This is a genomic window from Oryzomicrobium sp. (genome assembly GCF_021287045.1).
Lineage (GTDB): Bacteria > Pseudomonadota > Gammaproteobacteria > Burkholderiales > Rhodocyclaceae > Oryzomicrobium.
In genome coordinates this window covers 1-56,686 of the sequence record NZ_JAJTBG010000011.1, presented here as the reverse complement: position 1 = coordinate 56,686, position 56,686 = coordinate 1, and the positions used below count along the sequence as shown (strand labels likewise).

At 68.6% G+C, this 56,686-nt stretch carries 51 protein-coding genes and 1 riboswitch (1 of these 52 cut by a window edge); of the genes, 22 read left to right on the top strand and 29 right to left on the bottom strand.

Annotated features, from left to right (window positions below):
* From LWW89_RS13255 to LWW89_RS13235, 5 genes are all read right to left on the bottom strand, one after another.
* Window positions 1-212, bottom strand: partial view of a hypothetical protein gene (locus tag LWW89_RS13255; protein WP_293264917.1) — the 5' portion only. The gene continues 154 nt to the left of window position 1, outside the view; 212 of the gene's 366 nt are visible here — the first part of the coding sequence; it begins with the start codon at window positions 210-212; the stop codon falls past the left edge of the window.
* A 78-nt stretch (window positions 213-290) separates the two neighbouring features.
* On the bottom strand, window positions 291-986 hold the full coding sequence (locus LWW89_RS13250; RefSeq protein WP_293264915.1) for a hypothetical protein: 696 nt from the start codon (window positions 984-986) through the stop codon (window positions 291-293).
* A gap of 699 nt (window positions 987-1,685) precedes the next feature.
* Entirely contained in the window at window positions 1,686-2,348 is a 663-nt protein-coding gene (locus LWW89_RS13245) for a dihydrofolate reductase family protein (RefSeq protein WP_293264913.1), read from the bottom strand.
* Between the two features lie 383 nt (window positions 2,349-2,731).
* A complete protein-coding gene (gene zapE, locus LWW89_RS13240; protein WP_293264911.1) occupies window positions 2,732-3,955 on the bottom strand; it encodes a cell division protein ZapE in 1,224 nt (407 codons plus the stop codon).
* The gene (locus LWW89_RS13235) at window positions 3,952-4,740 is read right to left on the bottom strand and encodes a TSUP family transporter (RefSeq protein WP_293264909.1); all 789 of its coding nucleotides are present in this window, start codon (window positions 4,738-4,740) and stop codon (window positions 3,952-3,954) included. Before LWW89_RS13235 ends, zapE begins: the two co-directional genes overlap by 4 nt.
* A 160-nt stretch (window positions 4,741-4,900) precedes the next feature.
* Here LWW89_RS13235 and LWW89_RS13230 point away from each other — a divergent pair, with 160 nt between their 5' ends.
* The 12 genes from LWW89_RS13230 (at window position 4,901) to sfsA (ending at window position 18,799) form a co-directional block, all read left to right on the top strand.
* Window positions 4,901-5,830, top strand: coding sequence for a LysR substrate-binding domain-containing protein (locus LWW89_RS13230; protein WP_293264907.1), 930 nt, complete (start codon window positions 4,901-4,903; stop codon window positions 5,828-5,830).
* A 182-nt stretch (window positions 5,831-6,012) separates the two neighbouring features.
* Window positions 6,013-6,324 (top strand): metalloregulator ArsR/SmtB family transcription factor, encoded by a 312-nt coding sequence (locus LWW89_RS13225; protein ID WP_054621041.1) that lies wholly within the window; start codon window positions 6,013-6,015, stop codon window positions 6,322-6,324.
* A gap of 103 nt (window positions 6,325-6,427) precedes the next feature.
* On the top strand, window positions 6,428-8,572 hold the full coding sequence (aas, locus tag LWW89_RS13220) for a bifunctional acyl-ACP--phospholipid O-acyltransferase/long-chain-fatty-acid--ACP ligase (RefSeq protein ID WP_293264904.1): 2,145 nt from the start codon (window positions 6,428-6,430) through the stop codon (window positions 8,570-8,572).
* A gap of 1 nt (window position 8,573) precedes the next feature.
* Entirely contained in the window at window positions 8,574-9,842 is a 1,269-nt protein-coding gene (locus tag LWW89_RS13215; protein WP_293264902.1) for an amidohydrolase, read from the top strand.
* The gene (locus LWW89_RS13210; RefSeq protein ID WP_293264900.1) at window positions 9,839-11,725 is read left to right on the top strand and encodes an MFS transporter; all 1,887 of its coding nucleotides are present in this window, start codon (window positions 9,839-9,841) and stop codon (window positions 11,723-11,725) included. Before LWW89_RS13215 ends, LWW89_RS13210 begins: the two co-directional genes overlap by 4 nt.
* Before the next feature lie 91 nt (window positions 11,726-11,816).
* Window positions 11,817-12,725, top strand: coding sequence for a 4-hydroxybenzoate octaprenyltransferase (gene ubiA, locus LWW89_RS13205; RefSeq protein WP_293264898.1), 909 nt, complete (start codon window positions 11,817-11,819; stop codon window positions 12,723-12,725).
* 13 nt (window positions 12,726-12,738) lie between these two features.
* The gene (ubiD, locus tag LWW89_RS13200) at window positions 12,739-14,223 is read left to right on the top strand and encodes a 4-hydroxy-3-polyprenylbenzoate decarboxylase (protein WP_293264896.1); all 1,485 of its coding nucleotides are present in this window, start codon (window positions 12,739-12,741) and stop codon (window positions 14,221-14,223) included.
* The gene (locus LWW89_RS13195; protein WP_293264894.1) at window positions 14,220-14,780 is read left to right on the top strand and encodes a GNAT family N-acetyltransferase; all 561 of its coding nucleotides are present in this window, start codon (window positions 14,220-14,222) and stop codon (window positions 14,778-14,780) included. The genes ubiD and LWW89_RS13195 overlap by 4 nt, the downstream gene beginning before the upstream one ends.
* A gap of 110 nt (window positions 14,781-14,890) precedes the next feature.
* Window positions 14,891-15,298, top strand: coding sequence for a hypothetical protein (locus tag LWW89_RS13190; RefSeq protein ID WP_293264892.1), 408 nt, complete (start codon window positions 14,891-14,893; stop codon window positions 15,296-15,298).
* Window positions 15,299-15,423: 125 nt separating this feature from the next.
* The gene (locus LWW89_RS13185) at window positions 15,424-16,113 is read left to right on the top strand and encodes a HAMP domain-containing sensor histidine kinase (protein WP_293264890.1); all 690 of its coding nucleotides are present in this window, start codon (window positions 15,424-15,426) and stop codon (window positions 16,111-16,113) included.
* Window positions 16,114-16,162: 49 nt separating this feature from the next.
* Window positions 16,163-17,791: a tetratricopeptide repeat-containing response regulator gene (locus LWW89_RS13180; protein WP_293264888.1), complete on the top strand. Its 1,629-nt coding sequence runs from the start codon at window positions 16,163-16,165 to the stop codon at window positions 17,789-17,791.
* Between the two features lie 258 nt (window positions 17,792-18,049).
* The gene (sfsA, locus tag LWW89_RS13175) at window positions 18,050-18,799 is read left to right on the top strand and encodes a DNA/RNA nuclease SfsA (protein WP_293264886.1); all 750 of its coding nucleotides are present in this window, start codon (window positions 18,050-18,052) and stop codon (window positions 18,797-18,799) included.
* A 141-nt stretch (window positions 18,800-18,940) separates the two neighbouring features.
* On the opposite strand, the gene LWW89_RS13170 is transcribed toward sfsA, so the two are convergent.
* Window positions 18,941-19,648: a hypothetical protein gene (locus tag LWW89_RS13170; protein ID WP_293264884.1), complete on the bottom strand. Its 708-nt coding sequence runs from the start codon at window positions 19,646-19,648 to the stop codon at window positions 18,941-18,943.
* A 121-nt stretch (window positions 19,649-19,769) separates the two neighbouring features.
* Here LWW89_RS13170 and LWW89_RS13165 point away from each other — a divergent pair, with 121 nt between their 5' ends.
* Entirely contained in the window at window positions 19,770-20,306 is a 537-nt protein-coding gene (locus LWW89_RS13165; RefSeq protein WP_293264882.1) for a DUF2058 domain-containing protein, read from the top strand.
* 183 nt (window positions 20,307-20,489) lie between these two features.
* Here the strand turns inward: LWW89_RS13165 and argH are convergent, their stop codons facing one another.
* Window positions 20,490-21,893, bottom strand: a complete 1,404-nt coding sequence (gene argH / locus LWW89_RS13160) for an argininosuccinate lyase (protein WP_293264880.1) — start codon at window positions 21,891-21,893, stop codon at window positions 20,490-20,492.
* A gap of 183 nt (window positions 21,894-22,076) precedes the next feature.
* On the opposite strand from argH, the gene LWW89_RS13155 reads away from it, so the two are divergent.
* Genes LWW89_RS13155 through LWW89_RS13145 form a run of 3 tightly spaced genes read left to right on the top strand, consistent with a single transcriptional unit; the run spans window position 22,077 to window position 25,529 of the window.
* Window positions 22,077-23,036, top strand: coding sequence for a histidine kinase (locus LWW89_RS13155; protein WP_293264878.1), 960 nt, complete (start codon window positions 22,077-22,079; stop codon window positions 23,034-23,036).
* Window positions 23,037-23,091: 55 nt separating this feature from the next.
* A complete protein-coding gene (locus LWW89_RS13150) occupies window positions 23,092-23,946 on the top strand; it encodes a response regulator transcription factor (protein WP_293264876.1) in 855 nt (284 codons plus the stop codon).
* Window positions 23,943-25,529, top strand: a complete 1,587-nt coding sequence (locus tag LWW89_RS13145) for a mechanosensitive ion channel family protein (RefSeq protein ID WP_293264874.1) — start codon at window positions 23,943-23,945, stop codon at window positions 25,527-25,529. The genes LWW89_RS13150 and LWW89_RS13145 overlap by 4 nt, the downstream gene beginning before the upstream one ends.
* Here LWW89_RS13145 and LWW89_RS13140 read toward each other — a convergent pair.
* From LWW89_RS13140 to LWW89_RS13125, 4 genes are all read right to left on the bottom strand, one after another.
* Complete coding sequence (locus tag LWW89_RS13140; RefSeq protein WP_293264872.1) at window positions 25,481-25,945, bottom strand: GNAT family N-acetyltransferase; 465 nt, start codon at window positions 25,943-25,945, stop codon at window positions 25,481-25,483. The two genes, LWW89_RS13145 and LWW89_RS13140, sit on opposite strands and share 49 nt — an antisense overlap.
* Complete coding sequence (locus LWW89_RS13135) at window positions 25,927-26,556, bottom strand: methyltransferase domain-containing protein (RefSeq protein ID WP_293264870.1); 630 nt, start codon at window positions 26,554-26,556, stop codon at window positions 25,927-25,929. Before LWW89_RS13135 ends, LWW89_RS13140 begins: the two co-directional genes overlap by 19 nt.
* 151 nt (window positions 26,557-26,707) lie before the next feature.
* A complete protein-coding gene (gene ppc, locus LWW89_RS13130) occupies window positions 26,708-29,527 on the bottom strand; it encodes a phosphoenolpyruvate carboxylase (RefSeq protein ID WP_293264868.1) in 2,820 nt (939 codons plus the stop codon).
* 277 nt (window positions 29,528-29,804) lie between these two features.
* Window positions 29,805-30,404: a hypothetical protein gene (locus LWW89_RS13125; protein WP_293264866.1), complete on the bottom strand. Its 600-nt coding sequence runs from the start codon at window positions 30,402-30,404 to the stop codon at window positions 29,805-29,807.
* Between the two features lie 108 nt (window positions 30,405-30,512).
* Between LWW89_RS13125 and hemC the strand changes: the two genes are divergently transcribed.
* The 5 genes from hemC (at window position 30,513) to LWW89_RS13100 (ending at window position 35,053) form a co-directional block, all read left to right on the top strand.
* On the top strand, window positions 30,513-31,457 hold the full coding sequence (hemC, locus tag LWW89_RS13120) for a hydroxymethylbilane synthase (protein ID WP_293265040.1): 945 nt from the start codon (window positions 30,513-30,515) through the stop codon (window positions 31,455-31,457).
* Window positions 31,458-31,471: 14 nt separating this feature from the next.
* The gene (locus tag LWW89_RS13115) at window positions 31,472-32,314 is read left to right on the top strand and encodes a uroporphyrinogen-III synthase (RefSeq protein WP_293264864.1); all 843 of its coding nucleotides are present in this window, start codon (window positions 31,472-31,474) and stop codon (window positions 32,312-32,314) included.
* Window positions 32,315-32,421: 107 nt separating this feature from the next.
* Window positions 32,422-33,555 (top strand): uroporphyrinogen-III C-methyltransferase, encoded by a 1,134-nt coding sequence (locus LWW89_RS13110; protein WP_293264862.1) that lies wholly within the window; start codon window positions 32,422-32,424, stop codon window positions 33,553-33,555.
* Between the two features lie 9 nt (window positions 33,556-33,564).
* Entirely contained in the window at window positions 33,565-34,737 is a 1,173-nt protein-coding gene (locus LWW89_RS13105; RefSeq protein WP_293264860.1) for a heme biosynthesis HemY N-terminal domain-containing protein, read from the top strand.
* 76 nt (window positions 34,738-34,813) lie between these two features.
* The gene (locus LWW89_RS13100; RefSeq protein WP_293265038.1) at window positions 34,814-35,053 is read left to right on the top strand and encodes a hypothetical protein; all 240 of its coding nucleotides are present in this window, start codon (window positions 34,814-34,816) and stop codon (window positions 35,051-35,053) included.
* 98 nt (window positions 35,054-35,151) lie between these two features.
* Here LWW89_RS13100 and LWW89_RS13095 read toward each other — a convergent pair whose 3' ends face one another.
* The 14 genes from LWW89_RS13095 to LWW89_RS13030 all read right to left on the bottom strand — a co-directional run bounded on the left by LWW89_RS13095 (window position 35,152) and on the right by LWW89_RS13030 (window position 51,024).
* A complete protein-coding gene (locus LWW89_RS13095) occupies window positions 35,152-36,423 on the bottom strand; it encodes a hypothetical protein (protein WP_293264858.1) in 1,272 nt (423 codons plus the stop codon).
* A gap of 105 nt (window positions 36,424-36,528) precedes the next feature.
* Entirely contained in the window at window positions 36,529-38,895 is a 2,367-nt protein-coding gene (locus LWW89_RS13090; RefSeq protein ID WP_293264856.1) for a TonB-dependent receptor, read from the bottom strand.
* Window positions 38,896-39,065: 170 nt separating this feature from the next.
* A riboswitch (cobalamin riboswitch) is annotated at window positions 39,066-39,311 on the bottom strand.
* Window positions 39,312-39,529: 218 nt separating this feature from the next.
* Window positions 39,530-40,435 carry an oxygen-dependent coproporphyrinogen oxidase gene (gene hemF / locus LWW89_RS13085; protein ID WP_293264855.1) on the bottom strand — a complete coding sequence of 302 codons (906 nt, stop codon included), beginning with the start codon at window positions 40,433-40,435 and terminating at the stop codon, window positions 39,530-39,532.
* A 73-nt stretch (window positions 40,436-40,508) separates the two neighbouring features.
* Window positions 40,509-41,786 (bottom strand): phosphoribosylamine--glycine ligase, encoded by a 1,278-nt coding sequence (gene purD, locus LWW89_RS13080; protein WP_293264854.1) that lies wholly within the window; start codon window positions 41,784-41,786, stop codon window positions 40,509-40,511.
* Window positions 41,787-41,828: 42 nt separating this feature from the next.
* Window positions 41,829-42,440, bottom strand: a complete 612-nt coding sequence (gene pagP, locus LWW89_RS13075; protein ID WP_293264853.1) for a lipid IV(A) palmitoyltransferase PagP — start codon at window positions 42,438-42,440, stop codon at window positions 41,829-41,831.
* 9 nt (window positions 42,441-42,449) lie between these two features.
* On the bottom strand, window positions 42,450-44,036 hold the full coding sequence (purH, locus tag LWW89_RS13070; protein ID WP_293264852.1) for a bifunctional phosphoribosylaminoimidazolecarboxamide formyltransferase/IMP cyclohydrolase: 1,587 nt from the start codon (window positions 44,034-44,036) through the stop codon (window positions 42,450-42,452).
* 99 nt (window positions 44,037-44,135) lie between these two features.
* The gene (locus tag LWW89_RS13065; RefSeq protein ID WP_293264850.1) at window positions 44,136-44,372 is read right to left on the bottom strand and encodes a helix-turn-helix domain-containing protein; all 237 of its coding nucleotides are present in this window, start codon (window positions 44,370-44,372) and stop codon (window positions 44,136-44,138) included.
* Window positions 44,369-45,430, bottom strand: coding sequence for a tRNA dihydrouridine synthase DusB (gene dusB / locus LWW89_RS13060; protein ID WP_293264848.1), 1,062 nt, complete (start codon window positions 45,428-45,430; stop codon window positions 44,369-44,371). Before dusB ends, LWW89_RS13065 begins: the two co-directional genes overlap by 4 nt.
* A 224-nt stretch (window positions 45,431-45,654) precedes the next feature.
* Entirely contained in the window at window positions 45,655-46,743 is a 1,089-nt protein-coding gene (locus tag LWW89_RS13055; RefSeq protein ID WP_293264846.1) for a sulfate ABC transporter ATP-binding protein, read from the bottom strand.
* Window positions 46,740-47,606, bottom strand: coding sequence for a sulfate ABC transporter permease subunit CysW (gene cysW / locus LWW89_RS13050; RefSeq protein ID WP_293264844.1), 867 nt, complete (start codon window positions 47,604-47,606; stop codon window positions 46,740-46,742). The genes LWW89_RS13055 and cysW overlap by 4 nt, the downstream gene beginning before the upstream one ends.
* Entirely contained in the window at window positions 47,603-48,472 is an 870-nt protein-coding gene (cysT, locus tag LWW89_RS13045) for a sulfate ABC transporter permease subunit CysT (RefSeq protein WP_293264842.1), read from the bottom strand. Before cysT ends, cysW begins: the two co-directional genes overlap by 4 nt.
* A gap of 70 nt (window positions 48,473-48,542) precedes the next feature.
* Window positions 48,543-49,547: a sulfate ABC transporter substrate-binding protein gene (locus LWW89_RS13040; protein WP_293264840.1), complete on the bottom strand. Its 1,005-nt coding sequence runs from the start codon at window positions 49,545-49,547 to the stop codon at window positions 48,543-48,545.
* Window positions 49,548-49,735: 188 nt separating this feature from the next.
* The gene (locus LWW89_RS13035; RefSeq protein WP_293264838.1) at window positions 49,736-50,332 is read right to left on the bottom strand and encodes a peroxiredoxin; all 597 of its coding nucleotides are present in this window, start codon (window positions 50,330-50,332) and stop codon (window positions 49,736-49,738) included.
* Window positions 50,333-50,460: 128 nt separating this feature from the next.
* Complete coding sequence (locus tag LWW89_RS13030; protein WP_293264836.1) at window positions 50,461-51,024, bottom strand: hypothetical protein; 564 nt, start codon at window positions 51,022-51,024, stop codon at window positions 50,461-50,463.
* A 236-nt stretch (window positions 51,025-51,260) separates the two neighbouring features.
* Here LWW89_RS13030 and LWW89_RS13025 point away from each other — a divergent pair, with 236 nt between their 5' ends.
* Window positions 51,261-52,595, top strand: coding sequence for a ferric reductase-like transmembrane domain-containing protein (locus tag LWW89_RS13025; RefSeq protein ID WP_293264834.1), 1,335 nt, complete (start codon window positions 51,261-51,263; stop codon window positions 52,593-52,595).
* Between the two features lie 34 nt (window positions 52,596-52,629).
* Here the strand turns inward: LWW89_RS13025 and LWW89_RS13020 are convergent, their stop codons facing one another.
* The 4 genes from LWW89_RS13020 to metG all read right to left on the bottom strand — a co-directional run.
* The gene (locus tag LWW89_RS13020) at window positions 52,630-52,944 is read right to left on the bottom strand and encodes an acylphosphatase (protein ID WP_293264832.1); all 315 of its coding nucleotides are present in this window, start codon (window positions 52,942-52,944) and stop codon (window positions 52,630-52,632) included.
* The gene (locus LWW89_RS13015; RefSeq protein ID WP_293264830.1) at window positions 52,941-54,620 is read right to left on the bottom strand and encodes a SulP family inorganic anion transporter; all 1,680 of its coding nucleotides are present in this window, start codon (window positions 54,618-54,620) and stop codon (window positions 52,941-52,943) included. The genes LWW89_RS13020 and LWW89_RS13015 overlap by 4 nt, the downstream gene beginning before the upstream one ends.
* Window positions 54,617-54,916, bottom strand: a complete 300-nt coding sequence (locus tag LWW89_RS13010; protein WP_293264828.1) for a hypothetical protein — start codon at window positions 54,914-54,916, stop codon at window positions 54,617-54,619. The genes LWW89_RS13015 and LWW89_RS13010 overlap by 4 nt, the downstream gene beginning before the upstream one ends.
* A 75-nt stretch (window positions 54,917-54,991) precedes the next feature.
* Window positions 54,992-56,686 (bottom strand): methionine--tRNA ligase (gene metG / locus LWW89_RS13005; protein ID WP_293264826.1); only part of this gene is annotated, 1,695 nt, incomplete at its 5' end.

The following is a 56,686-nucleotide window of genomic DNA, read 5'->3' as shown; positions in this document are numbered from 1 at the left end:
GAAGACGAACCCGACAGAACCCAAAAGACGTCGTCGACGAACGGGCCTTCGTCAGTAGTAACAATGCTGATTTCAACAAGATCGTCCCAGCGGACAACCTCTTGCCTTCCATCCGGCATTGTGCTGACGATCTTTTCTTCATCGAACGTGACAACGTGCTTCGCGGGGGAGGAACTCGGCTTGTGACCAAATAGGCGAGAAAGGAAGCTCATGTGGGCTCTAACGATTAGGTAAGCGGACTACCACGCCTTTTGCGGTAGGTCCGGGTTAACCGCAGGGTTGGGCGTCATTTACAGACACCCCTCAACGTATTGGACCTCGGGGAAGCGCCCTGCGTAGAACGTGACAACCCGGTCACCATCTGTTTCGAAGCGAATGGCCCGCTTACCGTTTACGGATTTCACAGTGAGGTACTTACCTTCCGGTTCTGGGATGTACTGGTGCGGGGTGACTTCTATCCGGCCACGGTATGCCTCCATGACCTTCGAGATGTTGTCACCAAGGCGGATGCCTGCAGCAGTTTTCGTTGCGCCCTCACGGACATCAACGCGCGCTACGCGGCCACGAGAAAACATGAACGTGACCCCTTTCCAGTGCTCGGCTGGGCGGAGATACTCGCACTCGAAATCTCCGGCCCCAGCTGTGCGAATAATTGGCTCCCCGAGGGCTCGGGATACTTCTGCCTTTGTCATTCCTACGCGCACAGGACCAAAACCATCATTGCGGACGGTGTAACTTTCGTCAGCCCACGCGCCAGACAGAATTACAAACGAAGCAGCGATAGCAAAGACAGTTCTCATGACGCCCGACGGTGAAGGTAAGCGGACTGCCGCGCGAGGCGCAACAGGAAAGCCAAGGCGGGTGTTCGGCACCGGGTTGTTGGGCGTCACTGCGCTTGATGTGGGGAAACTACAGGCCTGAAACAGCCGATAGCTAAGGAACAGGCTGGCATCGATTGCCTTATGCTGTCGGGCGCTGCAATTCATTTGGTTCCGGGAAACGTACCCTCAATAGCTGGCGCGTTAACACATTGGCATGTTCTAGATGGTTCTGACCAAGTGCGGCCACCATCAATGAACTTGCCTGCGATACCCGTAGGAGCTGACACATAACTCTTTCCTTCGGCGCGACATTTCTCCATACACGTGTTTGCTTCAGCTTCGGAGGACTGCCGCACTATCGCGAATAGCCCAATACCAGCAAGAAGAAATAGAACGGCAGCGAGTATTGCAACCGAACGAGTCACAGCGCGTACCCTTCATGATGCTCAACGTGAAGTGGACAGCAATATTGCAGGGCTTCTCGGATTCATGACGCATAACCTATGCGACGGCCATTGGTTCAAGCAATTGTTTTTCAACCACATTGACTGATATTTTCATCCTACTCACAGAACTAAACTCCCGGCCAAACCCTGCAAAACCCAAAAGTGCCAATGGCATTTTACGGCAGCTTTCGAACAATTCGATCATCGGCTGCTTCAGACCGACTGCTACCTGACCTCAGCCAGCCACGACGACAAGTTTTGCCGACACTGGCCGAACAGGGTGAAAGATGGGCAGCCAAAACCCCAGGCAGGACGCGGTTCTTCACGTAATCACCGCCAACCGCAAGCACTGGCGCGGTTCTCCAAGGCATACCCGCCAAGAACAAGCACTGGCGCGCCTTTCCGGCCACCTCAACCGTTAGGCGTCCGTCCGCCCGTGGCGGCGCAGGACGACATGGGTGGCCTTTTCCGACGCCACGAATTCCACGCAGTCGTAGCCCAGGGCCCGCAAATCAATCCCCGCGAACAGCGGCTCGCCCCGGCCGAGCAGGACCGGGGAGATGGCGATGTGCAGTTCGTCGATGAGGCCTTCACGAAGGTACTGGCGGATGGTGTTCGGCCCGCCGCCGATGCGCACGTCCTTGCCGGCAGCGGCCTCCCGGGCTCGGTCGAGGGCCTCGCCAATGCCGCCGGTGATGAAGTGGAAGGTCGTGCCGCCGGCCATGGCGAGGGGGGAACGGGCGTGATGGGTCAAGACGAAGACGGGCGCGTGATAGGGCGGGTTGTCGCCCCACCAGCCTTGCCAGTTGTCGTCCGGCCATGCCCCGCGAATGGGGCCGAACATGTTCCGCCCGAGAATCCAGGCGCCCACGTTCTCAAAGCCGCGGGCGGCGAAATCGTCGTCGATCCCGGTGGTGCCGCCGTCCTTGCCGAAAAGGGCCCGCTGGAAGGTGCGGGTTGGGACGAGCCACTGGTGCAGCTCCGTCCCGCCGACGCCGAGCGGATTGTCGAGGTCCTGATTGGGACCGGAGCCGTAGCCGTCGAGGGAGAGGGTGAAGCCGTTAACGCGAACGCGTGTCATCGTTTGCCTCCGGTTAGGTGCTTAACCGGATTTATAGACCGCAAATTTCAGGGGTTGGCGTGGCGATGACCGCCCATGGCCGACGGCGGTCTGCGCGCCGCTAGTCACCACGACGCTATTTCGCCGGCGCGGACCGAACCGGGTGAACGCGGGCAAACGATGGGCAGGGTGAAAATGAGGCCGCCCAACCCCCAGGCAGGACGCGGTTCTTCACGGCATCACTGCCAATCTCAAGCACTGGCGCGGCTCTCCACGGCATACCCGCCAAGAACAAGTATTGGCGCGCCTTTCCGGCTACCGACAAAAACCCTCTCCTTCTCGCGATATGACTATGGCCCATGCGGTGCTGGGCCGGGCCTGAGCGGGTTCGGAGGTTCGGAGACTCAGGCGCCCAGTGGCAAGCGCCGCGTCATCTCCGCCAGCCGGCTCTCGCAGCGGCGCAGGTCGCGGCCGAGCAGGCGGGCCAGGTCGGGGGCGTCGGCCAGCAGCCGGTCCCACGGCGCCGCCGCCGTGGCGGCCAGGGCCACGCCGGCCTCGTAGGCGGCGTCGATCAGCCAGATGAAGCGGCGCAGGGCGTCGCCATCCCGGGGGCCGAAGCGGGGGACTCCGCTGATAGCCAGGCGGGACGCCTGGAGCGCCAGGGCCAGGTAGTCGGCGGGGGAACGGGGCGAGCCGCACAGGGCGGCAAAATCGAACCACAGGGCCCCGTCGCCCCGGTAGCGCACCGGCACCGGCCGGCCCGCCAGCATCAGGGGCACGCCGTCGCCGGATGGATGTTCCGCCCCCTCCGGCAAGCCCAGCCAGGCCGCCAGGGCGGAGGGGTGGCCGGCAGAGTCGGTGGAGTCGGCGGATGCAACAGGCGCGACGGCTGCGACAGGCATTGCAGCGTTTGTCCCCCCATCTGCCGCCGCCCCCGACTCCACCCACCAGCGCGCCGGGGCCGGCGCGGCAGCGATGCGGTAGTCGCGGCCGCCGTCGACTTCGAGCAGGTCGCAGTGGGCGGCGATGAAGGCCGCCACGGGCTGGTAGCGCTCGGCCTGGGATTGGTGGAACGGGGTGTCCGGCCACAGTTCGGCGGGGGGATGGTTGGCGGTGAACAGCAGGGCCGCGCCCCGCTGCCGCACCAGGGTGAGGGCCCGGCCCAGGATCAGGGCGTCGGCGATGTCGTGGGCGTGGAATTCGTCCAGGGCCAGCAGGCGGGCCGGCCCGAGCAGGGCGGCGACGGCGGCGGGAAAGGCGTCCTCCGCTCCTTCTTCCTGGGCCCGGGCCACGGCCCGGTGCAGGTCGGCGAGAAAGGCGTGCTGGTGGCGGCGCAGCACCGTTCCCGGTGGCAGGCTGGCCACCAGCAGGTCGAGCAGCAGGGTCTTGCCCCGGCCCACGCCGCCCCACATGAAGATGCCCCGGGGTGCGGCGGCCGAAGCACTCGCCGGCGCTGCATTCGCCACGACTTGGGCGCCCAGCAGGGCCAGCCGGGCGGCGGCGCCGACCTGGGCGGCATCGGGAACGAAGCCGCGCCGCTCCAGGGCCGCCAGGAGGGTGTCGCGGAGCGAGCCGGCGCTCATGGATGACACCGGCGGCGTGGCAATGGAGGAAAGAACGGCATTCATGCCGCCCATCCTACCTTGGCGAGCAGGGCCGCGCCCGCAGCCAGCAGCGCCAGATTGAGGGCCCGGGTAAAGCGTTCCCGGGACAGGCGCAGGTCCAGGTGCCCACCCAGGGCCACCCCCAGCACCATGGCCGGTGCGGCGCACAGCGCAAGCAACAGCAGGGGGCCGTCGATCAGCCCGGCCAGGGCGCACAGCACCACCCGCAGGCCGGTGCTCAGGGCCATTAGCACCGCCTGGGTGGCGCGGAAGGCGTCCCGGTCCGGCAGGCGGCGGCCCAGGTAGGCGGCATAGAGGAATCCGCCGCTGCCGAACAGAGCGCCGAGCAGCCCCCCCGCCAGACCGCAGGGTACGGCCCAGGTGGCGGCCAGGGGCTTTGCGGGAGCCGTCCCGCCGCCGCCGCGCAATCCCCACAGCCCGTAGAGCGCGACGAACAACCCCAGGGCCACGGCCAGGGCATTGGCCGGCAGGCCGGCGAGCAGGGTCACCCCGACCACCTGGCCCGCCGCCATGCCCGGCAGCAGCCGGGCCAACTCGCCCCGGTCGATGCGCCGCCGCGCGCGCCAGCCCCGGACCGAGGCGCCGACGCAGTCGAGCAGGGCCAGCAGCGGCACGATGCGGGCCACCGGCAACACCGCCGCCAGGGGCGTGGCGGCGATCATGGCCGAGCCGAAGCCGACCAGGGTGAAGATGGCGTAGGCCGCCACCAGGGCCAGGGTTGCCACCGCCAGGGCGGACGGGGACGGCAGGACGCCGCCCAGGGCGGCGGGATCGAAGGGCAGGAGCATGGAAGGGGACGCGAAGATGAATTGAATGACGCCGGCTGCCCCGCGCCGACGGGGAGCGGAAGCGCATCGGACTGCGACAGGTGTGCCGGTGCTGGTAGCATCGCCCCGAACGTGCCATAACACCAATACCATTTAACCCAACTCCCCATAACAAACCGGCATGCCTAGCCTGCGCCAGATTCGCTACTTCCTCGCCGTTGCCGACCTGGGGGGATTCACCCCGGCGGCGGCGTCCCTGTTCGTCGCCCAACCGGCCCTGAGCCGCCAGATCGGCCTGCTTGAGGACGAGCTGGGCTTTGCCCTGTTCCTGCGCGAACCCCGGGGCGTGCGCCTGACCCCGGCCGGCGAACTGTTCCGCCAGCGCGTCGCCGGCATGGCCGAGGGCCTCCAGGCGGCGGCCGACGACGCCCGGCGCCTGGCCCGGGGCGAAGGGGGCGTACTGCGCCTGCTCCACTCCAGCTCGACCCCGGTGGCCGGCGCCCTGCTGGCGGCCCTGCGCGACTTCACCGCCGCCCGCCCCGGGGTGCGGGTGGATCTGGACCGGCTCTCCTCCGAACAACAGATCGGCGCTCTGGCCGCCGGCCGGGCCGACCTGGGGCTGGTGCGCCTGCCCCTGCTGCGCCGCGACCCGGCGGTACACCTGCGCCCCCTGCCCGAAGAACGGCTGTGGGCGGCCCTGCCCGCCGAGCATCTCCTGGCGGCGCGCCAGGAACTGGCCCTGGCCGACCTGGCCGGAGAAGCTTTCGTTTCGGCAGTGCACCGGGAGCGGGGCGGCCTCGCCCGGCGGGTCACCGACCTGTGCCTGGAAGCGGGCTTCACCCCGGCGACGGCAGCGGCCACCTCGCGCAAGACCAGCCAGTTGCAACTGGTGGCGGCCGGCTTCGGCCTGGCCCTGATCCCAGACGCCATGGCCCCCCTGCTGCCGGCCGGCGCCGTGCTGCGCCCCCTGGTCGGGCCGCAAGGAACGCCCACCGCCCAGGCGGCCCTGGCGCTGCCGCCAGCCCCCTCGCCCCTGGCCGAGGCGTTTGCCGAGGCGCTGGCGGCGGCGTGGGGTGGGCCGGACAAAACACCTGGTGCCACACCAGCCTGATTCCCCCGGCTCACGATGGCCGCCTGCTGGTCGAGGGCGACGAGGCGACAAAGGCCGCTCCGCCGCCCCATTCTTGGGTCCAAGCCTGATCCAAGCGAAGAAGAGGGTCATCCCGACAATTGCGCACGAGCGGCATTGCCCCAGCGTTGACCAAACGCATCGATACAACTAAGATCGTCGACATGAAATCCGACTACACCCAAGCCCTCCCTCCCGAATGGCGTGGCATGTCCAAGGTGTTCACCGCCCTGGGCGACGAGCACCGCCAGCGCATGCTGCTGCTCTTTGAGAAGGGCGAGCGGCTCAATGTCGGGCAGATCGCCGAGGCCTCCACCCTGACCCGCTCCACCGTCTCGCACCATCTGAAGATCCTGCGCGAGGCCGAGGTGCTGGGGTCGGAGAAGATCGGCAAGGAGGTGTTCTTCTGGATCAACCGGCCGTTCCTGGAGGAAACCCTGGGCAACGTGCTGGACTACGTGCGTAACGAGGCCTAGGCCCGGACATTCCTGGCCTTTTTTTTGCCCTTACATAACGAAAAATTTAGTTATTTGGTTATTTATTCGGGATGGCATAATCCCGCCCTTCCTGGGAGCCGCGATGTTTAAAACACTGTTCAAATCCTTGCTGCGGACGCTGGCCCGCCTGCTCTTCCGCATCCGCTGCGCGGGCGACCCCGCCGCCCTCACGGCCGAGCGCCTGCTCATCGTCGCCAACCACGAGTCCTTCCTCGACGGGCTGCTGCTTGGCCTGTTCCTGCCGGTGAACCCGGTGTTCGTGGTGCACACCGGGGTGGCCCGCTCCTGGTACTTCCGCCTGGTGCTGTCGCTGACCGACTACCTGGCGGTGGACCCGACCAGCCCGATGGCCATGAAAAAGGTCATCAAGCTGCTGGAAACCGGCCGCCCGGTGGTGATCTTCCCCGAGGGGCGCATCACCCAGACCGGCAGCCTGATGAAGGTCTACGACGGCCCGGCCTTCGTCGCCGCCAAGACCGGCGCCACGGTGGTACCGGTGCGCCTCGACGGCGCATCACGCAGCTACTTCTCGCGGGTCTCGGGCAAGTACCCGAAGCAGCTCTTCCCGCGCATCCGCCTCTCGATCCTGCCCGCCACCGCCATTCCCATGCCCGAAGCGCCCACTGCCAAGCTGCGCCGGCGCAAGGCCGGCGAGGCGATGCGCCGGGTGATGCAGGAGATGCTGTTCGCCTCGCACCCGCGCCAGACCCTGTTCGCCGCCCTGTGCGATGCGGTCGAGATCTTCGGCCGCCGCCGGCGGGTGCTGGAGGACATGAAGCAGATCGAGTACTCCTACCAAGACCTGCTCAAGATGAGCCTGATGCTCGGCCGCCTGGCCGCCCGGGAGAGCGCCGAGGGCGAGCGGGTCGGGGTGCTGCTGCCCAACCTCACCGCCACCGTCGGCCTGCTGCTCGGCCTGACCGCCCAGAAGCGGGTGCCGGCCATGCTCAACTACAGCGCCGGCACCGAGGGCATGCAGGCCGCCTGCGACGCCGCCCAGGTGCGCACCGTCATCACCTCGCGCCAGTTCCTCGAAACCGCCAAGCTCGGCGACAAGGTGGCGGCGCTAACCAACGTGCGCCTGGTCTACCTGGAGGACCTGGGCAAGGGCGTCACCCTGTGGGACAAGCTGTGGCTGATCGGCTACGCCCTGTGGCTGCCGCGCTGCACCGCCCGGCCGGCCTCGCCGGAGGATGCGGCGGTGGTGCTGTTCACCTCCGGCTCCGAGGGCAAGCCCAAGGGCGTGGTGCTGTCGCACCGGGCCATCCTGGCCAACATCGCCCAGGTACGCGCCGTGATCGACTTCTCGGTGGACGACAAGGTGCTCAACGCCCTGCCGGTGTTCCACTCCTTCGGCCTCACCGCCGGCACCCTGTTGCCGGTGCTTACCGGCGCCAGCCTGTTCCTCTACCCCTCGCCCCTACACTACCGGGTCATCCCCGAACTGGCCTACGACCGGGGTTGCACCGTGCTGTTCGGCACCAGCACCTTCCTCGGCAACTACGCCAAGTTCGCCCACCCCTACGACTTCTACCGGCTGCGCTACGTGGTGGCCGGCGCCGAGAAGCTGGCCGAGCCGGTGCGCGCCCTGTGGTTCGAGAAGTTCGGCATCCGCATCTTCGAGGGCTACGGCGCCACCGAAACCGCCCCGGTGCTGGCGGTGAACACCCCCATGGCCTACCGCACCGGCACCGTCGGCCAGCTGCTGCCGGGCATCCACGCCAAGTTGGTGCCGGTGCCCGGCATCGAATCCGGCGGCCTGCTCCACGTCAGTGGCCCCAACCTGATGTCCGGCTACTACCGGGCCAGCGCCCCGGGCGCGATCGAGCCGCCCCATTCCGAGGCCGGCCCGGGCTGGTACGACACCGGCGACGTGGTGGAGATCGACGACGACGGCTTCCTGCGCATCGTCGGCCGGGTCAAGCGCTTCGCCAAGGTCGCCGGCGAGATGGTCAGCCTGGAGGTGGTGGAAAAGCTCGCCGCAACGGCATCGCCTGCCGCCGGCCACGCCGCCTCCAGCCAGCCCGATGCGGCAAAGGGCGAAGCCCTGGTGCTGTTCACCACCGATCCGGCGCTGACCCGGGAGCAACTGCTCGCCGCCGCCAAGGACAAGGGCACTCCGGAGCTGGCAGTGCCGCGCAAGATCGTGGCCATCGACGCCCTGCCCCTGCTCGGCACCGGCAAGACCGACTACGTGACCCTGAAGAAACTGGCGGAGGCTGCCTGAGATGGCCGCCCTCATTAGCGCCCGGCGCCGCCTGCTCCTCGCCGGTCTGGGCCTGGCCGGCGCCGGCCTGGCCGCCTCGGCCCTGGCGGCCAAGCACGGCACGGCCCTGTTCAACCCCTGCCGCGCCGCCCTGCCCGCGGATCTGGCCGGCCACCCGCTGATCCAGGCTGCCTGGGCCGGCCTGGACCCGGCCCAGGTGTGGGACGTCCATGCCCACCTGGTCGGCAACGGCGACTCGGGCAGCGGCATTACCGTCAATCCCGACATGCTCAGCCTGCGCCACCCGTTGCAGTACGCCCAGCGCCTCTTCTACCTCAACGCCGGCTGCGTCCATGAGGCGCCCGCCGGCCAGGTGGACCGGGCCTACGTGGAGCGCCTGCACAACCTGATGGCCGGCCTGGCCCCCGGCGCCAAGCTGCTGCTGTTCGCCTTCGAGCGCTTCCACGACCGGGATGGCCGGCCGGTGCCGGCGCGCACCAGCTTCCACGTGCCCGACGCCTACGCGGCGCGCATCGCCCGGGAGTTCCCCCAGGGCTTCGAGTGGGCCGCCTCGATCCACCCCTATCGGGACGATTGCGTGGCGGCGCTGGATGCCGCGGTGGCGAGCGGCGCCCGGGCGGTGAAGTGGCTGCCGGCGGCCATGGGCATCGACCCGGCCGATCCGCGCTGCGATGCCTTCTACGCCGCCCTGGCGCGCCACGACCTGCCGCTGATCACCCACGCCGGCGAAGAGAAGGCGGTGCACGGCGGCGACACCCAGGCCTACGGCAACCCGCTGCGCCTGCGCCGCCCCCTGGAGCAGGGCGTGCGGGTGGTGGTGGCTCACTGTGCCTCCCTGGGCGAGGACGTGGATACCGACCGGGCCAAGGGGGCTGGCAAGGCCGACCGGGTGCCGAGCTTCACCCTGTTCTCCCGCTTGATGGACGAGCCGGCCTATGCCGACCGGCTGTACGCCGACATCTCCGCCCTGACCCAGCGCAACCGCTCCGAGGCAGTGCTGCGCTCGCTGCTGGAGCGGGAGGAATGGCATCATCGCCTGCTCAACGGCAGCGACTATCCCCTGCCCGGGGTGATGCCCCTGATCTCGCCCCGGGAATTCGCCGCCCGGGGCATGCTAGCGGAAAGCACCGTGCCGGTCCTCGACCGGGTGCGCCAGCACAATCCCCTGCTGTTCGATTTCGTCCTGAAACGCCACCTCCACTCCCGGAGCCGCCGCTTCGCCCCGGGGGTGTTCGAAACCCGCGACTTTTTCACGAGAACCGCCGCATGAGTTCCCAGTTCAAGCTGCTGCGCCAGCGCCGCTTCCTGCCCTTCTTCGGCACCCAGTTTCTCGGCGCCTTCAACGACAACCTGTTCAAGAACGCCCTGATCGTACTGCTCACCTTCCAGGCGGCCAGCTGGACCAGCCTGGACCCGGCCATCCTGGCCAACCTGGCGGCGGGCATCTTCATCCTGCCCTTCTTCATCTTCTCGGCCACCGCCGGCCAGCTCGCCGACAAGTACGACAAGGCCCGCCTGGCCCGGCTGGTAAAGGTGCTGGAAATGGCCATCATGGCCGTGGCCGGCGCCGGCTTCGTGCTGCACAGCCTGCCGGTGCTGCTCTTCGCCCTGTTCCTGCTCGGCTGCCACTCCACCCTGTTCGGCCCGGTCAAGTACGCCATCCTGCCCCAGCACCTGCATTCGGACGAGTTGGTGGGGGGCAACGCCCTGGTGGAGGCGGGCACCTTCGTCGCCATCCTGGTGGGCACCCTGGCCGGGGGCCTCCTGGCCGGCGCCGGGCATCCGCTGTGGGTGGCGGGGGCCGGCCTGGCCGTGGCCCTGCTCGGCTACCTGACCAGCCGCGGCATCCCCGCCGCCCCGGCGCCGGAACCGGGTCTGGCGATCAACCTCAACCCGTTCTCCGAGACCTGGCGCAACGTCGGCTTCGCCCGGGAAAACCGCACGGTGTTCCTCTCCATCCTCGGCATCTCCTGGTTCTGGCTGTACGGCGCCCTGTTCCTCGCCCAGTTCCCGGCCTACGCCAAGAACGTGCTGGGGGGCAGCGAAACCACGGTGACCCTGCTGCTCGCCACCTTCACCGTCGGCATCGGTCTGGGCTCGCTGCTGTGCGAGCGACTCTCGGCCAAGCAGGTGGAGATCGGCCTGGTGCCCTTCGGCTCCATCGGCCTGACCCTGTTCGGCCTGGACCTGGCCTGGGCCTCGCCCGACGCCTTGAGCCATGCCGCCCACGCCGCTCCCCTGGGCGTGGCCCAACTGCTGGCGGTGCCCGGCACCTGGCATGTGCTGATCGACCTGATGCTGCTCGGGGTGTTCGGCGGCTTCTTCATCGTGCCCCTCTACGCCCTGGTGCAGCTGCGCAGCGCCCCGGGCCACCGGGCGCGCATCATCGCCGCCAACAACATCCTCAACGCCCTGTTCATGGTGGCCGGCGCCCTGGGCGCGGCGGCCCTGCTCGGCGCCGGCCTCTCCATCCCCGAGCTGTTCGCCCTGGCCGCCCTGGCCAACGCCGCCGTGGCCCTGTACATCTACCGGCTGGTGCCGGAATTCCTGCTGCGCTTCATCGTCTGGATGCTGGTGCGCACGGTCTACCGGCTGGAAAAGCGCGGCCTGGAGCACATCCCCGCCGAAGGCCCGGCCCTGCTGGTGTGCAACCACGTCAGCTTCGTGGACGCCCTGGTGATCATGGCCGCCTGCCCCCGGCCGATCCGCTTCGTCATGGACCACCGCATCTTCAAGGTGCCCCTGCTCAACTTCGTCTTCCGCACCAGCGGGGCGATCCCCATCGCGCCGGAAAAGGAGGACGCCGCCCTCAAGGAGCGGGCCTTCGCCCGGGTGGCCGAGGCCCTGGCCGCCGGCGAACTGGTGGGCATCTTTCCCGAAGGCAGCATCACTGCCAGCGGCGAGATCGGCCCCTTCCGTCCCGGCACCGCCCGCATCCTGCGCGACACCCCGGTGCCGGTGGTGCCCCTGGCGCTGCAAGGCCTGTGGGGCAGCACCTTCTCGCGCAAGGACGGCCCGGCCATGAGCCGGCCCCTGCGCCGGGGATTGTTCTCGCGCATCACCCTGGTGGGCGGCGCGCCCCTGCCCGCCGCAGACGCGACACCGGAAGCCCTGCGCGAGCGGGTCGTGGCACTGCGCGGCGCGCGGGCCTGAGCCGGGACATCATCCGGCCGGCGCTCCCCGCACCCGGCCGGGGGCGGGCGGGAGGGTAGAATCCCGCCTTTGCCCTTCTCCCTTCCTGCCCATGTCCTCGATCACCTGGCGCGAACGGCTCGACCACTACGAAAAACTGATGCGGCTGGATAAGCCGATCGGCACCCTGCTGCTGCTCTGGCCCACCCTGTGGGCCCTGTGGTTCTCCGCCCTGGGCACCCCGTCCTGGGTGCTGGTGTGGATATTCGCCCTGGGCACCTTGCTGATGCGCTCCGCCGGCTGCGTCATCAACGACTTCGCCGACCGGGATTTCGACCCCCACGTGGAACGCACCAAGGCCCGTCCCCTGGCGGCGCGCAAGGTGTCCAGCAAGGAGGCCCTGGCCCTTTTCGCCGTGCTTTGCCTGGCCTCCCTGGCCCTGATCCTGCCCCTGCGCAACATGCTGGTGCTGGGGCTGTCGGTGGTGGCCGCCTTCCTCGCCGCCACCTACCCGTTCACCAAGCGCTTCTTCGCCATCCCCCAGGCCTACCTGGGCATCGCCTTCGGTTTCGGCATCCCCATGGCCTACGCCGCCCAGCTGCACACCGTGCCGGCGGAAGCCTGGTGGCTGCTGGTGGCCAACATCTTCTGGGCGGTGGCCTACGACACCGAGTACGCCATGGTGGACCGGGACGACGACCTCAAGATCGGCATCAAGACCTCGGCCATCACCTTCGGCCGCTTCGACGTGGCGGCAGTGATGCTGTGCTATGCCGTGGCCCTGGGGCTGATCGCCTGGATCGGCCACGGCCTGGCCATGGGCCTGTGCTTCTACGCCGGGCTGGCGGTAGCGGCGGGCATGGCGGTCTATCACTACACCCTGATCCGGGGCCGGGAGCGGATGCCCTGCTTCAAGGCCTTCATGCACAACAACTGGCTGGGAGCGGTCATCTTCGTCGGCATCGCCGCCGACTTCGCCCTTGGCTCTCCCAATCCCCTGACCACTCTTTTTGCACGATAAGGCGAGACAAGCCATGCGCTACCGCGATCTGCGCGAATTCATCGACCAGCTCGAATCCCGGGGCAAACTCAAGCGCATCGCCGCGCCGGTGTCCACCCACCTGGAAATGACCGAGATCGGTGACCGGGTGCTGCGCGCCGAAGGCCCGGCCCTGCTCTTTGAAAACCCGGTGGACAAGGACGGCCGTCCCCAGTCCATGCCGGTGCTGACCAACCTGTTCGGCACCGTGGAACGGGTCGCCCTGGGCATGGGCGAAGAAGGCGACGCCGTCACCGCCCTGCGCGAAGTCGGCAAGCTGCTCGCCTACCTGAAGGAGCCGGAGCCGCCCAAGGGCCTCAAGGACGCCTGGGACAAGCTGCCGGTATTGAAGCAGGTGCTCAACATGGCGCCGAAGATGATTTCCTCCGCCCCCTGCCACGAGGTGGTGATCGAGGGCGATGCGGTGGACCTCTCCCGCCTGCCGATCCAGCATTGCTGGCCCGGCGACGCGGCACCCCTGGTGACCTGGGGCCTCACCGTCACCCGGGGGCCGAGCAAGAATCGGCAGAACCTGGGCATCTACCGCCAGCAGGTGATCGGCAAGAACAAGCTGATCATGCGCTGGCTGGCCCACCGGGGCGGCGCCCTGGATTTCCGCGACCACCAGCAGGCCAAGCCGGGCGAGCCCTTCCCGGTGGCGGTGGTGCTCGGCTGCGACCCGGCCACCATCCTGGGGGCCGTCACCCCGGTGCCCGATTCGTTGTCCGAGTACCAGTTCGCCGGCCTGCTGCGCGGTTCCAAGACCGAGCTGACCAAGTGCATCGGCTCCGACCTGCAAGTGCCGGCCTACGCCGAGATCGTGCTCGAAGGCGTGATCCACCCCGGCGAGACGGCCCTGGAAGGCCCCTACGGCGACCACACCGGCTACTACAACGAGCAGGCCGACTTCCCCGTGTTTACGGTGGAACGCATCACCACGCGCAAGAACCCGATCTACCACTCCACCTACACCGGCAAGCCTCCCGACGAGCCGGCGGTGCTGGGCGTGGCGTTGAACGAGGTGTTCGTGCCGCTGCTGCAAAAGCAGTTCCCCGAGATCGTGGACTTCTACCTGCCGCCCGAGGGCTGCTCCTACCGCCTGGCGGTGGTGAGCATCAAGAAACAGTACCCGGGCCACGCCAAGCGGGTGATGTTCGGCATCTGGAGCTTCCTGCGCCAGTTCATGTACACCAAGTTCATCATCGTGGTGGACGACGACGTGAACATCCGGGACTGGAAGGAAGTGATCTGGGCCCTGACCACCCGCATGGACGCCACCCGGGACACCACCCTGGTGGACAACACCCCCATCGACTATCTCGACTTCGCCAGCCCGGTGGCCGGCCTGGGCTCCAAGATGGGGCTGGACGCCACCAACAAGTGGCAGGGCGAGACCCAGCGCGAATGGGGCCGCCCCATCGTCATGGACGAGGCGGTGAAGGCCCGGGTGGACGCCCTGTGGGGCGAGCTGGGGCTGTGAGCGCGCTGCCTCCGGTGAACGGCACGGACGCCAAGACGACGGCCATCCAGGTCCGCCCAGTGGACCTGGATGATCCACGCCAGGCCGCCGCCTTTCTCGCCCTGCTCGACCACTACGCCGCCGACCCCATGGGCGGCGGCACCGGCCTCGCTCCGGCGGCACGCGCCCGCTTGGTGGATGAACTGCGCCGCCTGCCCCACTTCCACGGCGCCCTGGCCTGGCAGCGGGTTGGCCACGGCGATAGCTGCGACGATGGCGCGGCAGAGGACGCCGTCGGGCTGATCAACTGCTTTGCCGGCTTTTCCACCTTCGCCGCCCGGCCCCTGCTCAACATCCACGACGTGGTGGTGCGCGACGGCCTGCGCGACCGGGGCATCGGCCGCCTGCTGCTGGCCTGGGCCGAGGCCCGCGCCCGGGAGCTGGGTTGCTGCAAGCTGACCCTGGAAGTGCTGGCCAACAACGCGCGCGCCCGGGCCGCCTACGCCCGCGCCGGTTTCGCCCCCTACGTGCTCGACTCGGCCGCCGGCGACGCCCTGTTCCTGCACAAACCGCTGTAACGCCGCAAAGGTAAATACACGGCGGTAAAACAGTGTTACCCGAAGCGCCCCCCGGGGTCGGTTAGACTCGGCCCACGGCGTCCCGCCGCCCTGGAGACACGGAGAACACGATGGAAAACTCGCCCGCGCCCCGCGATCTGGAAGGCCCCAAGGCCTGGGCCCACGTCATGTACGCCCTGCACGCCGTCTCGGCGTTGAGCGGGGTGCTGTCCTCGGCCACCGTGGTCGGCGCCTTCGTCTTCGGCTGGCCGTCGATCATCGCCGTCATCTTCAACTACATGAAGCGCGACGAGGTGGCCGGCACCTGGCTGGAAACCCACTACCGCTGGCAGCTGCGCACCTTCTGGTTCGCCCTCCTGTGGCTGGTCATCGCCGGGGTGCTGACCATCACCCTGATCGGCATTCCCGCTGCCATCCTGGTGATCGCCCTCACCGGCATCTGGGTGCTCTACCGGGTGGTGCGCGGCTGGACGGCCCTGGCCGGCCGGGTCTCGATGCCCGTTCCGCCCCAGAACTGAGCGCCGGCGCGGGCCGGCGCCGGGGCGACTGTGCCAATTTGACCGCAGCCTGACCTGCATCAAGCGCCGCCCCGGGGCCTGTGGTAAAACGCCCCCCGTCGACAGTCCCACGCCCAAGGATGACCATGAGCGCCCCCGCCCCCACGCCCGACATCTCGGCCTTCCTGGCCTCGTCGGTGCACGACATGAAGAACTCCATCACCATCCTGATCGGCGGGATGGAAAAGATCCTGGCCGCCGCCGACCGGGAAGGCCCCGAGTACCGGGAGCTGAGCCACATGATGTACGAGACCAAGCGCATCAACGGCAACCTGATCCAGCTCCTTACCCTGTACAAGCTCGGCAACCACCTCTACCCCTTCTCCCCCGAGGACTGGCTGCTCGACGACTTCATCCAGGAAACCGTCTCCCAGCATCAGCCCCTGCTCGCCTCCCGGGGCATCGCCTTCGAGGTGGAATGCGAGCCGGACCTGATCTGGCCCTTCGACACCGACCTGGTGGGCGGCGTGGTCGGCCACGCCCTCAACAACGCCATCCACTACACCGGCAGCCGCATCCGCCTGGTGGCCCGGCGCGGCGCCGAGGGCCTGGAGCTGCGCGTCGAGGACGACGGCCGGGGCTATCCGCAGAAGATGCTCGACGACGGCGTGGCCGCCATGCAGGGCGTGGATTTCCAGGGCGGCAGCACCGGCCTGGGCCTCTACTTCTCGGCCATGGTCGCCCGCATGCACCGCAACAAGGGCCAGACCGGCAGCATCCGCCTGGAAAACGGCGGTGCCTGGGGCGGCGGCTGCTTCGTCCTGAACCTGCCCTAAGCATCACCGCATCACCGCGCAGCCCCCGACAACAACAAGACCGAACGCCATGAGCACACCCCAACAGCTTCCGGTGGATTTCGCCAGCAAGAGCTTTTTGATCATCGACGACTTCCACGGCATGCGCAGCATCCTGCGCGACATCCTGCGCTCCTGCGGGGTGAACACGCGCAACATCGCCACCGCCGCCAACGGCGGCGAGGCCATCGCCCTGCTGGAAAAAAACCGCTTCGACGGCGTGCTGTGCGACTTCAACCTGGGGGCCGGCAAGAACGGCCAGCAGGTGCTCGAAGAAGCCAAGTACCGCAACCTGGTGGGGCCGGGCTGCGCCTGGATCATGATCACCGCCGAAAAGACCGCCGACGTGGTGATGGGCGCCGCCGAGTACCAGCCCGACGCCTACCTGATCAAGCCGATCACCGAGGCGACGCTGCGCCTGCGCCTGGACAAGATCTGGGCCAAGAAGGAGGCCTTCGCCGAGATCGACCAGGCGGTGCTCGACCAGGATTTCCTGCGCGCCGCCAAGCTGTGCGACCAGCGCCTGGCCACCGACCGCAGCAACGCCGGCGAACTGCTGCGCCTCAAGTGCCAGATGCTGCTCGCCGCCGGCGACCACGGTCCGGCCCGCACCCTGTGCAACGACATCCTGGCCCAGCGCGACGTGCCCTGGGCCAAGCTCGGCCTGGCCCGGGCCCACTTCGCCGCCGGCGAACTGGCCGAGGCCCGCGCCCTGCTCGAAGCCCTGGTGGAAGAGCAGCGCACCTTCCTGGAGGCCTACGACTGGCTGGTGACGGTGCTCAAGGCCCAGAACGACCTGACCAAGGCCGAGGAAGTGCTGGAGCGGGCTGCCCGCCTCTCCCCCAACTCGGTCACCCGGCAAAAGACCCTGGGCGAGGTGGCCCTGCACCTGGGCAAGCTCGACAACGCCGAAAAGGCCTTCCGCAAGAGCGTCGCCCTGGGCGAGCACTCGGTGCTCAAGACCGCCGACGCCTACCTGGGCCTGGCCAAGACCTGCAGCGCCCTGAACAACCCGAACGAAGCCCTGCAAGTGCTGGGCACCCTGACCAAGCAGTTCGATGGCGACGAGGTGAAGGTCCAGGCCCTGGCCGCCGAGGGCCTGGTGCACCACCGGGCCGGCGACCCGATCGCCGCGCGCAAGGCCGCCCAGCGGCTGGGCGAAACCCTCACCAGCACCGGCGTGCGCCCGGACAGCGCCTCGACCCTGGAAATGGCCGAACTGATGCTGGTCACCGGCGAAAAGCAGCAGGCCGTGGCCCTGCTCCAGGACGCGGTGCGCAGCAGCCCCGAGGACACCGCCCTGCTCGGCCGCGTCCAGCAGGTGTTCGACGGCGCCAGCATGGGCGCCGAAGGCTCCGCCCTGGTTGAAGCCTCGCGCAAGGAGTCCGTGGAGCTGATGAACCAGGGCGTGCTGCTGATGCGCGACGGCAAGTTCGACGAAGCCCTGGCCGCCCTGCGCACCGCCTGCGAGCGCCTGCCCGGCAACATCCGGGTGCTGCTCAACTTCGCCCACCTGGCCCTGAGCATCATGCAAAAGACCGCCGTCGACCCGGCCCTGGCGGACGAGGTGCGCGCACGCCTCGCCACGGTGCACCGCCTGTCCCCGGGTGAAAAGCGCTACGTCCAGCTGATGCGCCAGGTGGATACCCTGACCCGCTGATCCGGGGAGGCGGGATACAGAGCCACCGGGGCACGCGGGCACGCCGCCATGCAGACACGCTTGCCGCCTAGGGGGAGATTTTCGCCTGGGCGGCGGGCCGCATCGCATGCCCCGCCGGAGGATTCATGCATGAAACGCAAGCATGCTTCCGGACAAATAGCGCAAAGTCCGCACCGGTTGCCGAGCTTGCCGCTTCAATCGGCATGATTCACGACAAAAACGCATAAACCGCAAACCACTCCCCACGCCCGTACCGCCATGGAATTTTCCCCCGCCCTGGTTCCCGGCAGCCTCGTCGTCCGGCGCAACCGCTTCGTCGCCGAAGTGCGCCTCGACAACGGCGCCCTGGTCGAGGCCCACTGCCCCAACACCGGCGCCATGCACGGCTGCAAGGCCCCGGGCAGCCGGGTGTGGCTGTCGGCGGCGACCAACCCGGAGCGCAAGCTGGCCTGGACCTGGGAACTGGTGGAACCCCTGGAAGCCCCCGGCGTGCTGGTCGGCCTGCACACCGGCCGTACCAACGCCCTGGTGCGCGAGGCCATCGAGGCCGGGCGCATCGCCGAACTCACCGGCTATAGCGCCATCCGCGCCGAGGTGCCCTACGGCGGCGACAACGGCCGGGGCGGCAAGCGCAGCCGCATCGACCTGCTGCTGGAAAACGACGGCCGCCCACGCTGCTACGTGGAAGTGAAGAATGTCACCGCCATCGCCGACCCCGGCCCCCACAGCCGCGGCCTGGGCTTCTTCCCCGACGCGGTGACCGAGCGCGGCACCAAGCACCTGCGCGAACTGATCGACGTCGTCGCCGCCGGCCAGCGCGCCGTCCTGTTCTTCTGCGTGCAGCGCGGCGACGTGAGCGAAGTGCGCCCCGCCGACCACATCGACCCGCTCTACGGCCGCACCCTGCGCGAAGCCCTCGCCACCGGGGTCGAGGCCCTGGCCTACGCCGCCACCGTCACCCCCACCGCCCTGCGCCTGGAACGGCGGCTGGCGGTGGTTTGCCCTTGAGCAGGACCGGCGCGGGCGGGCACGTTGCTGGTACTCAAGTCATCTAATCAAACTCCGCGCAAAATCGGCGAAGCCCCACCTTCAACGTCAACAACACCCTCCTCGCTTCACCCCTGACGCCTATTGATGGGATTGAACTGGCTAGATTTCAAACCAGCGCTGGGGATTCCCTGGGTCAATCAGAATGATTTTGTCCCAGTCATGGTGTATCGACACTTGGTCTCGGAACGTTTCACGATCAAAGTCATCTAGGCTGTAGCCGATTTGATCAACCAAGGCCAGCCACCACTGCGCATACTTCGAGCGAACTTTCTGAATCTTGCGAGACTTTTCGCTGGCGCAAAGGTTGATGTTTCTCCCCATCTCAGTGAGGAGCCAACCACCTGACTCTTGGTCTGAGTACCCTCCCAAAACGAACATGGAGGAGTGCAACTTGGAGGCGCGACAGAAAACTTCAAGTTCGAAGCCCTGGCCCGTTGCCACGACAGTTCGAGTTTTCATGTCTGTCCTAGCAAACGCGTCCAGTCCCACTCGCAATTTGGGTTCGAGGGTTTTCCACTGCTCGACAGGTCGTGTAAAGCGAAAGTGAACGAACCAACTTTCGCCAGCGATAGGAGGACCTACGCTGGCGAGAAGAGCCTTCACCTTGTCCCGAAGGGGTATCGCAACTTCCTCTAGACCCTTTGTGACCACCCCGTCTGAATAATTTTGGTTCAGGCGACGAACCTCAATAGCGATGGTTTCGTTCACTAAAAAGTCAGGGGGAATATTGCCGTCTGGCTCGTACACGATATCAGTGAATTCTCGGTACTTAAGGTGCTCCTCAACTAGCCTCTCAGTTGCGTCCATGATGAGTGCTTGAAATCTAATAGTCATTCAGGCGCAGAACTACCGTCTTATTGCTAAGCTAGCACCCTTTCGCCGGCTGACGCCATTCAGCCGGGCGGAGCCACTTCACGGAGCGCTACACATGGCCTCGTTGCAGGATCAGTTTTTGAAAGCCGGCCTGGTCAGCCAGAAGAAGGTCAAGCAGGCCAATCACGAGAAGAGCAAGCAGAAGAAGGACGAGCGTCGGACCGGAGTGCAAACGGTTGACGAGGCGCGTCTGGCGGCCCTGGAGACCCAGCGTAAAAATGCCGAGCGGGCCCGCGAGCTCAATGCCCAGCGCGCTGCCGCCGCCACGCAGAATGCCGTCGCGGCGCAGATCGCCCAGATGGTGCAGCAGAGCCGCCAGAGCAAGGGCGGCGGCGATATTGCCTATAACTTCACCTACGGCAGCAAGATCGAGCGGTTGTACGTATCGGCCGCGGTCCAGGGGCACCTGACCGCCGGGCGGCTGGTGATCGTCCGCCAGGGCGAGTCCTTCGAATTGGTGCCCAAGGTGGTCGCCGACAAGATTGCCGAGCGGGATGCCTCCATCGTCGTGCGGGTCAGCAAGCCCAGCACCGAGGTGGATGCGGACGATCCCTACGCCGACTACAAGATTCCGGACGATTTCACCTGGTAGTCCGGGTGCCCGGCCCGCAGATCGTCGACAGCTCCCTTTAGCAAATAGCCATCCACCTTCCTGCGAACCAAGCATCGCCATCGAGCCAGATTAGACGCGCACTGCTTGCTCCTAGATGACCGGACAAAAAAAGCCGCCCCTTTGGGGCGGCTTTTTTTCAGCTGAAATGAGCTGCCGGGGGCGTCACACCCGCCCCTTCGCTCTTACCACCGCCGCCTTGACCTGCTCCGGCGCCGTGCCGCCGATGTGGTTGCGCGCGGCCAACGAGCCTTCGATGGTCAGGCAGGTGGCCACGTCGGACTGGACCAGGGGGGAGAAGGCTTGCAGTTCGGCCAGGGTCAGGTCGGCCAGGTCCTTGCCCTGGGCTTCGGCGGCCTTGACCGCCAGGCCCACCACCTCGTGGGCTTCGCGGAAGGGCAGGCCCTTCTTGGCCAGGTAGTCGGCCAGGTCGGTGGCGGTGGCGAAGCCTTCGGCAAGGGCGCCGCGCATGCGCTCGGGGCGGGCTTCGATGCCGGCCATCATGTCGGCGAAGATGCGCAGGGTGTCGATCACCGTGTCGGCGGAGTCGAACAGGGGTTCCTTGTCTTCCTGGTTGTCCTTGTTGTAAGCCAGGGGCTGGCCCTTCATCAGGGTGAGCAGGGCCACCAGGTTGCCGTTGGTGCGGCCGGTCTTGCCCCGGGCCAGCTCGGGCACGTCCGGGTTTTTCTTCTGCGGCATGATCGAGCTGCCGGTGCAGAAGCGGTCGGCGATCTTGACGAAGCCGAAGCGCGGGTTCATCCACAGCACCAGTTCTTCGGAGAGGCGCGAGAAGTGGGTCATCAGCAGGGAACAAGCGGCACAGAATTCGATGCCGAAGTCCCGGTCGGACACGGCGTCCAGGGAGTTCTCGCAGACGCCGTCGAAGCCCAGTTCCTTGGCCACGAATTCCCGGTCGATCGGGTAGGTGGTGCCGGCCAGGGCGGCGGAGCCCAAGGGCAGGCGGCTGACGCGCTTGCGGCAGTCGAGGAAACGCTCCTTGTCGCGCTGGGTCATCTCGAAGTAGGCCAGCAGGTGGTGGCCGAAGGTGACCGGCTGGGCCACTTGCAGGTGGGTGGAGCCTGGCATCGGCGTGGCCGCCTCTTTCTCAGCCAGCACCAGCAGGGCGGTCTGGAACTGCTGGATCAGGGCGACGATGGAATCGATGGTGTCACGCAGCCACAGGCGGATGTCGGTGGCCACCTGGTCGTTGCGCGAACGGCCGGTGTGCAGGCGCTTGCCGGCGTCGCCCACCAGGGCGGTGAGGCGCTTTTCGATGTTGAGGTGCACGTCCTCCAGATCGAGTTGCCATTCGAACTGGCCGGATTCGATCTCGGCCACGATCTGGGCCATGCCCCGCTCGATGTCGGCCAGGTCAGAGGCGGCGATGATGCCCTGCTTGGCCAGCATCTTGGCGTGGGCGAGGGAGCCGCGGATGTCCTGGCGCCACAGGCGCTGATCGAAGTCGACCGAGGCGGTGTAGCGCTTGACCAGGTCGGACATGGGCTCGGAAAAACGGCCGGCCCAGGTGTAGTTGGCGGGGGCGGCGGAAGAAGCGGGGGATTGGCTCATGATGGGTAAATGCATGGACTACAATGCGCAGGCCAGCCGCCGCGAACACCTCATTGCGCGAAGCCCGCCCGGTGCAGTCCGGAAACCATGGATAAAACAGAAAGTATACGGCAAAACCCGTCCGCCCCCCCGGCCAGCCCGCCGCCACTGCTGCCGCTGTTGCCGGATACGCGCAATCTGGGCGTGTGGCTGCGCATCCTGCTCGGCGCCAACGGGCTGGCCGCCGCCGCCGCCCTGGTGAAGGCGCCCCACCTGGGGGACTGGCCCGGGGTGTTCACCCAGTTCGCCGCCTTCGTCGAGCCGCTGCTGCTCGCCATCCTGCCCATTCTCGCCGCCCTGCGCGAACCCCTGCGCCGCCTGCCGCCCCGGGCCGGCCAGGGGGCGGTGGTGGGGGTGGCGGTGCTGCTGGCCATCGGGCTGTTCGATTTCTGGCGTTTCTTCGGCCTGACCGAGGCCCGGGCCGACGAGCTGCTGCGCGCCGCCCTGCTCGCCGCCATGGCCGCCGCCCTGCTGCTGGCCTATTTCGAGCTGCGCGCCCGGGCCTTTCCCAAGGCGGTGGCCGAGGCCCGCCTGCAAGCGCTCAACGCCCGCATCCGCCCCCATTTTTTGTTCAACAGCCTGAACGCGGTGCTCGGCCTGATCCGCCGCGACCCGCTGCGGGCCGAAACCGCCCTGGAAGAACTGGCCGACCTGATCCGGGTGCTGATGCGCGACGCCCGGGAGCTGACGCCCCTGTCCGAGGAAATCGCCCTGACCCGCCAGTACCTGGACCTGGAAAAGCTGCGCCTGGGCGAGCGCCTGCAAGTGGAATGGCACATCGCCGACGTGCCCGGCGAAACCCGGGTGCCGCCCCTGATGCTCCAGCCCCTGGTGGAAAACGCCGTCTATCATGGCGTCGAGCCCCTGGCCGACCCGGGGCCGGTGCGCATCGCCTTCGCCCGGGACAGCGGCGGCGGCATGAGCATCGCCGTGACCAACGACGCCACGCCCCAGTCCGCCCACAGCAACGGCAACCGCATGGCCCTGGCCAACGTGCGCGAGCGCCTGGCCCTGCATTTCGACCTGGAGGCGCGCCTCGACGCCGGCTTCGAGGCCGGCCGCTACGTGGTGCGCATCCACCTCCCCCTCACCGCCCCGCGCTGATATTTTCCGGCTTCCGACATTGCCAACACCCGCCGCCCCTCGCCAGCCTTCGCCCATGAACGACGCCCCGCTCAACATCCTGCTCGTCGACGACGAGCCCCTGGCCCGGGAACGGCTGCGCACCCTGCTCGCCGACCTGGCCCCGACCCTGCCGACCCGGGTGGTGGGCGAGGCCGAGGACGGCGAGGCGGCCCTGGCCCTGGTCGTCGCCGCCCCGCCGGAGCAACGCCCCGACGCGGTGATCGTGGACATCCGCATGCCGCGCATGGACGGCCTGGAACTGGCCCAGCACCTGGCGCGGCGCGCCAGCGAGGCGCCGGCGGTGATCTTCGCCACGGCCTACGACGACCACGCCCTCCAAGCCTTCGAGGTGGATGCGGTGGATTACCTGGTCAAGCCGGTGCGCCTGCCCCGCCTGGCCGCCGCCCTGGACAAGGTGCGGCGGCGCCGGGGCGAGGCCGCCGGCCCGGCGGCCCACACCGTCACCGCCCTGGACGGGCTGCGCGACCGGCTCCAGGCCGGCGGGCGGCGCTTCCTCTCCTGCCACGAGCGGGGCCGCATCCTGCTGGTGCCGGTGGAGGCCATCCTCTACCTGCGCGCCGACACCAAATACGTGGCGGCCCGCACCCGGGAGCGGGAATTCCTGCTCGACGAATCCCTGGTGCGGCTGGAGCAGGAATTCGCCGACAGGTTCGTCCGCCTGCACCGGGCCGTGCTGCTCGCCCGGGACGCTCTGGCCGGCGTGGAGCGGGCGCGCAGCGGCGAGGGCGCCAACGACGGCGCCGACGGCGGCGCAGCCGGCGAATCCTGGGTGGCCCTGGTGCAAGGCCTGACCGGGGCGGACGGCCGCCTGCCGATCAGCCGGCGCCAGTGGCCCCAAGTCAAAACCCTGCTGCGGGAGCCGTCATGATCGGCGTGCACGCCTTCCTCGTCGCCTGGTGGCGCGATCCCCTCACCGAGATCACCGCCGCCGTGCTGGGCCTCTCGCTGCTGCTGTGGGTCGGTCTGCCGGCGCGGCGCCGGCGCATCCGCAACACCGTGATCGTGTTCCTGCTCTGCCTGCTGGCCGAGATGGTCGGGGTGGGCCTGGAAACCGCCGCCTACCCCCGGGCCGCCCGGGTGTTGCAGGAAACCCTGATCCTGCTCGAAGGCTTCATCGTCATCCGCCTGGCCGGCATGACCCTGTTCCGCCTGGTGCTGGAGCGCCTGGGCATGGTCTCGCCGCGCATCGTCGAAGATTTGGTGGTGATCCTCGGCTACATCCTGTGGGTGCTGGCCCGGCTGTCCGCCGGCGGGGTGAACCTGACCGGCCTGCTCGCCACCTCGGCGGTGTTCACCGCCGTGATCGGCTTCGCCATGCAGGACACCCTGGGCAACATCCTGGCCGGCCTGGCCCTGCAATTCGACAGCTCACTGCGCCTGGGGGACTGGATCAAGGTGGACGACCAGTCGGGCCAGGTGACCCAGATCAAGTGGCGCTACACCTCGATCCGCACCCGCAACGGCGAGACCGTGATCATCCCCAACAGCCACCTGATGAAGGGCAAGTACGTCCTCATCACCGACCCGGAACTGGGCGGGGTGCGCTGGCGCCGCTGGGTGTGGTTCTCGGTGGACTACAGCGTGCCCGCCGCCGATGTGGCCCGCCTGGCCGAGGCCAGCGTCGCCGAGGCCGACCTGGCCAACGTGGCCAAGGCCCCACCGCCCAACTGCGTGGTGATGGACTTCGGCCCCGGCTTCGTCCGCTACGCCCTGCGCTACTGGCTCACCGACGCCCTCCAGGACGACCCCACCGACTCGGTGGTGCGCCGCCACGTGCTCGCCGCCCTGCAACGCCACGGGCTGCGTGTGGCCCTGCCCGACCAGGTGGTGCACCTGGTGCAGGAAGGCGACAAGCACCGCCGCCGGGTGCTGGAGCGGGAACGGCAACGGCGCCTCAAAGCCCTGGAGAACGTGCCCCTGTTCGCTCCCCTCACCCCCGAGGAACGGGCCCAGGTGGCCGACGGACTGGTCTACGCCCCCTTCGCCGCCGGCGACGCCATGACCCGTCAGGGCGCCGTGGCCCACTGGCTGTACATCGTCATCAGCGGCACCGCCGAGGGCTGGTACCAGCCGGAGCGCGGCGGCCCGATCCTGATCGAGACGGTGGAAGCCGGCCAGGTGTTCGGCGAACTGGGGCTGATGACCGGGGTGCCCCGGGCGAACACGGTGCTGGCCAAGACCGACGTGGAAGCCTACCGCCTCGACAAGAGCACCTTCGAGACCATCCTCCACGAGCGCCCCGAACTGGCCGAGGCCCTCACTCCCCGGCTGCTCGCCCGCCAGCAGCAGCTCGACGCCCTGCGCGCCGCCGCCCACGTGGAGGAGCCGGCACCGCAGCGCCACTCCAGCGACATGCTCGAACGGGTAAAGGCCTTCTTCTCGCTCCAGGGCGCGGCGGACGATCAGCCGGCGGACCCGACCCAGCCCCCGGGCAACTCCAGCTCGAGATAGGCCCCGTCGCCGCCGATACCGGCGCCCAGTTGGCGGGAGCCGCCCCGGGCGTAGAAGGCCAGGGCGGTGCGGTTGGCGCACAGGCATTTCAGGCGCCAGGGCGGCGCCACCCGTTGCGCCAGGGCCGCCAGCAGCTGGGGCGCGACGCCGCGGCGGCGCCATTGCGGCGCCACGTAGAGGTGGTGGATGAAGCCGTCCGCCGTCCAAACCGCCAGCAGGCCCGCCACGGCACCGTCGCCCGCCACCGCCACCAGCACCAGTTCCCCGGCCGAATCGGCGGCAAAATCCGCCTCGGCGGCGCGCTGCCGGGCCAGGGGCGGCAGCCAGTCGGCCTCGCTGCGGCACTGCCGGTACAAGGCCTGCAAGGCCGGGGCGTCCGCCTCGGCGGCGGGGCGGATCAGGAGCGGCGGCGCCATGTCTGCCAGCGCTCCTTACCGGCGAACACCGGCAGGGAATCGCCCACCAGCTCGTCCTCTTCCCGCATGAAATGGGGCGACAGCAGCGCCTCCAGCCGGGCCGGATCGCAAGCGAAGGGCGGGCCGCCGGCTTCCTCACCGACGATGAAAAAGCCCGCCAGCAAGCCCCCCGGCGCCACCAGCCGGGCCATGGCGGCGGCGTAGTCGGGCCACAGCTTGCGCGGCAGGGCGCACAGGAAGGCGCGCTCGAACACCAGGTCGTAGGCCGTCTCCGGCGCGTGGGCGAAGAAGTCGGCGCACAACAGGGTGCCGCCCCAGCCGGCCAGTTGGGCCTCGGCCTTGGCCACCGCCTCCCGGGAGAAGTCCAGAGCGGTGACCCGGTGCCCGGCGCCGTCGAGCAGGGCCGCCTCGTAGGCGGTGCCGCAGCCCGGGACCAGCACCCGGCTGGCGGGGCGGGCGGCGAAGAAGCGGCGGAAGGCCTGCGGCAGCCCGTCGCAACTGCCCACGTCCCAGGGCATCACCCCTTCGGCAAAACGCTTGTCCCAGAAATCCGGCGTCTCCGGCCGCTGGCTGGCGGGTTTTTGCTCGCTCGACGGAACGCCACTATCCACGGGCTTTTCCAAGGCACATCCTCCAGAAATCAATAAAAACGCCATTCTCCAGGCAGGGTGTCCGAAGAATGGCGCCAGTTCTAGGGTTTCAGACAGGCATGCAAGAAATGCCACGGCCGGCCCCGGGCGACGAGGCCCGGGGCCGCCGCCGTCAGCCGCTGTTGCGCAGGCCGGCGGCGATGCCGTTGATCGAGATGTGGATGCCGCGACGCACCCGCTCGTCCGTCTCGCCGGCCCGGTGGCGGCGCAGCAGTTCGACCTGGACGTGGTTGAGCGGGTCCATGTAGGGGAAGCGGTTGCGGATCGAACGCTTGAGCAGCGGGTTGTCGGCCAGCAGTTCGCCCTGGCCGGCGATGGCCAGCAGCGCCCGCTGGGTGCGCTGCCATTCGCCGACGATGCGGCCGAACACCTGCTCGCGCAGCACCGGGTCGGCCACCAGCCCGGCGTAGCGCGAGGCGATGCCCAGGTCGGTCTTGGCCAACACCATGTCCATGTTCGAGTGCAGGGCGCGGAAGAAGGGCCAGGTGCGGTACATGGTCTGGAGCCGGGCCAGGCCCTCGCGCTCACCAACTTCGGCCAGCCACTGCTCCACCGCCGCGCCGAAGCCGTACCAGCCGGGCAGCATCAGGCGGCACTGGGACCAGGAGAACACCCAGGGGATGGCGCGCAGGTCCTCAATGCGATCGGAGGCCTTGCGCGAAGCCGGGCGGCTGCCGATGTTGAGGTCGGCGATCTCGGCAATGGGCGTCGATTCGCGGAAGTACTGGACGAAGCCCGGGGTCTCGTAAACCAGGTTGCGGTAGGCGCCGAAGGCCAGGGCGGACAGGCGCTCCATGACCGGGTAGTAGGCCTGGGCGCCGTTGCCGTCGCTGCTCGCCTCCTTCTCCGGGTCGAGCAGGGAGGCTTCCAGGGTGGCTGCCACCAGGATCTCCAGGTTGCGCCGGCCGATTTCCGGGTTGGCGTACTTGGCGCCGATCACCTCGCCCTGCTCGGTGATGCGGATCTGCCCCTGCACCGCGCCCTTGGGCTGGGCCAGGATGGCCTGGTAGCTGGGGCCGCCGCCCCGGCCGACGGAACCGCCGCGGCCGTGGAACAGGCGCAGACGCACGCCGTGGGCGGCGGTGACGGCGGTGAGGGCGGTTTCGGCCTTGTACAGTTCCCAGCCGGAGGTGAGGAAGCCGCCGTCCTTGTTGCTGTCGGAGTAGCCGAGCATCACTTCCTGGGTGTCCCGGCGCGAGGCCACCAGGCGGCGGTACACCGGCAGGTCGAGCAGGCGGGCCATGGTCGGGCCGGAGGCCTGGAGGTCGCCGATGGTCTCGAACAGGGGAATGATGTTCACCGCCAGGGTCGGCTGGCCGTGCTCGAAGGTGAGCAGGCCCGATTCCTTGAGCAGCAGGGCCACTTCGAGCAGGTCCGAAGCGCCGTCGGTCTTGGAGATGATGCAGTTGGGCAGGGCGGCGTCGCCGTAGCGTTCGCGCAGCTCCCGGGCGGCGAAGAAGATGGCCAGCTCGCCCCGGGTCTCGTCGCCGTAGTCCAGGTAGGGCGAGTGCAGCAGGCGCGGCGATTCCAGCTCGCTGGCGAGCAGGGCGATGCGCTCGTCCTCGGACAGGGCCGAATAGTCGGCGCAGCGCCCGGCCAGGGCCAGCAGCTCGGCCACGGTGCGCTCGTGCACGTCGGAGTTCTGGCGCAGGTCGATGGGAGCCAGGTGGAAGCCGAACACCTGCACGGCCCGTTGCAGCCGCTTCAGCCGTCCCTTGGCGAGGCGGGCGCCGCCGTGGCCGTTGAGGGATTCGGCCAGGACCGCCAGGTCGGCCTCGAATTCGGCCGGGCTGGCGTAGGCCGGGGCCTCGCCCTTCTCGTGGCGCACCGGCTCGTGGTGGTCCAGGGCCCGGGCGGTGGCCGCCAGGCGGGCGTAGATGCCGATCAGGGCACGCCGGTAGGGCTCGTCCTGGCGGTGCGGCGAGGCGTCCGGCGAATGGGCGGCCAGGGCGCGCAGGGCCTCGCTGACCGGCACCAGCAGTTCGGACAGGGGCAGCTCGCTGCCCAGGGCGTGCGCCTCTTCCAGGTAGTGCTCCAGGGCCGCCGACGATTGCAGGCGCAGGGCCCAGCGCAGGATGTCGGCGGTGACGAAGGGGTTGCCGTCCCGGTCGCCGCCGATCCAGCTGCCCAGGCGGAAGAAGGCGGGCAGGTTCCAGTCCTGCTGCGGGTAGCGGGCGCGCAGCAGGTCCTCCAGACGGCCGTACAGGCGCGGCACTTCATCGAAGAAGGTGTCGTCGTAGAAGGCGATGCCGTTCTTCACCTCGTCGATCACGCGCAGGCGCTGGGGGCGCAGCATGCGGGTGCGCCACAGGGTGAGCACGGCGGTGGCCAGGGCCTCGTCGTTTTCCGCTTCTTCTTCCGGGGTCAGCTTGGTGCGGTCCCGGGCGTCCAGGTGGCGGGCGATGGCCCGCTCGCTGCGCAGGATGCTCTTGCGCTGGACTTCGGTGGGGTGGGCGGTGAGCACCGGCGAGACCAGGGCGTTGGCCAGGCAGTCGGCCAGGGTCTCCGGAGCCACGCCTTCGGCGGCGAGGCGGTCCAGGGTGTGGGCCAGGTCGCCCTCCCGGGCCTTGGAGCCGGCGATGTCGTGGGCGCGGCGGCGGCGGATGTGGTGCTGGTCCTCGGCGATGTTGGCCAGGTGCAGGAAATAGGTGAAGGCGCGCACCACCGAGATCATGGTGTCCCGTGGCAGGCCGTCGAGCAGGACTTCGAGCTGCTGGCGGGCCTCCTGGTCGGCGTCCCGGGCGAAGCGCACGGCCAGCTGGCGTACCTGCTCGACCACGGCGAAGGTCTCGGTCCCTTCCTGGTCGCGGACGGTATCGCCGATCAGCCGCCCGAGCAGGCGGATGTCGTCGCGGAGCGGCTTGTCCTTGCTGGACAGGTCGGGCGCGGAATCGAGAGCGGAGAAAGCGGGGGAACCGGCGGGCAACGTCATGGAAGATCCGAAAAAAGGGAGTCGAAGAGAAACGCTATGGGAACCAGACAACGGGACAGCAAAAATACCGCAGAAGCGCGGAAAACAGCAGGGGGAAAGGCGAGAAAGGGCGAGAAAAAATACGCACGGAAGCAGGGCGCCGGCCGGCCGCCAAATCCGCTGCGTTAGGACTCCGCCGGATGCTTCCACTATGGCACCGGCGCCAGGCACCGCAAGCGGCCGCCGGCGGCCCAGAGAATCAGCGAATCGCGGGGGAGCGGGGAAGCAGGGGGGCGGTTCAGCGCCGCGGCGGCGCGGCCAAGGCGGCCCGGGCGGCCTTGAGGGATTCGTCCAGGTAGGCGGCGTAGAAGTCAGGCAGGCGCACGCCGACGATGGGGGCGGTCAGCTCCCGGCCGTCGGGGCCGTAGAAGGCCACCACCGGCACCAGGGCGACCTTGCCCGCCTTGGCGAAGGCGTCGTGGCGGGTGGCGCGGCCGGCGAAGTCGCGCAGGGGCGTGTCGGCGTCCTGGTCCACCTGGCGCACCACCAGGGTGGCGTCCCGGTCGGCCAGGGGCTTGAGCCATTCGCGCCGCACCTGCTCGCACCAGGGACAGTCGCGCCGGCTGTAGAGCACCACCAGGGGCTGGCCGGCCCGGGCGGCACGGGCCGCCTCGGCTTGCAGGTCCCGGGCCCGGGGCAGCGGGGTGAGCTTGGCCGGCAGGCGCGGCACCTCGGCGGCCGGCGGCGCAAATTCGTCCGGCACCACGGGGGAGGCGGCCAGGGCGGGGCCACCCAGCGCCAGGGCCAGGGGAATGGCGAAGGCGGAGGAAAGACGAAGAATGCGGTGCGGCGAACGGCGCGAGGCAAGCGCCTTGGCGCAGATCAAATCCCGGGCCATAAAAAGTACGGCAAAAACAGCCTTCGGCCCCGCCGGAACGGGCTTGAGGGCGGCGGCGGCACCCCGCCCCCATGCTAGAATTTTCGTCATCACCAACGCTTCGGAAGAATTGTCGTGTCCCACGCCCGTCTGGTCATCGCCTCCCGCGAATCGCGCCTTGCCATGTGGCAGGCGGAACACGTTCGGGACCGGCTGCGCAGTTTATATCCCGCCTCCGAGGTCGTCATCCTGGGCATGACCACCAAGGGCGACCAGATCCTCGACCGGCCCCTGTCCACCATCGGCGGCAAGGGGCTGTTCATCAAGGAACTGGAAGTGGCCATGGCCGAGGGCCGGGCCGACCTGGCGGTGCACTCCATGAAGGACGTGCCCATGGAACTGCCCGAGGGCTTCGCCCTGCCGGTCATCTCGGCCCGGGAAAATCCTCGCGACGCCTTCGTCTCGCCCCGCTACGCGAGCCTGGACGAGCTGCCCGAGGGCGCCGTCGTCGGCACTTCCAGCCTGCGCCGCGAAGCGATGCTGAAAAAGCGCTACCCCCACCTCAAGGTGCACAGCCTGCGCGGCAACCTGGACACCCGCCTGCGCAAGCTCGACGAGGGCCAGTACGACGCCATCCTGCTGGCCGCCGCCGGTCTGATCCGCCTCGGCCTGGAAGCACGCATCCGCGCCGTGCTGCCCGCCGAGGTCAGCCTGCCCGCCCCGGGCCAGGGCGCCCTGGGCATCGAGGTGCCCACCGGCCGGCCGGAAATCGCCGAGGCCGTGGCCCCCCTCAACGACCCGACCACCGCCTTCTGCGTCACCGCCGAGCGCGCCTTCTCGCGCCGCCTGGGCGGCAGCTGCCAGATCCCCCTGGGCGCCTACGCCCTGATGGACAACGGCCAGGTCTGGCTGCGCGGTTTCATCGCCACCCCGGACGCCAGCAGCTGGATCGACGGCGAGATCAGCGGCCCCGTGGCCACCCTGGCCGACGCCGCCAAGCTCGGCGACGCCCTGGCCAGCGAGCTGATCGGCCGCGGTGCCGACGCCATCCTCCAAACCCTGGCCTGCGCCTGAACGACGCGCCTGCCGTGACCGCCCCCTCCCGGCCCGCAGCCCCTGACCAGCCGGCCGCCCCCGGTAGCCCGGCCAGCCCCCTGGCCGGGCGTACCGTGGTGGTCACCCGCCCCCGGGATCAGGCCGCCGTCCTGGCCGCCGGCATCGAGGCCCTGGGCGGCGCGGCCCTGATCCTGCCGGCGCTGGAGATCGGCCCGGTGGACGACGACGGCGCCCTGCGCGCCGCCGCCGCCCGGCTGGCCGACTTCCGGCTGGCCGCCTTCGTCAGTCCCAACGCGGTGCACCATGCCTGGACCGCCTTGGGCCCGGCGGTGGCCGCCCTGGGCGGCTGGCCCCAGGATCTGACCGCCGCCGCCGTGGGCGAATCCACCGCCCAGGCCCTGCGCGACCTGGGGGTGCCCCGGGTGCTGGTGCCCCGGGACCGTTTCGACTCCGAGGGGCTGCTGGCCATGACCGAGCTGTGGCACGTGGCCGGCTGGAAGGTGGTGATCTTCCGCGGCGACGGCGGCCGGGAACTGCTCGCCGACACCCTGCGCACCCGCGGCGCGGCGGTGGAGCACGTGGCCTGCTACACCCGGCGCGGCCCCGCCGACGGCGGCCGGGCCCTGGCCGAGGCCCTGGCCGCCGGCCAGATCGACGCCCTGACCATCAGCTCCTCCGAAGGCTTGCGCCACCTGCACGACCTGTTGCCCGCCGACCAGCGCCGGCACCTGGCCGCCCTGCCCACCTTCGTCCCCCACCAGCGCATCGCGGAGACCGCCAGCGCCCTCGGCCACTCCAGCGTCATCCTCACCCCCCCGGCCGACAACGGCTTGCTCGAAGGCCTGTGCGGCTATAATTGGCCCCAGGGCTGCTGAGAACGGGACCGCCGCCGGCCGGACGCCATGCATCCGCCGCGCCGCCCTCCTCCCCGGCCGAACCGCCCGCGCTCCGGGCGCGCCCACTCCGACGCCGCGACAAGAACATGAACGACACCCCCGACCTGCCCCCTCCGTCCTCGGCTCCGGCCCCCTCGCCCGCCCCGGCGGCGAGCGCGGCCCCCGAATCCGCCGCCCCTCCCGCCCGCCGCAAGGCCGGCCCCGGCGCCTGGGCCAACCCCTGGCTGGCGGTGGCCATTGCCGGCATCGGCCTGGCCGGCTGGCAATGGCTGGAAACCCGGGGCAAGCTCAACGGCACCCAGCAGGAAGTGGCCAAGCGCCTGGCCGACAGCGATGCCCTGGTGCGCGAAGCCCGCACCCTGGCCCGCCAGTCCCAGGACGCCACCACCCAACTGACCGCCAAGGTCGGCGCCCTGGAAGCCAAGATCGCCGAATCCCAGAGCCAGCAGGCCGCCCTGGAAAACCTCTACCAGGAGCTGGCCCGCAACCGGGACGAGCAGTTTCTCGCCGAGATCGACCAGAACCTGAGCGCCGCCAGCCAGCAGTTGCAACTGGCCGGCAACGTGCAGGCCGCCATCACCGCCCTCCAGGCCGCCGAGGCGCGCCTGGCCCGGGTCGAGCAGCCGCGCCTGATCCCCCTGCGCAAGGCCATCGCCCGGGACCTGGACAAGCTCAAGTCCCTGCCCTTCGCCGACGTGCCGGGCATGAGCCTGCGCCTGGAGAACGCCGTGTCCTCGGTGGACAACCTGCCCCTGGCCTTCGAGGGCCGGCCCCGCGGCGACGATTCCCATGACGCGCGCAAGGCCGCCCCGGGCAAGGACGCCAAACCCGCCGCCGAACCCAACCTGTTCGCCCGCCTGGGCGGCGACATCTGGAACGAGGTGAAGGGCCTGGTGCGCATCCAGCGCTTCGACCGCCCCGAACCCGCCCTGCTCGCCCCGGACCAGTCCCTGTACCTGCGCGAGAACCTCAAGCTGCGCCTGCTCAACGCCCGCCTGGCCCTGCTCTCCCGCGACCAGTGGACCTTCCGCAACGAGCTGAAGGTGTCCCAGGATTGGCTGGCCCGCTTCTTCGACGTGCGTGACCGCAACGTGGCCGCCACCCAGAACACCCTGAAGCAACTGGCCTCGGCCGAGATCAGCATCGACCTGCCCCAGATCAGCGACAGCCTGGCAGCCCTGAAGGCCCTCAAGCAGGGTCCCCAGAAAGACCGCAAGTAAGGACGCGCCATGAAAGGTCTGTTCTGGATACTCGCCCTGTTCGCCGCCGCCGTGGGCGGCGCCATGCTGCTGCGCGGCAACGAAGGCTACGCCCTGCTGGTGGTCCCGCCCTGGCGGGTCGAAATCAGCCTCAACTTCCTGGTGATCGCCCTGGTGGCCGGTTTCGCCGTGCTCTACCTGCTGCTGCGCGGCATCGCCGTGGCCGCCGGCCTGCCCGGCCGGGTGCGCGCCTTCCGCGCCCGCCGCGCCGCGCGCAAGTCCGCCGCCACCTTCCAGGAGGCCCTGCGCCTCTATCTGGAAGGGCGCTACGGCCAGGCCCTGCGCCGCGCCGCCGACGCCCATGAAGGCGGCTACGCCGACGGCCTGCCGGCCCTGATCGCCGCCCGGGCCGCCCGGGCCATGCGCGAGCCGGAAAAGGAGCAGGAGTGGGTGCGCCGCGCCCGGGAAGACGGCAAGGACATCGAGGCCGCCTGCCTGATGAGCGAGGCCGAGAGCCTGGTCGAAGCGCACCGCTTCAACGACGCCGTGACCGCCCTGCGCCGCCTCTACGACGCCTCGGGCCGGCACATCGCCGCCCTGCGCCTGGAGCTGAAGGCCCAGCAGGGGCGCAAGGACTGGGACGAGGTGATCCGCCTCACCCGCCTGCTGCAAAAGCGCAACGCCCTGGTGCCCGAGCTGGCCCGGGAAACCATCAGCCTGGCCCACCGGGAAGCGTTGCAGCGCCGCACCGGCGACACCCGGGCGATCCTGGCCTACGCCCGGCAGATTCCCGCCAGCGAGATGACGCCGCGCACCGCCTATGCGGTGGCCGAGGCCCTGCGCGACCAGGGGGCGCCGGCGGAAGCCCTGCACACCCTGGAAAACCACCTGGATAAGGAATGGTCGTCGCACCTGATCCGCCTCTACGGCCTGATCGACGACGGCGACGCCACGCCGCGCATCGCCCGGGCCGAGAAGTGGCTCAAGGAGCACAGCGACGACGCCGACCTGCTGCTCGCCCTGGGCCGTCTGTGCCAGCGCAAGCAACTGTGGGGCAAGGCCCAGAGCTATCTGGAAGCCTCCCTGTCGGTGGCCGAATCCCGGGATGCGCACCTGGAACTGGCCCGGCTGTTCGACCAGCTGGAACGCCAGGACCAGGCCAACCGCCACTACCGGGCCGCCGCCCTACCCGCCCTGTCCTGATCGCATTCCTGATCGCATTCGGGACGCGGGCACCAGCACCATCACAGCAAAAACATAACTCTCAGGAGGGACCGTGATGTTGAATATCGACCTGCGCAAAATCTACCGCTTCACCCCGGTGGAGCCTCCCCCCAGCCCGGCGGAGCTGCCCCGGGGCGCCGAGTTCTACTACGAATGCCTGGACTGCACCGGCATCGTCAATTCAGTCCCCCACGTCAAGTCGGCCTGCACCTGCGGCAACCTGGCCGGGGCCGGCGGCGACCTGGACGTGAAGGACCCGGCCCGGGTCAAGGTGGTTACCGGCAGGCTGAAGTAAACCGTCAGGGGAATGAACAGAGGGGCAACGGCCTGCGCCGTTGCCCCTTTGCCGTTAACGGTCCCGCCTTACGGCAGGACCGTCCCCCATGCGCCGCGTCATGCCGTGGCTTCGTCCTCGTCGAGCAGGGCCAGCTGCTCGGCCGTCAGCTCGGGGCGGCCGGCGGCCAGGGTGCGGCCCTGCACGGCCCGGGCGGTACGCGATGCCTGGAGCGGCGAACGGTAGCCGCGCAGCGTGGTCCGCGCCCCGAGGGCGCCGACGTAGGCCAGGTCGTTGAGGTTGTCGAACAGCTCCCCCGTCGAAATCAGGCTGCCCGCCGTCAGCCCCAGGGTGGCCACCGGCGCAGCCGGGCTGGAGGCGCTGTAGACCAGAATCTGCTTGCCCCGGGCAAACCAGATGCGGTCGTTGTCGGCGGTGTACTGGGCGGACCAGAAGTAGCCCGGCGCCCCACCGCTGAAGTCGTTGATCGTGGCGAAGGTGGAGAAGTCGCTGGTGCTGACCAGCTTGCCCGCCATCTGCCAGCTGCTGTTGTAGGCGCCGAGCAGAATGTAGGCGGTAGTTCCCTTGAAGCTGATGTCGCGGAACTCGTAGGGGAAGGTGGCGCTGGGGCTCAGCACGTCGATGACCGCCGCGGCACCGAGGTTGGCGGCGGTGTAGTCGCTCTTTTGCAGGCGGGAGGCGGGGTTGTAGCTGCCCGCCACCTGGGAGCCGCCGATGGCGGCCACGTACAGATCGTTGCCCTGGGGGGCCAGGGAAAAGGCGTTCTTGGCGAAATTGCCGTTGTAGGCGTTGGCGCCGACGCTGATCGAACTGCCACCGCTGACGGTGAAGCGCACCAACAGGCTGTTGGCGTAATTGCTCCAGGCGCTGTCGACGAACGTGAACAAGCCGTAGAGATTGCCCCCGACCACGGCCAGGGCCTGGCCGTGGGCAATGAAGCCGCTGGGCGTCAGGCCCGCCGGCAGGGTGTAGGACACCCCGGTCTGGGCGTAGGTAGTGGCGTTGATTTCCACCACCCGGGCGTTGTCGTAGTCGATGGCGTAAAGGTAGCTGCCGAACTTGACCAGGGAATAGAGGTTGGTGACGTTGGACCAGGTGGCCGTGGCCGGCGTCCCCGGCACCGCCGCGCCATAGACGTAGGCGGGCCTGGCCGTTCCGGCGGTGTAGTCGGTCACCGCGATGCGCAGGGTGCCGCCCCCGTCGGCGAACCCTTCCACCTTGGGGTCGCCGTTCAGGTCGGTTTTTTTCAGGTCAGGCAGCGGGGTCAGCGTGCTCCCGTTGTCGACGATGCGCCCCGCCATTCCATGCCCGACGGGCGGGGTCTGGTTGTCGTAGTAATACACGCTGTAAGCGGTGAAAGTCGTTGCCATCGTGTTGCTCCTTCAATGAAGAAACGCAAGAGCCCACTTGCGCGGCAGCGCCGCCCGGCGGGGGTCGTGACCGGTGCTGCGGATGCATGTCCCGCTGTGCGCCGGTCAGAAGGTGTAGGCCAGGGTGGCGTAGAAGGTTCGGCCTTGCTGCGGATAGCCGACGTTGGACTTCACCTCGCGCAGCTCGGAGTACACCGAGCCCCACGTCCCGCCCATGATGGCGCAGTCGGTGCCCGGGTCGCCGGTGATGACGGGGGCGCTGGGGGTGCACCCGTAGCGGTTATAGGGGACCGCCGTGACGCGGCCACCGGCCGTCTGCCTCGGTCCGGCATCGAAGAGGTCGATCACCCCGGCGGACAGGCGCCAACCCTTGTCGATCTTGTAGTGCGCCCCCAGGTCGAAGGTGGTCAGGGAGTTTTCCCAGGAGGTGACGTCGGTGTAGGTGCGGCCGGTGTGCTTGCCCTCGACGTAGGTGGTCAGGCGCCCCCCGAGGAAATGGAGATTGAGCCGCGCATTGGCCACGAGCAGGGGCGTGTACAGGGTGTGCACCGTCTTGCCGGGAAAGCGCTCCGCGCCGCTCGTCCCGCCGTTGTAGTACCAACCGCCGTTAACGTAGCGCCCCTCCTGCTGCGTCACCGCGAATTGCAGGTCGGCCCGGTCGCTCCAGGCCAGCTTGCCTTCCAGCTCCACCCCCTGGGTCAGGGTGTCACCGGAGTTGATGTACTTGGCCGCAAGCGGCGTCGCGTACAGGGTGATAGCGTTGTCGGCCTCGCGCTGGAAATAGGTGAGGCGGAAGCCCCCGCGCAGCTTTTCGCTCAGGCGGCCGTCCCAACCAAAACCGAAGTCGCCGTTGCGCCCGGTTTCCGGCTTCAACTGGATGGCCCGGCCGTTGCTGTCGGCCCCCGGCACGTAGCCGATGCCGTTACCGTAGATTTCGTAGAAATTGGGGTAACGGATGTAATTGCCGTAGTTGCCGAACACCTGCCAGCCGCTGGTGAAATGCTTCTTCACGCTCAGGCTGCCGGTGGGCTCCCAGTCGTATTGCCCGGCGGGACCGGCCAGGGGCGACCAGCGGCTGCCGATGACCGGGCCTTCGAGCTTTTCCAGGCGGCCGATGGGCGTGACCTGCAGGTTGCCCAGGGCGGCGACGGTGACCGTGTCCTGGACTTGCAGGTTGGTCTTGATGCGGCGGAATTCGGGGATGAAGTCGGAGGCCGGCGTGCGGCCGCTGATGTCCGAAAACAGGGTTTCCCAATAACGCTCGGCGTGGATCTCGAACAGGTGGGAAAAGGCGCCGCCATCGCCGAAGGCGTAGGTGGCGTCGCCGGCGATGCCGTAGCGTTTGGTCCGGTAGTCGGTCCAGCGCTCACCGATATAGTTGGTGGCCGGATTGAAGTCCAGGTTGCGGAACGTCTGGTTCTTGTCCAACCAGGTGAGGTTGAGGCTGAGGCCCAGATTGCCGAAGTTGTCCCGCCAGCCCGCCAGTCCCTCCTGCTGCTCGATCCGCTGCTGGCGGCGCTGGCGATAAAACGTGTCCACCCAGGGCAGATCCGTGGTTTGCGCGCCGATTCCGGACGACGCGGTCAATACCGCGGCGGGCAGATAGCGCTCCATGTCGGTCTGGGCGAACTTGAGGACGAAGCGCTCGTCCTGCCATTTGAGCAGGACGTTCTGCTTCTCGGATTTGTTGTTCATGCGCCGGCGCTCTTCTGGAATCGTCCGGCCCGTCTTGATGTCGGTCGTTCTGTCGCCGGAATCGGCGAGATACGAAACCCCGTCGCCGAACACCAGGTTCTTGAGCCCGCCGACCGCGTAGTTCTTGTACTTGAAATCGCCATCGCTGCGGTCGTTGTCCAGGCCGATCAGCAGGTTGCCGCCCAGCAGCGGCACATTCAGGTTGGCGCTCTGCTGCGCGCCGCCGAAGGATCGGGCGCCGACCGAAACGCTGCCGCTGAACCCCGAGGGTTTCTTGGTGACGATGTTGATGGCCCCGCCGATCGGCGCGCCGGAAAAGCGGGCCGGCGTAGTGCCGCGATAGACCTCGACCCGCTCCACGTTGCTGATCGGCAGGGTGGACAGGTCCGCCGCCGTTTCGCTGGCGGTGTTGAGCGGCACCCCGTCGATGTAGATGTTGACCTGGCTGGGGGCGCTGCCGCGGATGGTGGCGGTGGTGTAGCTGCCGCTGCCCGACACGCGGCGCACATAGACGCCGGGAATCTGGTCGAGCAGTTCGGGGATGGATTTGTGCTCGCCCTTGACGTCGTCCGGGTAGGCCACGGACACCACCCCGGGCGACAGCTCCTCGCGCAGGTCGATGCGGCTGCCGGTGACCTGGATGGGGGCCAGGGCGGTCTCGGTGCCGGAGGCAGAATCGGAATCGGCGGCCAGGGCGGCAGCCGGGATCAAGGCGGCAGCGCACAGCAGGGCGTTGGCGGTGCGCGGCGTGCAGCGGAATAAGGCAGGTGGACGCATGTCTCCCCCGTCGACTGGTTGCGACAAGGCGAGGGCATGCCGTCACGAACGGTCGGTAGCGCGGGAGGAGACACGAAGGACGTCTGCCGCGCGAACCGATGCGGCCCTCGCCGCTTCGTTCGTCGCTCAGACGGAAGGACACCGTGCCTCGGCCATCCCCTGGACCAAAGCAAGAGCGACCAGACGCCGGCAGGTCTCCTGGCTCGCGGGTCAAGACTCGAAGTGCGGCCTTCCCAGGCAATCCGTGAGGCATGGATTGGGCCCAGTGGCGGCGGAGCGGGGCGATTCCCGTCCGCGTGCGCTTCTCGTTCGCCGCTTACAGTTGCAGGGACAGCTGCGGAATTGGGCGGAAAAACCGCCTGCACCGCATTCCCGTTTTAAGCCTCTGGCGAGGCACCGGCGCGATCTGTCGGCCGCACCGCTCGGGCACGACCGCGAGGGGCGAGTATAGCAGCGTCATCACCCCAGTCCAGACCGATCGCATATGACAAGGCGCAGCACCCCCAAGGGGACCGGGCCAAAAGCCAAGCGGGGCGCGGGGTTCCGGACATGCCACCTGGAACTCCGCGCCCCGCCTTGGTTTCAGCGACGCCTCCCTGGAGAGCGCCTATCGGCGCGGCTCCGGGGAAATACCTCACGCCCAGTCGCGGGGACGGAGGAACTCGTCGTAGAGCTTCGCTTCCGGACTGCCCGGCTCCGGGTGCCAGTCGTAGCGCCACTTCACCACCGGCGGCAGGGACATCAGGATCGACTCGGTGCGGCCGCCGGATTGCAGGCCGAACAGGGTGCCCCGGTCGAACACCAGGTTGAATTCCACGTAGCGGCCGCGCCGGTAGGCCTGGAAGTCCCGCTCCCGCTCGCCGTAGGGCGTGTCGCGGCGCGCATCCAGCACCGGCAGGTAGGCCGGCACGAAGGCGTCGCCCACCGCCTGGGTGAGGGCGAAAGCCTGCTCGAAGGGCACCAGCCCGTCGGCCCCCAGATCGTCGAAGAACACGCCGCCGACGCCGCGGGGCTCGTTGCGGTGCTTCAAGAAGAAGTACTCGTCGCACCAGGTCTTGTAGCGCGGATAGACGTCGGCGCCGAAGGGAGCCAGGGCCGCCTTGCAGGTACCGTGGAAGTGGCGCACGTCCTCTTCCCACGGGTAGTAGGGGGTCATGTCCATGCCGCCGCCGAACCACCACACCGGGGCCTCGCCGTCCTTCAGGGCAACGAAGGCGCGCACGTTCATGTGGGCGGTGGGGCAGTAGGGGTTACGCGGGTGCAGCACCAGGGACACGCCCATGGCCTCGAAGCGCCGCCCGGCCAGTTCAGGGCGGTGGGCGGTGGCCGAGGCCGGCATGCGCGCTCCCATGACGTGGGAGAAATTGACGCCGCCGCGCTCGAAGAAGGCCCCCTCCTCGATCACCCGGGTCAGGCCGCCGCCGCCCTCGGGGCGCTCCCAGGCGTCGGTCTTGAAGGCGTGGCCGTCGAAGGCTTCCAGGGCGGCGACGATGCGCGTCTGGAGGCCGGTGAAATAGGCTTTGAGCTGGGGGATGTCCATGGAGGGGTCTCGCTGGGGATGGAAAAACGGGCGGTCATGGCCGCCCGTCGTTATGGGTGCTGCTGGATGACGCTCAGCGCGCCACGGCCCGGTGGCCGATGTCGCGGCGGTACTGCATGCCGTCGAAGCGGATGGTGGCCACCGCGTCGTAGGCGGCCTGCTGGGCCAGCTTGACGTTCTCGCCCAGGGCGGTGACGCACAGCACCCGGCCGCCGGAGGCCACCACCCGGCCGTCCTGCTGCGCGGTGCCGGCGTGGAACACGTGGCACTCGGGAGAAGCGGCGTTGCCCTCGGGCAGGCCGACGATGATGTCGCCCTTGCGCGGGGTGTCCGGATAGTTGGCGGCGGCCAGCACCACGCCGAGGGCGACACGGCGGTCCCACTCGGCCTCGATCTGGTCCAGGGTGCCGTTGGTGGCGTGTTCGAGCAGGGCCACCAGGTCGGACTTGAGGCGCATCATGATCGGCTGGGTTTCCGGGTCGCCCATGCGGCAGTTGAACTCCAGGGTCTTCACCCCGCCGTCCTTGCCGATCATCAACCCGGCGTAGAGGAAGCCGGTGAAGGGGATGCCGTCGGCTTCCATGCCGCGCACCGTGGGCAGGATGATCTCGCGCATCACCTTGGCGTGGATCTGGGGAGTCACCACCGGGGCCGGGGAATAGGCGCCCATGCCGCCGGTGTTGGGGCCGGTGTCGCCGTCGCCGATGCGCTTGTGGTCCTGGCTGGAGGCCAGGGCCAGCACGTTCTTGCCGTCCACCATGACGATGAAGCTGGCTTCCTCGCCGTCGAGGAAGTCCTCGATCACCACCCGGGCGCCGGCGTCGCCGAGCTTGTTGCCGCCGAGCATGTCGTCAATGGCGGCGTGGGCCTCGGCCAGATCCATGGCCACCACCACGCCCTTGCCGGCGGCCAGGCCGTCGGCCTTGATGACGATGGGGGCGCCCTGGCGGTCCACGTAGGCATGGGCTGCGGCGGCGTCGGTGAAGGTCTCGAAGCCGGCGGTGGGTATGTTGTGGCGGGCCATGAAGCGCTTGGCGAAGTCCTTGGAGGACTCCAGCTGGGCGGCTTCCTTGGTCGGGCCGAAGACACGCAGGCCCCGCTCGCGGAAGATGTTCACGGCGCCGGCGGCCAGGGGGGCCTCGGGGCCGACCACGGTCATGTGGATCTTTTCCGCCTCGGCGAAATCGGCCAGGGCGTTGAGGTCGGTGATGGGCAGGTTTTCCAGGGCCTCTTCCCGGGCGGTGCCGGCGTTGCCCGGGGCGACGTAGACCTTGTGCACCCGGGGGGACTGGGCGAGGCGCCACGCCAGGGCGTGTTCGCGGCCGCCGGAACCGATGACGAGAACTTTCATGGAGGACCGTTCCTTATGTTTGTGCGTCGCGGGGCCGGGCCGTCAGAAGCGGACCTTGCCCCAGAAAAAGAGGATGTTGCCGAAGCCGCTGCCGCCGGGCACGTAGGCGGTGTCGAAGGACACGTCCCGGTATTCCAGGGAGGCGATGGGCAGGACGGCGGGCACCGGGGTGTAGCGGGCAATGTCGGAGCGCGCCGTGAGGAAGGCGGTGTAGCCCAGGCCGAACTTCAGCTCGCCGGCCAGGTGCCAGTAAGTCTTGTAGCCGTAACCGAGCATGTACTCGGGCTTGTAGTGGGAATCCTGGAAACCCATGGCGTAAATGCCGTGCCAGTCGCCGTCGGCGTCGTAGATGCCGCGCCCCAGGCCGATGCCCAGGGGCGTCTCGTTGAAGCTGTCGATCTTCTCGCGACTGTAGGCCGAACGCAGGTGGTAGGTTTCCAGGGGCACGTACAGCTCGTTGCGCCCGTCGTTCCAGATGGTCGACAGCTTCTGCCGGGCCCGGTCGAGCCAGGAATCGCCGGCGGCGTCCGCCTGGATCGCGGGCACGGCGCCGGTGGCACCGGCATCGTCGGCCAGGGCCGTCCCCGGGGACGCCAGGAGGGCGCCCCACAGGGCCAAGGCCGGAGCCAGGGAAGCGGCGAGGCGGCGCAGCACGGACCGGCCTTAGTGGCGGAAGTGGCGGGCGCCGGTGAACACCATGGCCAGGCCGTGCTCGTCGGCGGCGGCAATCACCTCGGCGTCGCGCATCGAGCCGCCGGGCTGGATCACCGCCACGGCGCCAGCTTCGGCCAGCACATCCACCCCGTCGCGGAACGGGAAGAAGGCGTCGGAGGCCACGGCGGAGCCGGCCAGGGACAGGCCGGCGTTCTGGGCCTTGATGGCGGCGATGCGGGTCGAATCGACCCGGCTCATCTGGCCGGCGCCCACGCCCAGGGTCATGCCGCCGCCGCAGAAGACGATGGCGTTGGACTTGACGAACTTGGCGACCCGGTAGGCGAACAGCAGGTCTTCGAGCTGGCCGTCGGTGGGGGCCTTCTTGGTCACCACCTTCAGGTCGGAAGGCTGGACGTTGAACATGTCCGGGCTCTGCACCAGCAGGCCGCCGCCGACGCGCTTCAGCTCGAAGGCGTGGTAGGCGCGCTCCAGGGGCACTTCGAGCAGGCGCACGTTCTGCTTGGCGGCGAAGATCTGGCGGGCTTCGGAGGAGAAGGCCGGGGCGATCACCACCTCGACGAACTGCTTGGCCACGGCGGTGGCGGCGGAACCGTCCAGCTCCCGGTTGAAGGCGATGATGCCGCCGAAGGCGGAGGTGGTGTCGGTCTTGAAGGCCTTGTCGTAGGCTTCCACCAGGGTGGCGCCGATGGCCACGCCACAGGGATTGGCGTGTTTGATGATGACGCAGGCCGGGGTATCGAAGGTCTTGACGCATTCCCAGGCGGCATCGGCGTCGGCGATGTTGTTGTAGGACAGTTCCTTGCCCTGGAGCTGGTGGTAGTTGGCGATGGCGCCGGCGGTGGAGCCGGTGTCGCGGTAGAAGGCAGCCTGCTGGTGCGGGTTCTCGCCGTAGCGCAGGGTCTCGACCCGGTCGAAGGCCAGTTGCAGCTTCTCGGGGAAGGCGGCGGGGATCGGCGCGGCGGCTTCCGGAGCCTCGGCCACGGCGTTGTCCTGGCCGGTCAGCCAGTTAGCGATGGCCGAGTCGTAGCGGGCGGTGTGGGTGAAGGCCTTCTTGGCCAGGCCGAAGCGGGTGGTCAGGGACAGGGCGCCGCCGTTGGCCTGCATTTCGGCGAGCAGCGGAGCGTAGTCGTCCGGGTCGGTGACGATGGCCACGCCGGCGTAGTTCTTGGCGGCGGAACGGACCATGGCCGGGCCGCCGATGTCGATGTTCTCGATGGCGTCGGCCAGGGTCACGCCAGCCTTGGCGACGGTCTCGCGGAACGGGTAGAGGTTCACGCACACCAGGTCGATGGCGGGGATGTCGTGGGCGGCGATGGTGGCCAGGTGCTCGGGCAGGTCGCGGCGGGCCAGGATGCCGCCGTGCACCTTCGGGTGCAGGGTCTTCACCCGGCCGTCGAGCATTTCCGGAAAGCCGGTGTAGTCGCCGATCTCGGTCACGTCCAGCCCGGCGTCCTTGAGCAGTTTGGCGGTGCCGCCGGTGGACAGGAGCTTGACGCCCTGGGCGGCGAGGCCGCGGGCGAATTCAAGGGCTCCGCGCTTGTCGGAGAGGCTGATCAGGGCTTGGCGAATCTTCATGACGGGAACGGGCTGAAAAAAAGAAAAACGGAATAAGCGGAAATGCGTCGCCGCTCGGAACGGCAAGGGCGAAGACCAGGCGCGGCCCCGCCCCCGGGATCAGATCAGGGAATGCTCGACCAGTTTCTTGCGCAGGGTGTTGCGGTTGATGCCGAGCATCTGGGCCGCCACCGTCTGGTTGCCGCCGGCCTGCTTGAGCACCACTTCGAGCATGGGGCGCTCGACGCTCTTGAGCACCATGTCGTAGATCGCCGCCGGCTCCTCGCCGTCGAGGTCGTGAAAATACTTTTCCAGCGCGCCGAATACGCACGCCGAGATGTCGTTGCCTTGGCTCATGCCGCCAGTACCTCTTTCTTGTCGTTATCGTCGGCCGCCCCCGAGACGGCCCCGCTGCTGTCTTCCTCGTAGTGCAACCGCTCGTGCTCGGCCGCCAGCCGGTCGAAGAACTCGGCAATGGCGGCGCGCTGCTCCTCCACCGTGGGCAGCTGGTTCATGGCGAAGCGGAACGCCGCCGAACCGGGCAAGCCCTTGGTGTACCAGGAGATGTGCTTGCGCGCGACGCGCACGCCGGTCTCCAGGCCGTAGAAGCCGTAGAGGTCTTCCAGGTGCTCGCCGAGAATCTCGCGGATCTCGCTCACCTTGGGCGGCGGCAGCTTCTCGCCGGTCTTCAGGTAGTGCTCGATCTCGCGGAAGATCCAGGGCCGGCCCTGGGCGGCACGGCCGATCATGACGCCGTCGGCGCCGGTCGCATCGAGCACGTACTTGGCCTTTTCCGGCGTGGTGATGTCGCCGTTGGCGATCACCGGAATGGCGATCTGACGCTTCACCAGGGCAATGGTTTCGTACTCGGCGTCGCCGGTGTACTGGTCGGCCCGGGTGCGGCCGTGGATGGCCACGGCGCGGATGCCGGATTCCTCGGCGATGCGGGCGATGATCGGCGCGTTCTTGTTCTGCCGGTTCCAGCCGGTGCGGAATTTGAGCGTCACCGGAGTGTCCGGCACCGCCTTCACCACCGCCTCCAGGATGCGCGCCACCAGGGGCTCGTCCTGCATCAGGGCGGAGCCGGCCATGACGTTGCACACCTTCTTGGCCGGGCAGCCCATGTTGATGTCGATGATCTGGGCGCCGCGGTCCACGTTGTACTTGGCGGCCTCGGCCATCATCGCCGGGTCGGCCCCGGCGATCTGCACCGAGATCGGCGCCACTTCGCCCTGGTGGTTGGCACGCCGCTCGGTCTTCTTGCTGCCGTAGAGCAGCGAGTTGGACGTGACCATCTCCGACACCGCCAGCCCGGCGCCGAGCTTCTTGCACAGCTGGCGGAAGGGACGGTCGGTGACGCCCGCCATGGGCGCCACGAACAGGTTGTTGCGGAGGGTGTAGCCGACGAATTCCATGTGCCGAGAGGAGCCGAGTATCGGCGGGCCGCGGAATGCCGGCCCGCGAAAAACAAACGGCCGCCCTCGACGCATCGAGCGGGCGACCTGGGAACAACTACGGGAAGGAGGCGGATTCTACCCGATCTCGGCGCACTTGCCTAATTTATGAGCAGCAGCAGCGGCAACGCGGCACTACGGCGGCATGGCTGGCGGGCCGGCAAACAATGCCGGCCCGGCCAAGGTCAGATGGAAAAATCCTGGAGGGCCTCGCCGGCCACGGTGCCAGCGGGGAAGACGCGCACCTGGCGCGGCTTGAGCCAGACCGACTGGCCCTGGGCCAGTTGCAGCTCTTCCTGGCGCTCCCGGGTCAGCTCCACTTCCACCAGCTCGGACTGGTGGGCCAGCTCGACGCGCACCACCGGGCCGATCGGGTGCACGTAGCGCACCTCGGCGCCCAGGGCGTCCGGCACCGGCTCGCGCAGGATGTCGATGTCGTGGGGACGGACGAAGGCCAGGCTGTCGCCGGCCCCGCCGCCCTCCCCGCCCGCCCCATCCTCCCGCCGCGCCACCTCGGCCCACAGGTTGCCCTGGAGGCGGCTGTGGAAGACGTTCACGTTGCCGAGGAACTGGTAGACGAAGGGGGTGGCCGGGTTGGAGTAGACCTGGTCCGGACTGCCCACCTGCTCGATGCGCCCCTTGTTCATCACCACCACCCGGTCGGCCACTTCCAGGGCCTCTTCCTGGTCGTGGGTGACGAACACCGAGGAGATGTGCATCTCGTCGTGCAGGCGGCGCAGCCAGCGGCGCAGTTCCTTGCGCACCTTGGTGTCCAGGGCGCCGAAGGGCTCGTCGAGCAGCAGCACCTTGGGCTCCACCGCCAGGGCCCGGGCCAGGGCGATGCGCTGCCGCTGACCGCCGGATAACTGGGACGGGTAGCGGTCGGCCAGCCAGTCGAGCTGGACCAGGGAGAGCAGCTCCATGACCCGCTTGCGAATCTCGGACTCACTGGGACGCTCCTTGCGCGGCTTGACGCGCAGGCCGAAGGCCACGTTCTCGAACACGCTCATGTGGCGGAACAAGGCGTAGTGCTGGAAGACGAAGCCGACCTGGCGTTCCCGGGCGTGCAGGTGGGTAGCCTCGGCGCCGCCGAACAGCACCTGGCCCTCGTCGGCGCTTTCCATGCCGGCGATGATGCGCAGCAGGGTGGTCTTGCCGCAGCCGGAGGGGCCGAGCAGGGCCACCAGTTCGCCGGTGGGAATGTCCAGGTTGATGTTGTCGAGCGCGACGAAGTTGCCGAAGCGCTTGCTGATGTTGCGGATGTCGATGCTCATTCGGTTTTCTCCGGCGGCAGGTCGGCCGTCAGCATTTCGGTTTCTTTGCGCATGCGCCACTCCACCACGGTCTTGGCGACCAGGGTGACCAGGGCCAGCAGGGCCAGGATCGAGGCCGAGGCGAAGGCGGCCACGGACTGGTACTCGTTGTAGAGGATCTCCACGTGCAGCGGCAGGGTGTTGGTCTCGCCGCGGATGTGGCCGGAGACCACCGACACCGCGCCGAACTCGCCCATGGCCCGGGCGTTGGCCAGGATCACGCCGTAGAGCAGGCCCCACTTGATGTTGGGCACGGTGACCCGCCAGAACATCTGCCAGCCCGAGGCCCCCAGGGACACGGCGGCCTCTTCCTCGTCCTTGCCCTGGGCCTGCATCAGCGGGATCAGCTCCCGGGCGACGAAGGGGAAGGTGACGAACAGGGTGGCGAGCACGATGCCGGGAATGGCGAAGATGATCTTGATGTCGTGCTCCGCCAGCCAGGGGCCGAGCCAGCCCTGGGAGCCGAAGATGAGCACGAAGAGCAGGCCGGCCACCACCGGCGACACGGCGAAGGGCAGGTCGATCAGGGTGATGAGGAGGCTCTTGCCGCGGAAGTCGAACTTGGCGATGGCCCAGGCGGCGGCCACGCCGAAGGCGATGTTGAAGGGAATCGCCGCCGCGGCCACCCCCAGGGTCAGGAGGATGGCGGAACGGGCCTCCGGGTCGGCCAGGCCGGCCAGGTAGGCGTCCACGCCCTTCTTCAGCGCCTCGTAGAAGACGGTGACCAGGGGAAAGCCGAGGAACAGGGCGAGGAAGCCCAGGGCGACGACGAGCAGCAGCACCCGCATCCAGCGGGGCTCGTTGTTGGCACGGCGCACGGTCATTGGGCACCTCCCAGAGCGGCGGCATCCTTGACCGGGACGGAGCGGTGCCGGTTGGAGGCCCACCACTGCAACAGGTTGATGGCCAGCAGCATGACGAAGGAGATGACCAGCATCACCGAGGCCAGGGCGGTGGCACCGACGAAGTCGTACTGCTCCAGCTTGGAGATGATCAGGAGCGGGGTGATCTCGGAAATCAGCGGCATGTTGCCGGCGATGAAGATCACCGAGCCGTACTCGCCGATGGCCCGGGAAAAGGCCAGGGTGAAGCCGGTCAACAGCGCCGGGAAGACGGCCGGGAAGAGCACCCGGCGGAAGGTCTGCCAGCGCGAGGCGCCCAGGGTGGCAGCGGCCTCCTCCACTTCGGGCTCGATGTCCTCGAGCACCGGTTGCAAGGTGCGCACCACGAAGGGCAGGCCGATGAAGGTCAGGGCCACGACGATGCCCAGGGGCGTGTAGGCGATCTTGATGCCGGCCTTGGCGAACCACTCGCCGATCACGCCGGTTTCGGCGTAGAGGGTGGCCAGGGTGATGCCGGCCACGGCGGTGGGCAGGGCGAAGGGCAGGTCCACCAGGGCGTCGATGAAGCGCTTGCCCCAGAAGTCGTAGCGCACCAGCACCCAGGCCACGATCAGGCCGAAGAAGCCATTGAGGCAGGCGGCGATGAAGGAGGCACCGAAGGTGACGCGGAACGAGGCCAGGGCCCGGGGGCCGGTGGCGATCGCCCAGATGTCGGCCAGGGTCAGGGACGCCGACTTGGCGAGGAGCCCGGCCAGGGGGATCAGCACCAGCAGCGACAGGTACACCAGGGTGTAGCCGAGGGAGAGGCCGAACCCGGGCAGGACCGAATGGGAGGATGAGCGGGACATGGTCTTGTCGTCAAAGCAGGCGGGCCCGGAGGAATGCCTTCCGCCGGGCCCGGCCGCAGGGAACGGAGGCTTATTTCACCGAATAGATCTGGTCGAAGGAACCGCCATCGACGAAGTGGGCCTTGAACGCCTTGCTCCAGCCGCCGAAGGTCTCATCCACGGTGAAGGTCTTGATCGCCGGGAACTGGGCGGCGTGCTTCTTCAGCACCTCCGGGTCGCGGGGACGCAGGTAGTTCTCGGCGATGATCTCCTGGCCTTCCTTGGACCACAGGTACTCCAGGTAGGCGTGGGCCTGCTTGCGGGTGCCCTTCTTGTCCACCACCTTCTCCACCAGCGCCACCGGGAACTCGGTGAGGATGGAGACGGACGGGTAGATCACCTCGAAGTCGCCGCGGCCGAATTCCTTGGCGATCAGTTCGGCCTCGGATTCGAAGGTGACGAGCACGTCGCCCAGGCGGCGCTGCATGAAGGTGGTGGTGGCGTCGCGGCCGCCGGTGCCGAACAGGGGGGCGTTCTTGAGCAGCTTACTGACGAATTCCTGGGCGCTCTTGTCGCTGCCGCCGGGCTGCTTGAGGGCGTAGCCCCAGGCGGCCAGGTAAGTGTAGCGGCCGTTGCCGGTGTTCTTGGGGTGGGGCACGATCACCTGCACGCCGGACTTGACCAGATCGGACCAGTCCTTGATTCCCTTCGGGTTGCCCTTGCGCACGATGAACACCATGGTCGAGGTGTAGGGCGAGGCGTTGTTGGGGAATTTCTTGGTGTAGTCCTTGGCGACCAGGCCCTTGTCGGCCAGGAAATCCACGTCGGTGGCCTGGTTCATGGTCACCACGTCGGCCTCCAGCCCGTCGGCCACGGCGCGGACCTGCTTGGAGGAGCCGCCGTGGGACTGCTTGACCTCGATCTTCTCGCCGGTCTTGGCCTGCCAGGCCTTCTGGAAGGCCGGGTTGTAGTCCTTGTACAGGTCCCGGGCCACGTCGTAGGAGGCGTTGAGCAGCACGGTGTCGGCCTGGGCACCAGCGGCCAGCAACAGGGTCGCCAGCAGGGTGGCAAAGCGCAGGGGACGGCGGGTGTTCATATATAAGCACTCCGTAAAGAACTGGATGGACGCACTTTACGGGGGGCACTTAGAACCTCAAAGCTCCGTTTCTCATTTGCTTATTCCAAAAGCCAGAAAATGAAAACGCCGCCCGGATCGGGCGGCGTTCCATGGGCCGGGCGCCGGTTCCGGCGAAAACACCCGCCGGAGGGCGACGGCGGCAGCCGTCAGAGGGCGGCGGCGTTCTCGGCCAGGTACTTGGCCACACCCTCGGGGCTGGCGGTCATGCCCTTCTTACCCTTGTTCCAACCAGCCGGGCAGACTTCGCCGTGCTCTTCGGTGAATTGCAGGGCGTCCACCATGCGGATCATTTCATCCACGTTGCGGCCCAGGGGCAGGTCGTTGACCACCTGGTGACGCACCAGGCCGGACTTGTCGATCAGGAAGGAGCCGCGGAAAGCCACGCCACCGGCAGATTCCACGTCGAAGGCGCGGGCGATCTCGTGCTTCACGTCGGCCACCAGGGGGTAGCCGACCTGGCCGATACCGCCCTTTTCCACCGGGGTGTTCTTCCAGGCCAGGTGGGTGAACTGGGAGTCGATGGACACGCCCAGCACTTCCACGTTACGGGCCTTGAACTCGGCCAGGCGGTGGTCGAAGGCGATCAGCTCGGAGGGACAGACGAAAGTGAAGTCGAGGGGGTAGAAGAACACCACCACGTACTTGCCCTTGTAGTCGGACAGCTTGATGTCCTTGATTTCGTTGTTGCCCAGCACCGCGGTGGCGGTGAAATCGGGGGCTTGCTTGCCGACGAGAACGGCCATTGTGTTTCTCCTCAAGGTTGGCGACAGCGTGGCCCGGACGCGCAAGGCGCGGCACGGCACGCCGTTGGGGACTCCGGAATTTAACTAAGCCCGGACGGGGCGTCAATTTCGCGCCGCCGCCCCGGGCATCAGGCGAAGCCCGGCAGATCGAGGCTGCGCGGCAGGCTGACGGGCACCGGGGCCACCTCGCCCAGCACCAGGGCCTCGATCACCGGCATCTCGCGCCAGGGCTGGCCGAGGAAGGGCAGGCCGGCTTCCTCCACGGTGCGCCCCGACCAGTAGGCCTTGGCCACCTTGGACAGGGCCTCCAGGTCGAAGGTGTGGGGCTGGCGCAGGTAGTCGAGCCAGGCGCCGTCGTGGAAGGAGCAGGAGCACTGCCCGCTGGCGCGCAGCTTGATCAGGCGGCGGCCGTAGGTGCGTTCCGGGTGCTTCTCGGCGAAGGCCTCGGCGTCGGCCCGGGTGGCGAACAGCAGGTGCGAGTGGAGGCGGCTGGGATAGCGGTTGAAGCCCTGCTGGCGGAAGAACTCCAGGTGGTATTCGACGAAATAGTCCTGGGCCGGCGTCGGGGCGCTCGATTCGCCGTGGGGGCCGCCCCCTTCGAAGCTCCACCCCGGCAGGGCGCCGTCGGCTTCGGCCCAGGCATAGAATTCGAGAAAGGCGCGTCCGGCGAAGAGGTTTTTCGAGATTGTCATAGCGTTACCGGAGACCGCTCCCTGCACTCCACCCGCGTTGTGAACCCCGCCACCCGGCACTGCCGGGCCCCGTCCGCTGCCTTATTACCGCTTCTCTTCTGCTTGCCGCTGCCGCTCCACCATTTATCCAGCGCAACGAACCAACATTAAGGCCTGTTTAAGCCAGCCGGCCCATGCTTACTCCATCGCCCCGGAAACCGCCATGCGCAGTGCCTGGGGCTCGCTGGAGAATCGCCATGAAGAAATCCGTTCTCGCCGTTCTAGCCCTGCTCGCCGTGCTCACCGCGCTGTGGCTGGCCGCCCTCGCCGGCGCGGATGCCAACGCCGGCGGCAACTTCTGGGCCCTGCGCAAACTGGCTATTTATTATACGGGGATAGCCGCGTTGGGCTGCATGTCGGCCGGCCTGCTCCTCGCCACCCGCCCCGCCTGGGCCGACCGGCTGCTCGGCGGCCTGGACCAGGCCTACCGGTTGCACAAGTGGCTGGGCATCGCCGCCGTCTCCCTGGGGGCCGCCCACTGGCTGATCAAGCTGGTGCCGAAATGGCTGGTGGCCCAGGGCTGGCTGGAACGGGCCGCGCATAAGGGCGGCAGGGGCGCCGAAAGCTGGCTCGACCTGCTGCGCAAGCCCGCCGAATCCCTGGGCGAATGGGCCATCTACCTGGTCATCCCGATTGTGCTGCTGGCCTTGTGGAAGCGTTTTCCCTACCGTCCGGCCTTTCTGCTCCACCGCGTCCTGGCCGGCACCTACCTGGTGCTGGTGTTCCACGGCGCGGCGCTGATGCCCCCAGCCTACTGGCTGACACCCCTGGGCGCCGTCATGGCCGTCCTGATGGCCGCCGGCAGTTGGGGCGCGGCCCTGTCCCTGGCCGGCCGCATCGGCGCCCGCCGCCGTGTCGCCGGACGGATCGTCGCCCTGCGCCCCCATCCCGGCAGCGGCGTGCTCGAAGTGGAATGCCAGCTCGATGCCGGCTGGCCCGGCCATGCCGCCGGCCAGTTCGCCTTCGTCACCTTCGGCCGCGGCGAGGGCGCCCACCCTTTCACCATCGCCTCGGCCTGGCGCGACGACGGCCGCCTGAGCTTCGCCATCAAGGCCCTGGGCGACTACACCCGGGCGCTACCGCAACAGGTGGCAGCGGGCGACGCACTGACCGTGGAAGGCCCCTACGGCCGCTTCGACTTCGCCGGCCGGGGCGAACGCCAGGTGTGGGTGGCCGGCGGCATCGGCATCACCCCGTTCCTGGCCCGGCTGGAGGCCCTGGCCGCCGCGGGCGGCAGCCGCCAGCCGGTGGATGCCTTTTACTGCACGGCGGCGGCCGACCCGGGCTTCATCGCCCGCCTGCGCCAGCTCGCCGAACAAGCCCGGGTGCGCCTGCATCTGCGGGTGACACCCCAGGACGGCCTGCTGACGCCGGCAACACTGGCGGAGGCGCTCGGCGGGAAAGACGGCGTGGCGCGTAGCGACGTGTGGTTTTGCGGCCCGGCGGGTTTCGGCCGGGCCCTGCGTCACGGCCTGGCCGCCCAGGGCCTGCCGGCGGGACGCTTCCACCAGGAAGCCTTCGAGATGCGCTGACCGGCGCCGAGCGCCGCCCGGCAACCGAGCGGGACTAGAGCGGTTCCGGCCCGGCGGCGGTGGGGCGCTGGACGAAGCCGGTGGCGGCACCGGACCAGGCGGCCGGCCCTTCTTCCACCAGCACCCCATCCACCCGGCCCGCCGGCGGCCCCTGGCGAGTCCAGGCGATCAGCCGGGCCACGGCCTCGGCCTCGCCCCATACGGCCACCTCGACCCGGCCGTCGGCCAGGTTGCGCACCCAGCCGTGAACCGCCAGACGTGCCGCTACCACCGTGGTGGCGTGGCGGTAGCCCACCCCCTGGACCAGTCCGGAAACGAGCAGCCGGCGGACGGCGGGGGAGGCGCTCATGCCGTGGCCTCCGCGCCGCTGGGCGGCAGCAGCCGGGCGGCCAGGGCCCAGGCCTCGTCCAGGTCGGCGACGATGTTGTCGTCCCCCACCAGGTCGGAAAAGCCGGAGCGGAACACCAGGGAGCCGGGCTGGGAATTGAGCCCGGCCAGGATCAGGTGGCCGCCGCGCTTGCGCAGGATGCGCAGCAGGGCTTCCAGGGTGTCCAGGCCGGTGGTGTCCAGGTTCACCACCTGGTGCAGGTCGAGGACCACCACCCGGGCCCCCTCGGCGTCCTGGTCGATCACCGTCTGCAACTTGCCCACGGAACCGAAGAACAGGGAGCCGAACAGCTTATAGCCCACCACCGGCAGGGCCTCGGCCTTCGCCCACACCGGGTCGCCCAAGCGCTCCACCCGGGTCAGGGAGGCCATGCGGGTGATGAAGAACAGGGACGACAGCACCAGGCCGATCTCCACCGCCAGGGTCAGGTCGAAGACCACGGTGACCAGGAAGGTGGTGACCAGGATGGCCCGGTAGTTGAGGGAATAGCGCGGCAGGGTGGCAAAGGCGTGCCATTCGCCCATGTTGAGGGCCACCACCACCAGGATCGCCGACAGGGCCGGCAGGGGCACATAGGCGGCCCAGGGGGCGGCCACCAGCACCACCAGCAGCAGGGTCAGGGCATGGATCATGCCGGCCACCGGGGTGCGGCCGCCCACCCGCACGTTGGTGGCGGTGCGGGCCAGGGCGCCGGTGGCGGCGAAACCGCCGAACAGGGGCGCCACCAGATTGGCGATGCCCTGGGCCATCAGTTCCTGGTTGGGATCGTGCCGGTCGTCGACCTGACCGTCGGCCACCCGGGCCGAGAGCAGGGACTCGATGGCCCCCAGCAGGGCGATGGTGATGGCCGGCGAGATCAGGGCGCGCAGGGTTTCCAGGGACAGGGCCGGCAGGGCGAAGGAAGCGAATTCCTGGGGAATGCCGCCGAAGCGGCTGCCGATGGTTTCCACCGGGAAGGCAAACAGGGCCTGAGCCGCGGTGGCCACCACCAGCACCACCAGGGGGCCGGGCACCCGGCCGATGCGCGGGATGCGGCTGCCGTAGCGGTTCCAGCCGAGCAGCAGGGCCAGGGCCGCCACCGAGAAGGCCAGGGTGGGCAGGTGGGCGTCCGGCAGGGTGTGGGCGATGGTCTTGATGCGGGCGAAGAACTCGGCGGGCAGGGCCGGCCCGGGCAGGCCGATGAAGTCCTTCACCTGGGAGAGGAAGATCACCACGGCGATGCCGTTGGTGAAGCCGATCACCACCGAGATGGGGATGAAGCGGATCAGCTGCCCCAGGCGGAACATGCCCATCAGCACCAGCAAGCCGCCGGCCAGCAGGGTGGCGATGAGCAGGTTGGCGACGCCGTACTGGGCGACGATGCCGAAGATGATCGGGATGAAGGCGCCGGTGGGCCCGCCGATCTGCACCCGGGAACCGCCCAGGGCCGACACCAGGAAGCCGGCGATGATCGCCGTCCACAGCCCGGCGGTGGGCGACATGCCCGAGGCGATGGCGAAGGCGATGGCCAGGGGCAGGGCCAGCACGCCGACGGTGATGCCCGCCGCCACATCCTTGCCGAACTGTCCTCGGTCGTAGCCTTGGAGGCATTCCACGAGCTTGGGACGGAAGGCGAAGGAGGCGGGCAGGAAGGTCATGGCCGGTCCGGTGTGGAGGTATCTGCTGTTGTCTGGTCTGAGGTGGATTGCCGGACCACCTGGCGCACCATGCGGGTGGCGGCCCAGAACACCAGGGCCAGCCCCACGGCGGTCAGCGATATGGCGGAACCCACGCCTGCGGGAAAGTCGGGGAAGAAAACGCCGGGGCCGCGCACCAGGTAGGCAAAGCCTACGGCGAAGAGCAGCAGCCCGGCCACGTCCACCAGGGCGAACGCCACCATCGCCACGGTCAGGCGCGGGCGGAATTTGGCGGCGGGGCGGTTGGCGAAGGACATGGAAAAAGCCTAGCGCCGGGGGCTGACAGACGGCTTACGCCAGGCTGACGCCCCCGGTCGGTAGCGCGGATTCGCTTACTTGACGCGCATCCCCGGGGTGGCGCCGGCATCCGGCGACAGGATGAACAGCCCCGGGGTCTGGCCGGACTCGTCGGAGGCGGCCAGCACCATGCCTTCGGACAGGCCGAACTTCATCTTGCGCGGGGCCAGGTTGGCCACCATCACCGTATAGCGGCCCACCAGGGTGGCCGGGTCGTAGGCGCTCTTGATGCCGGCGAACACCTGGCGCGGCTTCTCTTCGCCGATGTCGAGCTCCAGGCGAATCAGCTTTTCGGCCCCTTCCACGTGCTCGGCGGTGACGATGCGGGCAATGCGCAGGTCCACCTTGGTGAAGTCGTCGATGCCGATGGTGCTGCTTTCGGCGGCGGGGGCGGCGGTCTTTTCCACGGGTTTGCTTTCTTTCTTGGCCTCGGCCGGGGCAGCGGGGGCTGGGGCCAAAGAGGATTTATTGGCCTCGACCAGGGCGGTGAGCTGCTTGGGGTCGAGGCGGGTCATCAGGTGCTGGTAGGTGTTGATGGCGTGGCTCGGGGCGAGCACGCTGCCCACGTCGTCCCACACGAACGGGGCGACGTTGAGGAAGGCCGCCACCTGGTCGGCCAGGGCCGGCAGCACCGGCTTGAGCAGCACGGTGAGCAGGCGGAACAGGTTGATGGCGTTGGTGCAGGCGGCGTGCAGCTCGGCGTCCTTGCCTTCCTGCTTGGCCAGCTCCCAAGGCTTGACCGTGTCCACGTACTGGTTGACCGCCTCGGTCAGGGCCATGATCTCGCGCAGGGCCTTGCCGTACTCCCGGGCCTCGTAGAGGTCGGCGATGCGCGGCGCGGCTTCGCGGATCTGGGCGAACACCGGCAGGGTCTCGTCGGCCACCGCCAGTTGGCCGGCGAAGCGCTTGGCCAGGAAGCCGGCGGAGCGGCTGGCGATGTTCACGTACTTGCCCACCAGGTCGGCGTTCACCCGGGCGGCGAAGTCGTCCAGGTTGAGGTCCACGTCCTCGGCGGTGTCGGCCAGCTTGGCGGCGAAGTAGTAGCGCAGCCATTCCGGGTTGAGGCCCTGGTCCAGGTAGGAACGGGCGGTGATGAAGGTGCCCCGGGACTTGGACATCTTGGCCCCGCCGACGGTGAGGAAGCCGTGGGTGAAGATTTTGGTCGGCACGCGGAAGCCGGCGTGTTCGAGCATGGCCGGCCAGAACAGGGCGTGGAAGTAGAGGATGTCCTTGCCAATGAAGTGGTACAGCTCGGCCTGGGAATCCTTGTTCCAGAAGGCGGCAAAATCCAGGCCCTTCCTGGCGCACAGGTTGGCGAAGGAACCCATGTAGCCCACCGGCGCGTCGAGCCAGACGTAGAAGAACTTGCCCGGGGCGTCGGGGATCTCGAAGCCGAAATAGGGGGCGTCCCGGGAGATGTCCCAGTCGGTCAGCTTGTGCTCGCCCTCGGCGCCCAGCCATTCCTGCATCTTGTTGGCCGATTCGGCCTGGAGCCGCCCCGGCTCGTTGGTGAAGCGGCGCAGGAAGGCCTGGCAGCGCGGGTCGGACAGCTTGAAGAAGTAGTGGGTCGAGGTGCGCAGCTCGGGCTGGGCGCCGGACACCGCCGAGTAGGGGTTCTTCAGTTCGTTGGGGGTGTAGGCGGCGCCGCACACCTCGCAGTTGTCGCCGTACTGGTCCTTGGCGCCGCACTTGGGGCACTCGCCCTTGATGAAGCGGTCGGGCAGGAACAT

Coding starts and splice junctions, on each gene's coding strand:
- zapE (WP_293264911.1), bottom strand. CDS start 3,955: ATGAATGCCGTTCTTTCCTCCATTGCCACGCCGCCGGTGTCATCCATG.
- aas (WP_293264904.1), top strand. CDS start 6,428: ATGTTTAAAACACTGTTCAAATCCTTGCTGCGGACGCTGGCCCGCCTG.
- LWW89_RS13110 (WP_293264862.1), top strand. CDS start 32,422: ATGAACGACACCCCCGACCTGCCCCCTCCGTCCTCGGCTCCGGCCCCC.
- LWW89_RS13035 (WP_293264838.1), bottom strand. CDS start 50,332: ATGGCCGTTCTCGTCGGCAAGCAAGCCCCCGATTTCACCGCCACCGCG.
- ubiA (WP_293264898.1), top strand. CDS start 11,817: ATGTCCTCGATCACCTGGCGCGAACGGCTCGACCACTACGAAAAACTG.
- LWW89_RS13250 (WP_293264915.1), bottom strand. CDS start 986: ATGAATTGCAGCGCCCGACAGCATAAGGCAATCGATGCCAGCCTGTTC.
- LWW89_RS13215 (WP_293264902.1), top strand. CDS start 8,574: ATGGCCGCCCTCATTAGCGCCCGGCGCCGCCTGCTCCTCGCCGGTCTG.
- LWW89_RS13010 (WP_293264828.1), bottom strand. CDS start 54,916: ATGTCCTTCGCCAACCGCCCCGCCGCCAAATTCCGCCCGCGCCTGACC.
- LWW89_RS13090 (WP_293264856.1), bottom strand. CDS start 38,895: ATGCGTCCACCTGCCTTATTCCGCTGCACGCCGCGCACCGCCAACGCC.
- LWW89_RS13015 (WP_293264830.1), bottom strand. CDS start 54,620: ATGACCTTCCTGCCCGCCTCCTTCGCCTTCCGTCCCAAGCTCGTGGAA.
- ubiD (WP_293264896.1), top strand. CDS start 12,739: ATGCGCTACCGCGATCTGCGCGAATTCATCGACCAGCTCGAATCCCGG.
- LWW89_RS13245 (WP_293264913.1), bottom strand. CDS start 2,348: ATGACACGCGTTCGCGTTAACGGCTTCACCCTCTCCCTCGACGGCTAC.
- LWW89_RS13040 (WP_293264840.1), bottom strand. CDS start 49,547: ATGAACACCCGCCGTCCCCTGCGCTTTGCCACCCTGCTGGCGACCCTG.
- LWW89_RS13125 (WP_293264866.1), bottom strand. CDS start 30,404: ATGGCCCGGGATTTGATCTGCGCCAAGGCGCTTGCCTCGCGCCGTTCG.
- sfsA (WP_293264886.1), top strand. CDS start 18,050: ATGGAATTTTCCCCCGCCCTGGTTCCCGGCAGCCTCGTCGTCCGGCGC.
- LWW89_RS13140 (WP_293264872.1), bottom strand. CDS start 25,945: ATGGCGCCGCCGCTCCTGATCCGCCCCGCCGCCGAGGCGGACGCCCCG.
- LWW89_RS13230 (WP_293264907.1), top strand. CDS start 4,901: ATGCCTAGCCTGCGCCAGATTCGCTACTTCCTCGCCGTTGCCGACCTG.
- LWW89_RS13065 (WP_293264850.1), bottom strand. CDS start 44,372: ATGAGCCAAGGCAACGACATCTCGGCGTGCGTATTCGGCGCGCTGGAA.
- LWW89_RS13185 (WP_293264890.1), top strand. CDS start 15,424: ATGAGCGCCCCCGCCCCCACGCCCGACATCTCGGCCTTCCTGGCCTCG.
- cysW (WP_293264844.1), bottom strand. CDS start 47,606: ATGACCGTGCGCCGTGCCAACAACGAGCCCCGCTGGATGCGGGTGCTG.
- LWW89_RS13180 (WP_293264888.1), top strand. CDS start 16,163: ATGAGCACACCCCAACAGCTTCCGGTGGATTTCGCCAGCAAGAGCTTT.
- cysT (WP_293264842.1), bottom strand. CDS start 48,472: ATGTCCCGCTCATCCTCCCATTCGGTCCTGCCCGGGTTCGGCCTCTCC.
- LWW89_RS13055 (WP_293264846.1), bottom strand. CDS start 46,743: ATGAGCATCGACATCCGCAACATCAGCAAGCGCTTCGGCAACTTCGTC.
- LWW89_RS13095 (WP_293264858.1), bottom strand. CDS start 36,423: ATGGCAACGACTTTCACCGCTTACAGCGTGTATTACTACGACAACCAG.
- purH (WP_293264852.1), bottom strand. CDS start 44,036: ATGAAGATTCGCCAAGCCCTGATCAGCCTCTCCGACAAGCGCGGAGCC.
- LWW89_RS13190 (WP_293264892.1), top strand. CDS start 14,891: ATGGAAAACTCGCCCGCGCCCCGCGATCTGGAAGGCCCCAAGGCCTGG.
- LWW89_RS13025 (WP_293264834.1), top strand. CDS start 51,261: ATGAAGAAATCCGTTCTCGCCGTTCTAGCCCTGCTCGCCGTGCTCACC.
- LWW89_RS13150 (WP_293264876.1), top strand. CDS start 23,092: ATGAACGACGCCCCGCTCAACATCCTGCTCGTCGACGACGAGCCCCTG.
- hemF (WP_293264855.1), bottom strand. CDS start 40,435: ATGGACATCCCCCAGCTCAAAGCCTATTTCACCGGCCTCCAGACGCGC.
- LWW89_RS13100 (WP_293265038.1), top strand. CDS start 34,814: ATGTTGAATATCGACCTGCGCAAAATCTACCGCTTCACCCCGGTGGAG.
- LWW89_RS13235 (WP_293264909.1), bottom strand. CDS start 4,740: ATGCTCCTGCCCTTCGATCCCGCCGCCCTGGGCGGCGTCCTGCCGTCC.
- ppc (WP_293264868.1), bottom strand. CDS start 29,527: ATGACGTTGCCCGCCGGTTCCCCCGCTTTCTCCGCTCTCGATTCCGCG.
- purD (WP_293264854.1), bottom strand. CDS start 41,786: ATGAAAGTTCTCGTCATCGGTTCCGGCGGCCGCGAACACGCCCTGGCG.
- LWW89_RS13105 (WP_293264860.1), top strand. CDS start 33,565: ATGAAAGGTCTGTTCTGGATACTCGCCCTGTTCGCCGCCGCCGTGGGC.
- LWW89_RS13145 (WP_293264874.1), top strand. CDS start 23,943: ATGATCGGCGTGCACGCCTTCCTCGTCGCCTGGTGGCGCGATCCCCTC.
- argH (WP_293264880.1), bottom strand. CDS start 21,893: ATGAGCCAATCCCCCGCTTCTTCCGCCGCCCCCGCCAACTACACCTGG.
- LWW89_RS13020 (WP_293264832.1), bottom strand. CDS start 52,944: ATGAGCGCCTCCCCCGCCGTCCGCCGGCTGCTCGTTTCCGGACTGGTC.
- LWW89_RS13030 (WP_293264836.1), bottom strand. CDS start 51,024: ATGACAATCTCGAAAAACCTCTTCGCCGGACGCGCCTTTCTCGAATTC.
- LWW89_RS13210 (WP_293264900.1), top strand. CDS start 9,839: ATGAGTTCCCAGTTCAAGCTGCTGCGCCAGCGCCGCTTCCTGCCCTTC.
- LWW89_RS13170 (WP_293264884.1), bottom strand. CDS start 19,648: ATGGACGCAACTGAGAGGCTAGTTGAGGAGCACCTTAAGTACCGAGAA.
- dusB (WP_293264848.1), bottom strand. CDS start 45,430: ATGGAATTCGTCGGCTACACCCTCCGCAACAACCTGTTCGTGGCGCCC.
- LWW89_RS13165 (WP_293264882.1), top strand. CDS start 19,770: ATGGCCTCGTTGCAGGATCAGTTTTTGAAAGCCGGCCTGGTCAGCCAG.
- LWW89_RS13225 (WP_054621041.1), top strand. CDS start 6,013: ATGAAATCCGACTACACCCAAGCCCTCCCTCCCGAATGGCGTGGCATG.